Below are 57671 nucleotides of genomic sequence, written 5' to 3'. Positions count from 1 at the left end.
TGCGAGAGGGGGGCGATGCAGGAGTGCCCATTGTGGTTGCCGATCCAGAGTCGGCTTCTGCCAAAGCGCTGATGGCGATCGCTCAAGCGATCGCGGGCAAAGTTTCTGTCGCTGCCTTAACTTAAGAAAAATTAAAAAGGTAAAGTAAAAAATTTGCCTTTTTAATTTTTAACTTTTAATTTTTAATTGTTTAGCAATGTTGCATAAGTCACTAACTGGTTTTCGCTGGCGATCACTGCTCTCGCCTTGGCAGGAGGTAGATTGGCTGCTACTGATACTGACTGTTGGTCTCACCATTTTTGGCGGGGTAATGATCCGCAGTGCCGAACTTAACCAGGGATTGACCGACTGGTGGTGGCACTGGCTGATGGGCGGTATTGGTTTGGCAGTGGCGATGTTTATCGCGCGATCGCGTTATGAAAACCTGCTCCAGTGGCACTGGGTTCTTTATGCCATCACCAATTTGTCCCTGATCGGGGTGATGATTATTGGTACCTCCGCCAAAGGTGCCCAACGATGGATTACTATCGGCAGCTTTAACATTCAACCCTCTGAATTTGCCAAATTAGGCGTAATTATCACCCTAGCTGCTATTCTCCATGCTCGACCAGCCTCCACGATTCCCGCTGTTTTGAGAGCTTTGGGCGTGACTGCGGTTCCCTGGATTTTAGTATTTGTGCAGCCCGACCTAGGAACCTCCTTGGTGTTTGGAGCGATCGTGTTAGGTATGCTCTACTGGGGGAATGCCAATCCTGGTTGGCTAATCCTGCTAGCTTCTCCGGTGATTTCGGCTATCTTATTTAACATCTTTATGCCCGGATGGTTCATCTGGACGGCAATCATGGGCATTATTGGTTGGCGAACCTTACCGTGGCCCTTGTCAGGTGCCATCGGAGCGATTGTCGTCAACTTGGTGGGAGGCGAGTTAGGACAAATCTTCTGGGGAGTGTTGAAAGACTATCAAAAAGACAGATTGATTTTGTTCCTTAATCCGGATCTAGACCCTCTCGGTGGCGGATACCACCTCATCCAATCTCGAATTGCCATTGGCGCAGGCGAATTCTGGGGACGAGGACTTCACAAGGGAACCCAAACCCAACTTAACTTTATTCCGGAACAGCACACTGACTTCATTTTCTCTGCAATTGGGGAAGAACTTGGTCTTGCAGGCAGTTTGTTTATGCTATTTATCTTTTGGGTGATCTGCCTGCGCTTGGTGATTATTGCCCAAAACGCCAAAGACAACTTCGGTTCTCTATTAGCCATCGGCGTCTTATCGATGATTGTGTTTCAGGTGGTCGTTAACCTCGGCATGACGATGGGACTTGCACCCGTAACTGGCATTCCCCTTCCCTGGATTAGTTATGGTCGTTCGGCGATGTTAAAGAATTTTTTGGCGCTGGGGATTGTAGAGTCTGTAGCAAATTATCGGCACCGATTGAAGTTCTAGCTTTTGGTCATTCATCATACATCACTCATTTGATATGACGAATGACAGCTAACTGCTATTAAGCTAATAAAAGAAAACTTAACCGAGAAAAAATCATGATTCTGCCTGGAGCCGCTGTTCAAGTAAAGAATACTAACGATATCTACTACGGCTATAAAGGGCTAGTCCAAAGGGTTAGCGAGGGCAAGGCAGCAGTTCTATTTGAAGGAGGAAATTGGGATAAACTAGTCACCTTCCAACTATCAGAATTAGAACTTGCCCAGACAACAGCGGGTCGCAAAAAAGCCAAATAAGATTGGGAAAAGAGTAATTGATTCGTCATGGTTCAAGGTTCATCATCCTTCCGCAATGAACCCTGAATCATGAATTACTGATTAGATTACCCATTGCCAATTATCCATTACTAAAAATATGCGACTTCCCCTGCCACAGTTTGCCACAGGCGATCGCCCCGCCAACCATATTGCTGAGGTGATTGAGACGGCAACGACTGAATTCCTGGCACAGTGTCTCGATCCGGAAGACTTGAGCTTCCCCGTCATGCCAGCCTTTGGCAGCTGGGTTAAGGCTACAGATGAAGAGTCGGGAAACCTCGTCTTTGCTGTTGTTTATCATGCGGCGACCAGCCCAATTGATTCCATTCACCGGGCAAGAGCTTTGGGGTTATCATTGCAGGAACTGCGAGAGCAGCAACCCCAAATATTTGCCATGCTGAAAACTGAGTTCCGCGCTGCAATTGTTGGGTTTGAAGCCACCCATCAAGGGGTCAATGGTTCTAAGCGACTCGGTGGAACGATTTATCAGTACCTGCCGCCTCGTCCGCCGCAAATTCATCAAGCGGTTTATCAATGCGAACCGGACGAAATTGTTCACTTCAGCGAACAGATGGATTTCTTAAGAACCTTATTGCAGGTTATGGGTGCGCCCGTGGAGGCGCTGATTGCAGCAGCGATTCGAGAAATTTATCAACTACGCAAGGCTGACCGTGACTGGTTAGTAAAGGCAGGACGAACCCTCAGCGTCCTTCTCAAGGACGACTACGACCGTTTGAGGTATATCTTGAGCCAAATCCGTTTATAGGTAGCAGATACCTTAGAAGCTTAACGCCTCAGAATTAAAGGTGTCTTGTCCTCGAAATATCCGTCCTTGGCGCTTAAGGGCATAAAAGCTTCTGCAACTCTACTTCCGTCAAGCACCTTTCCGTTGGGTGCCTTCATAGATCCAAAATAAGATCCAAAATATACTGAATCTACTGCACCCTGTACCCCTATTTCTTTAGGGTAGGGCGCAAAAAACGGTTTTTCTGTAGGATGTCTCCAGTGATACCACCATGCTTCCAAAACTCAGCATCGATGCTGAGTTTTGGAAGCATTGCTTCAAACTCATCTCCAAGCCGCTATTTATGGAACCAATTTTGGAAGTGTTCCGAAAGGAACCAATCGTTCCCTTCGCTCTTTTGCTAGTAGTCATCTTGACCGTGCCCATCTTTTTTGAGCGGCTGCGACTGCCAGGACTGGTTGGTTTGCTGGTAGCGGGAGTGGTTCTTGGGCCTAATGGGTTGCAGCTGCTTCAGAAAGAATCAGAGACGATGAAGCTGCTATCAGATATCGGGTTAGTTTACCTGATGTTTGTGGCAGGGCTAGAAGTTGACATTGAACAGTTCCGCAAAACGAAGCATCGCTCTGCCGGTTTTGGCACGTTTACCTTTTTAGTGCCCCTAATTATGGGAACAATTGTGGGGCGTGTATTCAACTTTGACTGGAACGCTTCAATTTTGATCGGCTCTCTGTTTGCCTCCCATACCCTCTTGGCTTACCCGATTGTGAGTCGTCTCGGCGTTGTGGGGAACGAAGCCGTCACGGTGACAATTGGAGCAACCATCTTCACTGATGTTGGCGCTCTACTGGTATTGGCTGTTTGTGTGGGAATTCATGGGGGTGACTTCACGATTGTGAAGCTGTTCACCCTTTTTGGGTCGTTGATTGTCTACTCGGCCGTCATTTTGTTTGGCTTTGATTGGGCGGGTCGAGAGTTTTTCCGACGCACTGGGCAAGAAGAAGGCAATCAATTTTTGTTTGTACTTCTGGCACTATTTCTTGCGGCGTTGGGTGCCCAGCTAATTGGGGTGGAAAAAATTGTCGGAGCTTTCCTTGCCGGTCTGGCGGTGAATGATGTCGTGGGAGAAGGGCAAGTAAAGGAAAAGGTAGTTTTTGTCGGAAGCGTCCTGTTTATCCCGATTTTCTTTGTGGATATGGGGCTACTAATTGATATCCCAGCTTTTATTAAAACGCTCAGCTCTATCTGGCTAACGCTAGCGATTGTGGTGGGTTTGATTAGTAGTAAGTTTTTAGCGGCTCTGTTGGCTAAATTCGTCTACCGCTACAACTGGCGCGAGATGCTCGTGATGTGGTCGCTGTCGCTACCGCAGGTGGCGGCAACGCTGGCTGCTACTCTCGTTGGCTACCGGGTTGGACTACTAACAGAAGAGGTTTTAAACAGTGTTATTGTCTTAATGCTGGTGACGGCAACGCTAGGACCTGTGATTACCAGTCGGTTCGCACCTGGATTAACCGTAACGGAAGCTGAGCCAATTGGAAGCGAGACAACCCACCTGGAGGGAGAAAAAGCATTAGCAGACCGTCCCTTTACAGTGGTTGTACCTGTATACAATCCGCAGACTGAGAAGTATTTGATGGAAATGGCGGCGCTATTGGCGCGGCATGAAGCTGGACGAATTGTGCCTTTAGCCATTACGACAACAAATGCTCAGATGGACGCACCGCAGATGGAAGCCGCGTTCCAACGGAGTGAGATGCTTCTGGATCGAGCCACGGAACTCGCTGGCGAACTGGGTGTGAGAACTGAGCCGTTACTGCGGCTTGATGACGACATTGCTCGCGGAATTAGCCGCGCCAGCCGCGAACAAAAAGCGAGTTTAATTGTGATGGGCTGGGGCAAACGGACGGGCTTCAGGGCGCGTTTGTTTGGCAATGTGATTGATAGCGTGCTGTGGGCGTCCCATTGTCCAGTTGTGGTGACACGCCTTTTGGATTCGCCTCTGAATTTTCACCGCATTTTGGTGCCGGTGGAAAACTTGACGGGGCAAGGGACACAACCGTTACGGTTTGCGAAAATTCTAGCCGATTCCAATCAAGCTCAGGTAACGTTGTTACACGTCTGCAATACTAGAACTTCGGATGCTAAGGTAGCGTGGACGCGATCGCAACTGTCTCTTGTCGCCTCGAAGTGGGCACCGAACACGAACTTTGAGATTGAAGTGATTAAGCATGAGAATGTGGCGCAAGCGATTCTTAATGCAGCTCGCTCTTTTGATTTAATTGTCTTGCGATCGCTACGATACCGCACTGCGGGCGGTCTGGAAGTTAGCGATGTCACGACCCAACTGGTTCAGCATCTCGCTTGCTCTGTAGTGCTGTTAGGGGAGCCGCAACGAACCACCACGGGCGTCCTTCTCCCCAAGCCATCGTCAAGGGTTGCTAACGATAATGTTTTAAGTTAGTTTTTGGTTTTTCAATTCTGCCCTACCCATGCCCTGTCAGGGGTGGGGTTGGGGGTTCGGGTTCTTTATCCCGGAAGTGTTGTGTTGATTGTAAATGTCCCCTGATGCGGCGTTCCCTCTAGTTGCTGCCTCTCTTTTTTAGGTCTGCTTCTAAGGTTTCTAGTTGCTTTTTTTTCTGTTCGAGTTCTTGTTCTAAAGTTTGGATTTGTTCGCGACGCGCTTCCATTTCCAAATTTTTGCGAGCCAATTCCTGGCTTTGTAATGTAAGGTCTTGCCGCCAGTGTTCAGCGCGTTCTGCTTCCTGCTGCAAAAAAGCGGGAGTAATGCTACTGGTCAGGTACTGCTGCACTAAATCCAGAACCCAGTTTTTGGCTTCGTGGATACTTAGAATCTGCTGATTCTCACCAAGGTCTGCCAGAACCAACAAACCTTCACTTAAGGATGGAATCTCAGCGGCAGGAACGACAGATTCCTTCTCCACCACTGCCCAGATATTGTCAGAGGTTTGCTCAGCTAGGATTCGCAATTCCAGACTGCCCGATGATTCATTTTTTTGCACTTCGGCAAAATATCGCATTGGTATTTTGTCTTTAAATTAATAAAACTGGGCACCCTAACTTTACGGGCGTATTCTACTTTAAACAACCCTTTTCTTCTTCCCTCGTAAGAAGGAGAGTGTAACCCAGAGTAGGATTGATAGGGGCGAGATATCTTTGCCCCTACGCGATCGCTTCTACAGTCTCTTCTACAGCCGCGCCAGTCGTTCGCGCAGAATTTCTGCTTGTTTCTCGGCTTCGGCAAGGGTGTCCCGCGCTCCCTTAACGACATCAGCGGGGGCTTTATCCACAAATTTGGCATTGCTCAAACGCCCCGAAAGGGCTTTTGCTTCTGCTTCAACTTTGTTCAAATTTTTCTCTAGCTTGCCACGCAGAGCATCCACATCGACAACACCGGCGAGGGGAATCGAAACTTGCACCGTACCCACAACACCTGCGATCGCTTGTGGCGTCTCTGCTTGTACATTACTCGCCGATTCTGAGGGAGGGACAGTGGATGGAGGATTGGTAGCACCAACTTGTTTGGCTTCTGAGACACGGCTTCCGAGAATTTGTTTGACCACTGTTGCCACCGCAATTACACCAATGCCCACCAAAAAGAGCAAGGGCAGCAACAGTAAAAATGGCAAGAAAATTGGGCTGATTTGAAAGTTGCCTTTTTCCTTGGCAGACGCCACCTGATTGGGTGTTTCAGCAGATGAAGTTAGCGGATGGGTTTCGGCTGTTCCGGGGATGGTTAATTCTTCCACCTTCGCCAAGTCTTGAATATAAGACTGCCCAGCCAAGAGGATATGCCGTTCGCGATCGCTTTCAGTTTGCAAGATTGCTGACACCTTCACCCCAGGCTTAATATCTGCTTCTGCCCGTAAGTTGCGAATCGTCCGAATTGTGCCAATCAGCAGCTCAAATTGTTGCTCTAAATCCGGGTTAATGAGTGCTGGATCGGATTTGGGATAAGATTCCAACGCTAAGCTTTTGCCTTCATTCGCTTGAGTCAGCGTATGCCAAATTTCCTCGGTAATGTGCGGCATGAAAGGATGGAGTAATTTTAGAATTCCTTCCAGCACATAAGCGAGAGTTTGCTGAGCAACCAACCGCAAGGAAGCGGGGGCGTCTGGGCGCAGGCGAGGTTTGACCAGTTCAATGTACCAGTCGCAGAAATCGCCCCAAAAGAATTCATACAGTCCCTTAGCAGCTTCACCAAGACCATAGTTGTTGATGTAGTCGCCGGTTTGCTGCACTACTTGATGGTAGCGGGAGAGAATCCAGCGATCGCAGAGTTCGAGATCCCCGCCGTTAGTTTTTGTTTCGCCCTCCCCATCAACGGGAAGGATTGGGGTGGGGTTCCCCAATTGTTGCGGCGTCTTGCCATCCAGATTCATCATCACAAACCGGGCAGCATTCCACAATTTGTTCGTGAAATTGCGGCTAGCTTCAACCGAAGCCGATTCATCAGTCTTGCGGTTGTACTCCATCCGGATATCTTGACCCGCCCCAGCCACTTCTTTAATTAAGGTGTAGCGCAGGGCATCGGTGCCGTATTTGTCAATCAGCAACAGCGGATCGATGCCATTGTTGGCAGATTTAGACATTTTCTTGCCGTTCTCATCTAGCACTAAGCCGTGGATGTAAACATCCTGGAAAGGCATTTGTCCCGTAAAATGTCCCGCCATCATCGTCATTCTGGCAACCCAGAAGAAGATGATGTCAAAGCCTGTCACGAGGGTTGTGGTGGGGTAGTAGGTTGTGAGATCCGACGTCTGTTCGGGCCAACCCAAAGTAGAAAAAGGCCACAGACCAGAAGAGAACCAGGTATCGAGAACATCTGGATCTTGTTCCAGCTTGACATTTTCCCCAAATCGTGAGACCGCTTTTTCTCGTGCCTCTGCCTCGGTACGTGCGACAACAAACGGCGTTTCGTCAGTAATTGCGTCGCCTGTTTCACTCACCGCATACCAAGCCGGGATTTGATGTCCCCACCACAGTTGGCGAGAAATGCACCAATCTTTTAACTTTACTAACCAGTCGCGATAAACCTTCGTCCATCGTTCTGGGACAAACTCCGGTGAATTCCGATCGTCTAGAAACCCTAGCGCCCGGTCAGCGAGAGGGCGAATTTTGACAAACCACTGAGTAGAGAGGAGGGGTTCAACGGGGACTTTGCCGCGATCGCTATAAGGAACCGTATGCTTATACTCCTCCACCTTCACCAGAACGCCGTCTGCTTCCAGTCGCTGCACCACATTTTTCCGGGCAACAAAGCGGTCTTGTCCCTGAAATTCTCCGGCATTTTCGTTTAAAGAGCCGTCCTTATTCATGATGTTGATAAACGGCAAAGAGTGACGCTGACCCATTTCAAAGTCATTGGGGTCATGGGCGGGTGTCACCTTCACGCAACCCGTCCCGAAAGTCGGATCGACCAATTCATCGCCAATAATTGGAATTTCTCGCCCCATAATTGGCAGCGTCAGCGTCTTCCCAATCAAATGCTTGTAGCGATCATCCTTGGGATTCACCGCCACAGCGGTATCGCCTAGCATCGTCTCCGGTCGAGTCGTTGCTACTTCCACATAGCCGCTGCCATCCGTGAGGGGATAGCGGAAGTGCCACAGATGCCCGTTGACTTCTTGATTATCCACCTCCAAGTCAGACACGGCAGATTGACTCGCGGGACACCAGTTCACAAGGTAATTGCCGCGATAAATGAGTCCTTCCTCATACATTTGGATAAAAGCTTCCAACACTGCTTTGGATAAGCCTTCATCCATCGTGAAGCGTTCCCGCGTCCAATCCACCGAGACGCCCAAACGCCGCAGCTGATTAACAATGGTTCCCTCAGATTCGGTTTTCCACTGCCAAGCCCGTTCTAAAAACTTCTCACGTCCCACCTCCTGGCGAGTTTTTCCTTCTGCCTTCAGTTGTTTTTCTAGTACGGCGTTCACCGCGATGCTGGCGTGGTCGGTTCCTGGTACCCACAGAGTGTTGCGTCCCTTCATCCGGTGGTAGCGCACGAGGGTGTCAATCAGGGAACTCTCGAAGGCGTGTCCCATGTGCAAGCTACCCGTGACGTTGGGCGGCGGAATCACGATGCAGTAAGGTTCACCTGGATGACTGGGGTCGGCTTTGAAGACTTGGTTTTCTTCCCAGAACTTCTGCCACTTGGTTTCTGTCGTCGTGGGGTCGTATTGGCTGGCGAGGGCGGGGATTGGTGCGGTCATGCTGGGAAGACTAAATGAAGACGGCTTTACATAAATTTTGCCATACGGTAGGGGAGGGGAAGAGAGAATGAACCGCGAAGACGCAAAGAGCGCGAAGGAAGAAGGAAGATGAACGAGGAAGAAAGAAGAATGATGAGGCAGTTAGATGGAGAGGTGGAGCGGTTGGCTTATGATGCGATTGGTGCGGCGATTGAGGTGCATCGGTTGTTGGGACCAGGGTTTTTGGAGAAGGTTTATCAGGGATCTTTAGAGGTGGAGTTTCGGTTGCGGGGGATACCTTGTCAACCTCAGAAGCCAGTCCCAGTGAAATATAAGGGTTGTACGGTTGGCGAGAATGTCTTAGATTTTCTGGTTGGCGATGTTCTAGTTGTGGAATTAAAAGCAGTTGAGTCCTTAACTTCTCTTCATTCTGCCCAAGTTATTTCCTACATGAAAGTAACTGGTTGTCAACTCGGCTTACTAATTAACTTCAACGTTCACATCCTCAAAGAAGGCATTAAACGCATCATTCTCTCTTCTTAATCTTCCTTCGCGCTCTTTGCGTCTTCGCGGTTTGTTAATCCCATGCCCCTTCAAAAAGCAGGCTCAATCATTGGCTGTATACTCGGAACTGCTGTAGGTGATGCTATCGGACTCCCTTACGAAGGCTTATCCAAACAACGACAACATCGCCTTTATCCTCAAATAAACAGCCACCATTTCTTCTTTGGTAAAGGCATGGTCTCCGATGATACGGAACACACCTGCATGGTTGCTCAAGCTTTAATCGTTGCGGCTGGGGATGTCCAGATATTTGCGAAACAACTGTCTTGGAAATTACGCTTCTGGTTACTGGGTCTACCAGCAGGTATCGGATACGCTACCTTAAAAGCTATTTTGAGGCTTTGGCTAGGATTTCCCTACGATCGCGCTGGTATCTTCTCCGCCGGAAATGGTCCCGCAATGAGAAGCGCAATCATTGGCGTCTGTTATGGGGATGACATCCAAAAATTACGGGAATTTGTCAGAGTATCCACCCGCATCACCCATACCGATCCAAAAGCAGAATATGGGGCTTTGGCAGTAGCGATCGCATCCTATCTATCTAGCCACCAATCCTCTGTTTCTCCCCAAAAATACTATCGCACTCTTGAAAATATCCTAGGAACAGAGGCTGGTGAATTCTTGCAGCTAATTAAAAAAGCTTGCGACAGCGCCGATGCCCAAGAAAGTACAGAATCCTTTGCTGCTCACATGGGGTTGGGCACAGGCGTTACTGGCTATATTTATCACACTGTGCCAGTGGTAATTTATGCCTGGTTGAGATATCAGCAAGATTATCAAACCGCCATCCTAGAAATTGTTCGTTGCGGCGGGGATACAGATACCACAGCGGCAATTTTAGGCGGAATTATCGGGGCATCTGTCGGCAAAGCTGGCATTCCCTCCCTGTGGCTTGATGGTCTTTGGGAAATGCCGAGAAATATTAATTGGATGGAAATATTGGGAAGGAGATTAACTGAGGTTTCTGAGCGGGGTGTAGAACAACGAGCATTGTTTCTGCCCGTACCTAATCTTTTCCTGAGGAATCTGTTTTTCATGCTTGTGGTCATCTTGCATGGATTCCGTAGGTTATTGCCACCCTATTGAATAGGATTCACTCATTCCCCTACTTTCAGCAAACCATGCCGGACGCCATAAAATAGCCGGTTGAGCATGGTTTGTTCTTCTTCGTCTAGCCAATCTTTAGTGAGCAGGACAGTTTTCAGCTGGTACTGGTTCACAGGAGTAATCCGGCGGGAGACGAATATCTGAGCAACTAGATCCTCGACAGTCACTTGGGTCGGAAAAAACTCAGCTGTCATTGTCAAATCAAGAATTTGATATCTCTACTCTCAGCTTTTTCCGAACGATCCCCAGTGATGCAAGCTAGAAAAAATTGTGACAACATCTTAAGAACTAAGTGATCCCGGTCATTCATAGAGTCATGAGGAAGTGCTATCTCAAATTTTCAAAAACCACTTTTGGCGATACATTGCGTACAGAACCGCCCACCAGAACAACAATGTCACGATGGCAAACAATAAAGAGGCGTTCATTGCTCCCGCCCAAGACAGAAAGACATTCTCATATATCCAGTTGTAGGTAGTTGGGGCAGTTTCGCCGGTTCCGACGTGGGTTTTAGCCAGGATTTTAATCAGCAGAACTGAGGCGACGAACGCGAAGATAGCGTTTAACCCCATAACCTCAAACGGCTTCCCCCAGCGGCGGAACTTCCGCACTTCCATCACTTCATAACAAGCTGCCAGCAACAGCAATGCCCCACCAGTAGTGAAAAGAACGAAAGAACTTGTCCACAGTTTCTTGTTGATCGGGAACGCTAACCCCCACGCCCATCCAGCGGCTAGGCAAGCAATGCCAAACAAGACCAAACCGATACTGGTGCGCGAGTGTACTGCTTGGGTGCGTATCCAGTCAACCGTAAAGTAGCCGGTGAGGACAGTGACAACCGCTGGAAGAGTGCTGAAAAGACCTTCAGGATCTCCCATTGAGTTGAAATTATCTCCCTTATATAGATGCGCTGTGCCAATTATTAAGCGGTCAATATAAGCCCCAAAATTACCTTCCCGCGTTAAGACACCAGCGCCAAAATCGGGAACTGGGATAAAAGACATCGCCACCCAATACCCAATGAGTACCAGTGCTGCGAGTACCCACTGTCCTTTACGTGGCACCTTAAGAACGATTAGAGCAGCCAGCAGGTAGGCAAGGCTAATCCGCTGCAAGACGCCCATGATGCGGATGGTGCTGACGTCATAATTCCAGAAGCCGTTCAGCAGCAAACCGAGAGCAAAAAGAATCGCCGCTCGGCGTAAAATTCGTCTATAAACAGCGGCTGTAGGGCGGTTCCCTTCCGCGTATTTTGAAAGGGAAAAGGTCATTGCCCCACCGACAATAAATAGAAAGAAGGGAAATACCAAATCTGCGAGGGTGCAGCCGTGCCATTCTGCGTGTTTCAGGAAAGGATATACTTGGTCGGCAACTCCTGCCTGATTAACTAAAATCATTCCCGCAATGGCAATACCTCGAAATACATCGAGCGAAGTCAAGCGCATAGTAGAGTTTCCAGAAGCGAAGACATTAATAAATAACGGAGTGACAAGCATCACTCTATAGGAAGAAGACGTTCACCTTGTCGTTTAAGGTAACATCACAGGGAAGGAAATAAAGCATAATTCCTTATAAATTAAAGAGTTTTAGAATTGCGATGCTAGCTCTAGCCGTTCAAGCCTATATGATTGCCGCGTCACTGCTGGCTCGGATTTTGGTATCGAGCAAAATTGCTTGCATTGACTAAAAAAAAGATAAAAAAAATACAAAGATAAAGTGAATTATTTTTAACTACAGGAGTAAGATGAAACCAGAATATTTTATGAAACTAGCACTGGAAGAAGCAAGGATTGGAGATGCTCCTTACGGTGCAGTGATTGTTAAAGATAATCAAGTAATTATCAAAGCCCACAATACTGTTAAGACAGATAATGACCCCACTGCCCATGCAGAACTTAACGCGATTCGCCGTTTAACCACAAGAATCAAAAATTCTTCTTTAGAAGGTTATACCTTGTATACAAATTGCGAACCGTGTCCAATGTGTACAACAGTTTGTGTGTGGGCAGGAATATCTGAAATATTTTTTGGAGCTTCAATTCAAGACTTAATTGAGGCTGGCGTTTCCCAAATCAATCTACCTAGTGAAGAAATTATTGCAAAAGGATTTAAGGAAATAAAAGTAACCAAAGGACTTTTAAAAGAAGAATCTCTGCAATTATTCAATCCTTAATCTGCTAGGGATAAATTTACAGATTCACTTGGAAAATGTTTTTGCGCTCCTTCTAAGGGGATATTCAGGTCGCTTGGAATGTATGTAAACGAGTGGTGAATAGGGGGAACAATGCGAGCGCGTTCTTGCAACATCGCTTGGTTTTCAAGGGGTAAGGCATATTGTCGCAGTTGCCCCTGAGCGATCACAAGTTTTCTAGACTGTATCTTGTATCTTTATCTTTAAAAAAATCCGTATTTTTCCTGAGATGAAGATGTAACACTTGCTAAGTTTACAATTTTATTAAATTGACTTTACTTTAACTTCATTTAAATAATTGTATGCTGTCTTATTGAGAGGGTAATTTACAAGAAAAAGTAGTGAAAAATCTTTTGAGGTTGGTAGCGATCGCTCTGTTTGTGCCATTCTTTGCCCCACAAGCCGAAGCAGCCACGATGCTTAAGGTCGCGCAAGAATCTAAACCAGGCTTGGGAGACTTTGACAGTAATATTTTAGGATTTATTGAAGCTTTTGGTACAATCAAAACAGCAGCCAATTACTACCATTACAGCAAAGGTTATATTGCATCTTTTAATAACCCAGCTCTGAGTTTAACGGTTAAGCAATCTCACCTTTTTTTTGTAGATGCTATTGATGGGCTGTCACTGTTTATCGTTCATTCTAAGCCGGGTAATCTAACAGGTGGAGCGGCTAAAATGAGCTTTAACTTGTTGGGAGATACGGCGGAATTAAAAATTGTAGATGATTTAGGTGAGGCAACTGCAAATTCCACTGGCACCGTCTTTACTTCAAATCAGGGTTGGGGATCTTGTTGCACTGATGGTTTAGCCATTGGTTCGCTCGACAATAATTGGGAAATGTCGGTGCAATTCACTGCACCACCTAAAGAATTGAACAGTTGGCAAGTATATTCTTCATCAACCTCGTCAAAGATTTCCCTCTCGATGCAAACAGGGCGTCGAGTAAAATTAAAGGCTACGCCTGTATCTACACCGGAGCCTTCAAGCATGACTTCCTTAGTTTTTGCCGGCTTAGCACTGGCTGTACGTCGTCGCGTTCAGGGCGGTATTTTGTAATGGATAATTTGTGTTTTTTTCAGACTTCTATGTATGAGGTTAGCTTCATGCAGTCAGCAATTGTTTAGATTGATAAGGTTGTATAAGCTACAAAATATGGGAGCATCCCACTTTTGTAAAAAAGCAACAAACGGTCAATCAATTCTAGAGTTGCTTCGATCGCCCAACTTGCGAAAGATAGTCGATAAAGTTGCAAAAATTTTCCTTCAGTTTTGATGGGGCATCAAAAACCGGCATCTGGAGAGTCTTGGGAATACCCCCTCCCCCTGGATTTTGAGCTGTGACCGGATCGGCTAAGATATCAAGGCACACGTAAAGGGTAACAACGTGGGGAAACGCCGGTGCAAATCCGGGGCTGTGCGGCAGCTGTAAACGAGGTGACTCTCGGAAGCCAGAATGCCTACTTAGTACCTTCATACAGTCTAACTTCCTGCCTTGCACGGGAAAGGAGCAATCAAATTGATGCCTAGTATAAATTCAACCGACCTCATGGGACTGAAATCCCCTACTCCCCAGTCGATTCAATTGCCGCCGCTACCTTTGCGCCGTCCGTTGTTGATGGTTGGTCATGGCACCAAAGATGAGGATGGACGGCAGAGTCTTCTAGATTTTGCTGCCGCGTATCAAGGTTTAGACACGTCGCGTCCTGTTTTACCTTGTTTTCTAGAACTCACTACCCCCACGATACAGGAGGGGGTGGATCGCTGTGTAGAAGAGGGTTATACGGAACTCTCGGTGTTGCCGATTTTGCTATTTGCAGCTCGACACAATAAGTTTGATGTTACGAATGAGTTAGACCGAGCAAGGGTTAGACATCCCCAGGTGAAGTTTTACTATGGGCGTCATTTTGGGATTACGCCAGGGATTTTGGATTTGTGGCGATCGCGTCTTTCGGAATTAGACCAACCCCAGTACAATCGCTCAGAAACGGTACTGCTCTTTGTCGGTCGCGGTTCTAGCGATCCTGACGCTAACAGCGATGTTTATAAGCTTGCCCGGATTTTGTGGGAAGGTAGCGGCTACGCCACCGTTGAAACTTGCTTTATCGGCATTACCCATCCCCGTCTGGAAGAAGGGTTTCGCCGTGCTAGACTCTACGAGCCTAAACGCATTATCGTCTTGCCGTACTTCCTATTTACCGGAGTCTTAGTTAAAAAGATTTTCGACATCACCGCGCAACAGCAGGAGCAATACCCGGATATTTCCATGACTTGCCTGCCCGAAATGGGCATTCACCCTCAGTTGTTGTCTGTATTAAGAGAACGAGAAATTGAGACGCAGTTGGGGCAAGTGCAAATGAATTGCGAAATGTGCAAATTCAGGATAGCAGCCAATAGCAATAGTAACGGGCACACTCCCGCCCACGATCATTCTCATCATGGGCATGGGCATGGGCATGGGCATAGTCACGATCATGCTCACCCTGCTGAAGATCCCTACAGAAATGTAGAGCAATATCATCAAAAGATTTGGCAAGCGCCTTGAATATTTGATAGGTAGTCATTAGTTAGTTGTCATTAGTTTCACTACCAAGGAACTTAGAACTAATGACTACTGATAATTCTCAACTACTCATTACCGAAAAACCGATGTCTAAAGAATTTGTAATTGGTGAGCGAGTCCGTGTAGTAACGTTGCCGCCTTACGTTAAAACAGCGGAACCGATGCCAATGCTGCGTCCTCCTGATGTGATTCAGCTTGGGGAAGAGGGTGTCGTTGTTGATCGGCGTCCAGGGGGATATTGGAGCGTCCGTTTTGCCAGAGGAGTTTTTCTGCTGGATAACCAGTTTATAGAATCTGTGCAGGCGATCGCGAATACCGAATCAGAGGCAGAGGCAACTGATGAGCGATCGCACAACGTACCACTGGAGCAAAAATATATCGTTGACCCCAGCTGAGTCAGACGCGATCGCGTTAGCGCCCCGATCGCATTACTTCCGTTTTTTCTGGTTTTTCTTGCGTGACTCCTTGGACATCTTTTTTTTAGATTTGGCTTTGGGATCGCTCTTTCCAGGGCGAAAGCCTTTCTCTTCCTGAGAAATTGATGAACCCGTGAAGCCAGAAGCGCCGATCCCCATTCCTTGAAAGCTCCGGTTAAATTTTTTCTTCGGTAATTCTTCAGGCGACTTCAAGCCCAAATCCACCTGCACATCATCCCAGTCTCCTACCAAGAAACGATCCACGGTATCGGCAGCAAAGACTCGTTCCATCAGTGGCGCGGACTCTACCGCCTTCAGATCGACCAGGGAACCGATGAGAAAGCTATTAAATTCTGGGCCGTTTTCTGCAAACGATTCCAGTTGATTGGTGAAAATCGCAACACACTCAGGACGAGCCTCAGGATGATCGATTGCAATGTCTTCCAGACAGTTAAGAGCAGTTGTGCGGGGGAATATCGCCTGAGAGGTATCCGCTAGATAAGCCGCCAGAGACGGAATCGCCACTTGCCCGATCATGCTATAGACTAATGGCAGTTCTTCGGCAATCCATTCCCAATAGTTGCTTTCCTCTTTCTCAAACAAGCCCATGAGCGGCTCAATGGCAGCCTCAGCGCGGAGTTGTCCCAACGCTCTCCACGCATGAATAGGTGCCCAGGATTCGAGAGTATCTTCATCATCCCGATATAACTCGTTGTCTGTTGCCATGCGGATCAAGTCAGGAATGTCCTTAGGGGCAATACCGAGTTCTAGATAATCAGGCCAATTGTCGAAGTCCATCTCGGCACAATTGCCATAGGTGAGCAGCTGGTTCACTGGTGGTGCATAACTCTCTATGCTCATCTCAACCCCCTTGTTTCCATCTCGATTGCTTCTGTTAGATTCACTTGAGCTTTGGCACCCTCACGTCCTCATCTCTATCACGATACCGAGGATGAATCAATATAGATGATTCGTCGCGGGGTCGCGAAGCAGCGCTACTCTCAAGCGTGCTTCGCCCTCATCAATTTGCCGCTACTGGGTGAAAAAGTGAGTTGGGAGGGGAAGATCCCCAGTGCGATCGCCCTCTTGTATTCTTTTCTCTGGGTTCTTTGTCGTTTGTTTCTTCCGGTGCGTTTTTAGGGTGCCGATGATTGCCCCGCGCTAACTTCTAGAACCAAACGGTCTAGTGCAAGTTGCATCTGGGTACAAACTTTTTCATAGCAAGCATTCACATAAGCGCGATCGCTCGCTGCTGCACGACCATAGCGTTCAAACACAATCGGGGCGAGGACACGGGTATGAATTTGCACGGGCAGCGGAAAATTCGGGATCGGGCCAATTGCCACCCCCCAAGGCAACCCTAAATAAAGTGGAAAGACACCTGTGTCAGCATCTAACTTCCAGGGAAAGCCCCATTCATGCAGTTGTCGCACCTGCTGGTAGAAATCTGCTAGAACAATCAGCGTCTCGTGGGCACCATGAGAAATAATCGGCACAATTGGCGCTTCTTCCCGCAGTGCCAGTTTGATAAACCCCTTTCGCCCTGCAAGATGAATTTGATAACGCTGGTTGTAAGGACGGAACATATCCTCCGCCCCGCCAGGATAGACGAGTACAGATGCACCCTTCTGAAGGGCAGCCATCGCTACTTTCGGATGCGCGATCAGCGCCCCTACCTGGGCAGCGGGCACTGCGAAGATGGGAGTTTTCCAAGCAGACGGATGCATGAGTCCATAAGCTAATCGTTCGTAGCCAAACCGACGGAACCAGTCATACAAAAACATCGAGGTATCCGGCGAAGCCAAGCCTCCGTTATGGGAACCGACAATTAGTGCCTTCCCTTCGGGGGGCATATGATGCCAGCCATCCGTTTGAACCCGAAAATAGTGGCGGTAGAACCATTCCCATACCGGCATCCAAGCTTTAATCACATCGGGATTTCGCTCTTCTAGCGACCAACCATCAAACTGATGACCGGCCGTTTTGTCGTCACTGCCTCTGCTACCCATAGAAACATTAATATTTTCAAACAATGGTTTTTAACCGCCCAAAACTCATAAATTGCGTTCTTTAGGATAATCTGCTGTCGAGTCTATTGGCAAACATTTATCCTTTTTCTAGGGATCGTTTCCCAATCTTTTTGGGTTAAGGCTCGATCCCCCAACTTTGATTAACAAAAGGGGCAAATTTTCTCTCTTTTCAGGGGCTAGGGGAGGGATCTCGAAGGAGCGAACACCGCTAAGGGAGACGTATTGGATCGCTTCCACTCTCGATTTGCCTACCATTGCCCTCACTTATATATTTTGTGTTCTTTGCGCCTAAAATGGTTCATTTCTTTTCCTGTGAAATTACCAAGTCTGCAATTAAAGGTCGGTGGTCTGAACCAACATTTGACCCAGTGCGAATATTCTTAACTTTAATTTCCGGACTGATTAAACAATGATCGATAGGAATGGCTAATACAAAAGAGAAAGGTGGGAGAGTTTGGGAATAGGAAGCTTTTGTCGGCCAACTCGGTAGAATCCCAAATCCTTTCTGGGCATTATGCAGCCCAGTTTTATTGATAAATCTTTTGTAATAAGGAGACCACATAGTTATATTTAAATCCCCAACCATTACAACTGGGGTTTTCAATTTTTGTATATATTGGCTGATTTTGTCTAGCTGTTGATTCCGAGAATGAAAGAAGGTAGGTTTGACGGGCGGTAGCGGATGAGTGGCAATCAGGGAAATCAATTGTCCGTTCATCGTAAAGTTGCCAACAATACTATTATTTTTATCTGTCCCAAAAAGATTGATAGAAGCGTTGGTGAGAGGCTGCTTACTATAAACGGCGATACCTAGATTATAAGGATTAGGTTTTTTAATAGAGTAGGGAAGAATATCAAGAAGAGAATCTAATTGTTTTATCCAAGCGTCGTTAACTTCTAAAAAGACAGCAATTTCTGGTTTTTCTTTTCTAACGACAGACAATATTTTTGAATAGCTTTTATTTTGCGTATTCAGATTAGAGCTTAAAATTCGGATAGATTCAATATTATTCCCCGGTTTTGGCGATAGAGAAATATACCAAGGGAGTATCTCGGCCAAAAGTAGAGAAATACAAAATAGGCTAATCAAGATTAAGAGTTTTTTGCGAGTCAGTAAGAGTAAGGCAAATAACACTAACCCTACAATGAGATATTGCAGTTTAAAGTGAGAAAGCTGTTCTAAAAAGATATTCCAGCCAACTAAGCTAAGCAAAGAAAGCAGCGTTATCCCCAAAATCCCCAAGAATAATAAATAGGGAATTAGCTTGATGAAGAGATGGTTGTGGGAATTTTTATTCAGCGATCGCATACACGGTATCACCAGCGCCTCCCTTGAGCGTACCAGGTTGAACGCGGGTGGGAAAGCTAGAGCTGTCTCATCTACATAGACAACTCTATTTTTGCGGAAGGTGGGGCCAAATGAGCGCGATCGCTAACCGGAGTGACTCCCCCACCATTGAAAAACGCACCGTTTCATCCGCCGTCTTCTCCCACTGCAACAACTGCTTTTGGAACGTCTGGTCTTGCTTTGCTCGCTTTACCAGCGCCTGACTAATCATTGTCTTTTGGATTTCTTCGGTCGAGATCCCCTCGTTCTTCAGGAAATTCAACAACCGCTGCACGCTTTCGACCAACTGCTCTGGCGCTTGGGAGAGGATAATCAGTTGGATCTGTTTCACCACCTCTTGATAAATCCGCAGCCGATAATCGGGTGGAGGCGACGGTAGTAACGGTGGCGGTGGCGGTGGCGGTACCTTCAGCGTTACAGGTGGATTTTCTGGGCGAACCTTGATTTCCAGCAGATCCAAGATCGCTTGTCGCTTAGACTCCACCAACTGGAGCATCTCCGGGTAGATCTGCAAAACTCGTTGAGACAGAGTTTTCGCATTCACAAAATGACTCGACGCCAGTTTTAGCAGATACTGCTCCTCCTGGGGTTGGTAAGACTTAATACTGAGTTGCAAGTCAGGAGAATCGAGTTGCACCTGAGCCAAAGTAAACACCAGCGCTTCCCAATTCGGAGCTTCTTTCAAAAAAACTTCTATGGTAGTGGCACCCTCCGCACCCTCCGCGTCCCCGGTGCTATCGTCCTTGCCAAATTCCCCCGGCTCAAAATCCCGACCGATTGGAAAGCGCTCAGTCGGTTTTTTAGTCGCGTAATTAAACCGGGTAAAAACATAACGGCACTCCACCTTAGAAAGATCGACATCCTCAAGATGCCAGTTACTGATGCAACAGCCGGTCAATTGCGCCTGGTCGAGATTAGTGCGAATCAGATGACTTTCTAGCAGATAGGCGTCGCCCAAATTTGCCTCAGACATCGTGCAGTCGCCCAGGTATGCCCCGCTCAAATCAGCTTTCCGCAGATCCGCTCCACGTAAATTTGCCTCGCTCAGGTCGGCACGCAACAAATACACATCCTGCAAGATCGCTCGGAGTAAATAAGCTTTTCGCAAGCTGGCTTTGAGTAAATAAGCTCCCGTCAAATTCACCCGACTCAAGTCAGCACTATTAAGAATCGCTTCGCTCAAATCGGCACCGATGAGAATTGACCGATGCAAGTCTGCCTCAGTCAAATTTGCCCCCCGTAGGTAGGCAGCGCTGAGGTCGGCTTCCGTCAAGTTAGTGCCGACTAAAACCGCATCTCGTAAATTCGCAGCTTCTAAATGCGCTTCCCGGAGATTTGCACCGCTGAGGTTTGCACCAATCAAGCTAGCGCGACGGAGATTTGCCTCCATTAACTCGGCTTCGATTAACTGAGTGCCGTTAAGTTTGGCATTTTCGAGATTGATTTGATCCAGCTTCGCTCTACATAAGTCAGCACCGCTCAAGTCGGCTTCTTGAAGCACCGCCCAGTTGAGGTCGGCTTCTTGGAGAGTGGCTAAACGCAAGTCCACTTTCACCATCCGAGCGCGACTCAAAATTGCCTGGTTAAGATTGGCACCTGTGAGGGTGACGCTCCGCATATCGGCTTGGCGCAGGCAAGCACCGATGAGCTTGGATTGGTTCAGAGAAGCCCAGCTGAGGTTGGCACCGCTCAAGTTAGCTCCGGTTAAGTTTATATCGCGGAGATTGACCCCACCGAGGCTGGCTCCACTGAGGTCTACATAGGAGAAATCGCGTTCTCCTTGTCGGTACCGATCGAGGAAATTATGTATTTGCACACCCTTGCAGGATAAAAATTATTAAATTTTAAAAATAAAAAATTTAAAAGGCAAAATTTTCAGGGATTTCCTTCTTTATTTTGCCTTTTAAATGAGTAAAAATTGGCTCTTTTATGGTATCCAGTGCGGATGAAACCCAGGGAAAGGCAGCGGCTCTGGTTGGAGCTGGGCTTTGGGTTGTGCAGCGTCTGGTTCGCTCAGGGGAAGCAGCCAAAGGCGACTGGTGGCGATCGCTTGTCCTTCACTGGTTCTCAAACCGTCTGCCGTGGCTGCTGTCTCGTTGGTCACAACTTGGTCGAACAGCAGCGCTAACCCATCCGGTGCCAGACTCATCCGAATATCCCGCTGGATTGGCAGGAGCAACAGCGGCTCGATCGCCTTTGCATCCAGAGTCCCTTTCTCTGTTTGGAGGTCAATTTCCGCAATGTAAGGCTGTTCTTGGTACTCTTCTCCTGGGAGTAACTGAGTCAGCAGGCAGTAGAGCGTTTCCTTATAGGGAGCAAACTGACAGTTGAGTATTGAGCCATTTGTCCGCAGCAGTTCTTTCTGTGCGCCTTGGTTGGTGACTAAAAAGAGCGATCGCGTGTAATCTGTGTTAAATTTCACCATCGCGGCGGCTGAGCCATCTCTGGCAAAATCCAGCGCCATCCCAAACTTAGGCAGAAAATCTAGCGGTTTGGCTCCCGGTGTCAGCGGCAGAATCGCGATTCCCTCTCCCTGAGCGCTTGCCACCGAGGCACTATCCGGCGCAATCAAAAAATCTCCGCCCGGTTGGTTATTCAACGGTTGCGGCGGTGCATTCGGTCGGACTATCCACAAGCCAAATTCGGCTGGATTTTGGCTGTTCACCCGCTGAACAACAATTGTTTGTCCATCCGCCGCTAAGTCAAATTTGAGATTCTGGTAGTTTTCATTATTTAAAACCAGATTCATTCTGCCTGGGGGATCGAGATCCTTTTCAGATTTTCCTTTGGTTTTGTAATGGAGTCCGGTGCTGACGGTATACAGTTGTTGTGCTGATACACCGGGTTGGTTATTCGTCGCGTCGGCGGCAGAAAACAAAACCTTGTCACCATCTGGATACACCTTAAAGTCCATCACCACTAGGTCTTTAGGCGTCAGCACAGTTTTTTTGTTTTGGGTGAGGTTGTAGAGGATTAACTGTCCCTGTTCTTCTTTCTCAACGCCCAGGTAGATAAAAGCGCGATCGCGGGTGCGAAACTGACTCGTAAACGGTTGAATTGCCTTCCCCGTTTTCCCTTGAGTGCCTAAGCGCTCTCGCGCCCCCTGTAATTCCACTTTATAGTCGGTGTCATAGGATACTGGGGAAGTAAGGGTATAAGACATCTTCCGCCCCGCCCAACTGAATTTACCCGGCAGGGGTGGAGCGATTCGCAGATTTGCTTCCACGCTGCTGTGTTCCATCGGGCGGCTAAAGGTGAGGATAAAGGAAGTATCCTCGACACCTACTTTTTCACCCTGCCAGTTGAAATCCCGCACGCGAGGCCCGGTAACGAACAAACAGTTCGTGCCGCAGGCATCGCCACCCCATACCACTAGCCCAATCACTACGCTTAGCACTAGCATCAGCGCTAGCGCCAGACGGTCAACAGGTTGCACCCATTTTCGATTTTCGATTTTTGATTTTCGATTCATCACTGCCTTCGCCCTCGCCAATCTAAAATCTAAAATCGTCTAATAATCATACGGGTTCTTCGGTGCTTCTACTTTTTTAAGGGAATTTGGCTTGATGGTGAGTTGGCGTTTGCCTTCTAGAGTTTCGGTCATCATCTCACCTTCAACTTCTAACCAAGTATCAGGCGCATAAGCTGCCCGGTTTTGAGTGAGTTTTACCGGAAGTCCCACGGGATAAGCATCTGCGGCACAGCAGGTAATCACAAATTGCGAAATTAACAGATATTGCTCGGAGAGTTTTGGGGGATGAACGACAAATCCCTTCACTTTAACTTTCTGACCCGTGTAGGTATCGGGTTCTGGGTTGAAGTTGAGTGTCCGTACCCAGTCGATGAGCGATCGCTCTTCCGGTCTTGTTGAAGAGCGAAATGATTGGGGTTGCGCTCGTGTCAAGGTCAAAGAGTCCGTAATCCCCCGATCGAGCGCTGTGTTTGAGGTAAATGCGCGGGGGGCAACCAATAAACCGGCGATTGCCGTCAACAGCAACAATACACTGCTCCAACCGGGAGGAAATAGGGTGATGTGCTGAAGAACTGCCACCGACCGACTTTCCTTCCGGTTATTCAACACTTTCCCCATCAGTTGCATAGCGCTCAACGCCGCCATAATTAACAAGCAGATGGCAGTGACAACGACAAATTTAAAGTAATCTCGGTGAATCAGCAGGTATAACTGACCCGTGAACCAATATTTCAGGAGCAAGGCTCCCCAAGCGGTTAGTGCTAAGACATCCAAAGCAGGAATTATAAATTTTTGAGAAATAATTTTTGGTTGATTGGTCATTGGTAAGGGTGCGAATTGCTAATTCAAGACTGGATTAATTGCTAATTGTTCGGAAACCTTTGTTCCATTCGCCATTAGCAACTAACCACGAATCTTAGAAAAAGTACGTATACAAGAGAGTCATTATAAAAGTCAGCTGAGCTGCAAGACCAAACAGGTAAAACACAGCTCTGGGTTTGAAAATGGATAACATCAAACCGATGCCTTTGAGGTCAATCATGGGGCCAAATACCAGAAAGGCTAACAAGGAGCCGCTGGTAAATGTTGTGGCAAAGGAAAGGGCAAAAAAGGAATCGACCGTTGAACAAATTGACACCAGAGCCGCTAATCCCATCATGGCAAGGATGGAGGTGATTGGCCCCTGACCCAAGCTGAGGATTAGTTCGCGGGGAGCGAGTACCTGAATCGCCGCTGCGATCGCGCTTCCCAAAATTAACACGCCTCCCAATTCCCGCAGCTCTTGGACTGTATTATCAAGGAACATCCGCAGCTTGAAAGGCAAGGGTTTTGACGTAATCGATTGACCCATCCCGCCGGAGATGCCAACAGCGCTCATTGCTGGTTGCGGTTGTCCCAGCCAAAACGTGCCGGATTTTAACAAGGTGGGAGTGTCGTCTTCCCGTGCCCCTTGAGTTTGCATCTGAGGTATGGCGCAAGCGATCGCGGGTTGTAGTATCGGCTTCAGATTGGACTGAACGCTGAAAACCGAGGCAATAATCGTCGCGATTGATAGAGAAAATACCACCCGCAACACGACAATTTCTGGCTGATCTCGAAACGCTACCCAGGTTGACCAGATCACGATCGGATTAATGGTCGGTGCCGCTAGCAAAAATCCAACTGCCACGGGCGCAGGCACTCCCTGCATCAGCAACCGCCGCGCCACCGGAACGTTGCCGCACTCACACACCGGGAACAAAAAGCCCGCACAACTACCTACAAATGCCCCCAAAATAGGGTTTTTCGGCATGACAGAAATCAGCTTGCCCTCATCGATCCACAACATGAGCAAACCGGAGAGCAAAACCCCCAGCAGTAAGAAAGGCATTGCCTCTACCAGCAAACTCAAAAATAAGGTGAAAGCGTTGTGCAGTTGATTCATGCTTTGGATCGTGAGAAGCCTTTTTTAGCTTTATGAGGTTGCCAAGACATTTTAGCGGTTATTACTACTCATCACTAGGTTCTCTGAATGTGCTAGTGGACGAACCCTGTTACCAAAAGTTGCTCGCGTTCTGCCGAATCCGCCTGTAGCTTTACCGTAAATTTACGGAGTTTACAGAACCTTTGTCGTTTGTAACACGGACGATTGCTGGTGAAAATGCTATCCTATGCATGAAGTATACGCAAGCTTCCATTGCTGCGTTTTCATGCAGCGGGGTACCCTGTGCTGAACGCATTTTTATCACTTCCTTTGTCATCCAATCGAAGCCAGCAAGACTTGTGTTTGGAGTCCACGCTGCGATCGCTATCGCTTCACGATTGTCAGATTGAATATCATCAAGTTGGCTGGGAAGTTACTCAGATTTTTAAAGCTAATCCGTTACTTCCAGGCGTTATCTTGATGAAGCAGGGTCAATTAGCTGGGATGATTTCACGGCGGCGATTTTTGGAATACATGAGCCGTCCTTACGGATTAGAACTATTTTCCAAACGTCCCATTGAGTGTTTATATCGCTCCGCCGAAACGGAAACTTTGATTCTGACCGGCGATACATTAATTGTGGCGGCGGCGCGTCGATCTTTGCAACGAGCGGCTGAGTTACTTTATGAACCGATTGTGGTGGAAGTCGCGCCGCACGTTTATCGATTATTAGACGTACATCAATTACTGATCGCTCAGTCGCAAATTCACGAATTGGCAACTGAATTGCTCACTCAACTTTATACTCATGTGGAAGCAGCCAACCAACAATTGCTGCACCTTGCCACTTCTGATGGTTTGACTGGGGTTGCTAACCGACACCGTTTTGATGGCTATCTCGAATCTTGTTGGCAACAGATCCAAGCGAATCATTCAGAATTATCGCTGATCCTGTGCGATGTTGATTTCTTCAAAAAGTACAACGATACCTACGGTCATCAAGCGGGTGATGACAGTTTGCGACAGGTTGCAGGTGCCATCCAGCAAGCGGTGCAGGGGCCAGAAGATTTAGTGGCACGCTATGGGGGCGAAGAATTTGCCGTGATTTTGCCGCACACCTCACTTGAGGGTGCCCTTCAGATCGCAGAATGCATCAGACTGGCTGTGAAAGCCTTGAAGATTGCTCATGTTTGCTCAGATGTAAGCGAGTACATCACCCTGAGTTTAGGCGTTGCCACAATCTTTCCTAGCTCAACTTTTTTACCTGCAATGCTGGTTGCAGCGGCGGACGAAAAGCTTTATCAAGCAAAACAGACTGGGCGAGATCGGTCTCAAGGTCATCTGCTTCGTATTCCGCGCGATCGCTCATCCATTTCTGAGCCATCTGCAAGTTCTTGAATAAAGAATTATTCTATTTTTAAATAAATATATAGAGTTGTTTTAGTTCAGTAAAAGTGTAAAGTATTTCAGCTCTATCACAATTCAAAAAAGCCTAAAATAGTCATTTTTAACCAAAACTTAATCTAAACTTTAAATTGAATTTAAAAATAAACAAAGGTTCTACCTGTAAAATTTATAAATTAAATTCAGTAGAATGTGGGAATCAAGTAGATTTTGCATTTTCTTATACAGCAAAGAACTAATTGAGGTAATTTATGATGGCTTGCCAAGAATCCCCGTCGGAATTATCAGTTCTCCCGCTGTCTCAGATAAAAAACCTCAATTTAGAGTCAACCCTTCAAGAACTGCCCCTATACGATTTTCAGATAGAAGTTTCTAGTTTGGGGCAGGAAGTCAACAAAGAATTTCAAACAAATGCGCTGTTACCAGGCGTCATCTTAACGATAGACCGTCAGTTTGCCGGAATGATTTCGCGGCGGCGATTTTTAGAACAAATGAGCCGTCCTTATGGACTGGAATTATTTTTAAGGCGACCCTTACTGGCTTTATATCAATTTGCCAGCACCCATGTTTTGAAACTTTCTGGCGACACGTTAATTGTAGCGGCGGCAAAGCAGTCTTTGCAAAGACCTCCTGAGTTACTCTATGAACCGATTGTGGTAGAGTTAGCGCCGGGAATTTACCGATTACTGGATGTACATCAATTACTGGTAGCGCAGTCCAAAATTCATGAGTTGACAACTGAGTTGCTGAATGAGCAAACCAAAGCTCAGATGTTGCAAACTGAAAAAATGGCAAGTTTGGGGCGGACAGTTGCTGAGGTTGCCCATGAGATTAGAAATCCGATTAACTGCATTAATGGGAATTTCGGTTTTGTGGAAAAGTATTACCAAAACTTAATAGGTTTATTGGCAGCTTATGAAAAAGAAATCAAACCTTCAAGTAAAATCGAGGAACTGAAAGAAGAAATGGAGATTGAGTTTCTTTTAGAGGATTTGCCTAAATTAATAAAGAGTATGAAGCTGAGTGCAGAGCGACTAACAAAAATTGTTAAGAGCTTGCAAAATTTTTCTCATATGGATGAGAACCGAAGGCAGCCCATTGACTTGCACGAGTGTATTGAAAGTACTTTATTGATTTTAAATAATTCCCTTAAACAGGGAATTGAATTAATTAAAAATTATGGCGATTTGCCCCTAGTGAATTGCTACTCAGGGCAACTGAGTCAGGTATTTATGAATATTATTAGTAATGCGATTGATGCGCTCAAAGAGCAAGTCACTGATGGGTCGGATTGGCAACCCCAAATAGAGATTACGACGGAAGTTTTAGAAATCGAAGATTCTGAATGGGTAGCGATTCGGATTGCAGATAATGGACCGGGAATTCCACCAGAAATTCAGGAGCGGATTTTTGAGACGTTTTTCACCACAAAGCCGGTGGGTAAGGGAACGGGATTGGGGTTGGCAATTAGTTATCAAATTGTTACCGAGAAACACGGGGGTCATTTATCGGTGCGATCGCGTGTATGCCCAGAAGACTGCTCGCCTTTAACGTATGTTGCTTCTAGCACCTCCCCCGTAATTAAAGCATTGCCTAATGCGTTGCCGGTGCCCCTAGCTTCCTCAGTAGGAGTAGAAATAGCAGATTCGTATCCGCCATCAGAAAGGCTATCTGTTGGGGCTAGCGGACGCGAGTTGCTAGGCAATCCAAGAGGAAGAGAAGATTCACAACCAAGGATGGGTACAGAATTCGAGATCCGATTGCCACTCGTTTAAGAAGCTGGGTAATAATTTTTCTGAAAAAAGTAGCAGAAATTAACCTCAAGGACGGGTGGAGCAACTGCTGAAAATGGTAGTCTATGGTCATGGCTGATTCCAGCCTCACTGCTGCATTTGTGGGCGTTGTGTGTCGGTACCAAACGGATTTATATCACTTCCGTCCTTGTCCCAAGGGAGCGATCGCGATCTCTCCATAGAGTCAACTCTTGGGGAACTTCCGCTGTATACCTTTCAGGTGAAACCTAGCTGCGTGGGTGTGGAGGTTGCCCGAATTTTTGAGAAGCATCCCCTGCTGCCAGGAGCTATCTTGCTCGAACAAGGTCAGTTTGCCGGGATGATTTCGCGGCGACGGCTTTTGGAATATCTGATCCGTCCTCATCGACTAGAGCTGTTTCTGCACAAACCGCTGCACATCCTCTACAAGTACGTCCAATCTGAGGTTTTAATCCTTCCCGATAGTACGCCGATTTTGACGGCAACCCAGCAGGCGCTGCGGCGATCGCCTGAATTTCTGGGAGAACCCGTCGTGGTGCAAGTTGGAGAATCTGACTATTGGCTGTTAGATGTTCAGGACTTGAATGTTGTTTCCTGGCAAATCCGGGGAATCGAAGCTCAGGTGCGATATGAACGCACCCAAGCTCAGATGATTCAAAGTGAGAAAATGGCAAGCTTAGGCCGCTTAGTGGATGGAGTTGCCCACGAAATTTTAGACCCGGTTGGCTTTATTTGGGGGAACTTAACCTATGTCTCCGCTTATACTGAGAACTTAACCGAATTGCTGTCTGCTTATGAGACACATTTGCCGGAGATTCCTGAAGAAATTGCGGCTCTCAAAGAAGAGATAGAATTTGAGTTTGTCCAACAAGACTTGCCCCGCTCGATTGCCAGCATCCGCTCCGGAGCTGAACGATTGAAAAAGCTAGTGATGAGTCTGCAAAACTTTTGCCATATTGATGATGTTTATCCCAAGCCTGCTGATTTGCACGCTTGTTTAGATAGTATTCTTTTACTTTTAAAAAGTCGGGTAAGCAGCGAAATTGAAATTATCAGAAATTATGGTCATTTGCCGCCGGTACAATGTTATGCGGGTCAATTGAACCAGGTTTTCATGAATATCCTCACGAATGCGATTGATGCATTGATTAATCAAGCAGTAGTTCAGCAGTTTACTGAGGATTTCCGAGGAACATTGCCATCCAATACCCACCAGAAGCCTCGAATCGAAATCACGACAGAAGTTTGTTCGTCTAAGGCAAGCCAAAGTGGATTTTCTGATTCGCGCTGGGTTTCCATTCGCATTGCCGATAATGGCCCTGGAATGTCTCCAGAAGTACACCAGCAAATTCTTGAGTCTTTTTCTGTGGAGAAACGCTCTGCGAAAGAAACGAGTTTATCGGTGAGTTATCAGATTGTGACGGCGAAGCACGGTGGAAAATTAAGAATGCGATCGCGTAGTGCCTCCCCTCAGGGCGACTCGCACAGCGTATGCCCTGAGGATGGCTCTCCCCAGGGGTACTCTGCTTCTAACAATTCCAGCACAGAAGCCAAACCAGCTATAGGCACTGAATTTGAGATTTTGTTGCCCTTAGTTTAATGAAAAATTAAAGGCAATTTTAAGGCTTTAAGGCTCTACTTTTACAGGTGTTCCGATGTCTACCTGTGCGTACAAAGCCAAGATATCCTGATTCCGCATCCGGACGCAGCCGTGGGAGACGGCCTGTCCCACGAGTTTCTCCTGGGGGGTGCCATGAAACCCGATAAAATTGCGTCCATCCGTCCAAAAAGCGATCCACCTGGCTCCTAAAGGATTATCTGCGCCTGGAGGAACGACTTTTCCATTCCAAGGATGCTGCCAAGCTGGATTGCGTAGCATTTGCGTCACCTTGAATGTGCCTGTAGGCGTCTCCCAACCTTTTTTCCCGACGGCGATGGGATAACTTGCTTTCACTTGATTGTCGCGGTAGACATAGACGCGGCGATCGCTTAATTTAATCACTAAATGAGTATCAGGCGTGGTACTCGCTGGGGAGAGTTCCTCTAAAGGCAGATAGAGAGAGGGTGCCCCCAGTGGAGGCAATTTTGGTTCCGAAACAGGCAATTCAATCATTGCCTCTCTGGTACTTGCCAAAGCTTGTATTGGAACTGAGGCAGCCGTCTGCTGCCGAACGCCCAGCAATAGAATGGCTGCACTGAAGCACAGCAGCTTGAAGCTTCCAGATGGTAATTTACCTCCGAGCATTCCTGTCCTCTCTTTTCCCTGGTCAACGACTCTTATCGAATTATTATCTGAGATCAAAACTGTAAATCACACTGAACTAGCTGACTTAATTTGAAATTGGATTTTCTCAGTAGTGTCAAGGTTCACAAAGTTAGATTTTATTCCCAGACCTACTCGTGATGACCTATATATTCCGGTAGAGTAAATCTTTAGCCGAGTATAGATAGGATTTGGAAAACAATCTGGGTGTTTTCATCCGTTGCTAACTACAACTGTTGCCAATAGTCAAGTTTATTACCCAAATATTTTAAAGTGAGGGTGTAATGCGTTTGCCAAAAACCAAAGTATTGACAGGTACGATGCTAACACTGTTACTCTCCGCAGTATCGGTGTTTCCAGCGATCGCTCGCCCAGCAGAAGGTGAATCCAGGCAGCTCCTCAGCCAAACCAACACCGACACAACCACTCCTAGCCCAACTGACGCCAGTCAATTAGTTAGAGGAACCGTCCGAAGCATTAAGGGCAATGTAGTCACGCTGACACTACCAGACGGTACAACCAGAGATATGATGCTTACACCAGAGGATCTAACCCGGTTGAACCTGATGCCAGGAATGGAGATTAGCGCCACATTGGATGACCAGAATATGGCTAGCAATGTGAGTATGGTTACAGCCGATACGACAGATACCACTCGCCTCAACAGAACCCGTCGGGTGGAAGAGACGACAACTCAGCAAAGAACAGTGCAGACAACACCGTCTCCTGCGCCGACAACAATCACTGGAGAGACAACAACGGCTCCAGAAACAACAACGACTCAAACCGAACCTGAGACGACTCAGGCAGCGCCTGTGCCAGCGCTTTGGTAATTACTTTCCCCGCATTGAGCAAGTAATAAAGAATCGTTAGCGTCGCCATGCCGTCCCCTAAAGGACGGCATGATTCTTTTGCGAAGTTTTTTTGTGAAAGTTATCTTGTGAAATAGAGGCTTGGTTGCGATCGCGCGAGGATTCTGAAAAAATTCAAACGTCCTGATTCATTTCGAGCAATCCAGGTGGTGGCGTAATTTCAATTCGCCGATTCTCCAGGTCTACCACGGGCGCGATCGCTTTCACAAAAGGAATCAAAATTGTAACCGGCTTCGGCTCCTTCGGTCGAAGTTTCCGTTTTTTACTGGTTCGATTGACTTCCCCTTTCTGGGGTAGTTCCGGCTCATCCTCTGGCGCAACAGCTACAGGTTGCTGGTGCAACTGCACTTCCAGTAAATCATTGCCAGCCGGAAATACATTCACCACCACGCCCAAGTTTTCTCCCGATTCTTGAAGGAAAACCTCCAAGCCAATTAAGTCTAGAACGTGGTATTCATCTTCTGCCAAGATAGGGCGATCGGAAGCTTTCACCATTAACTTGGTTCCAGTGAGTGCCTCCGCTCGATCCCGATTTTCTACCTCAGCCAGCTGGACAACGTATAGATTTTTACCATCTATATATCGCCCTTTGACCAATTTTACTGGCTGCGGTTCTGTCTCGCCCGGTCGCAACATCCAACGCTCTCCCGGTTCCTCAAAGCGTTCTGGGAATTGGGACTCCGGATACACCCGCAACTCCCCTTTCATCCCTTGAGCGGCAACAATTGTGCCAATTTCTAACCACTGGTCATTGGTCATCAGCTTTCTGTATTCCGTATTCTGTATTCTCTTTAATGCCCTACCGTGTACGCACAAATCTTCTTGAACTTGCCAGTCCCGTTTTGATTCCCCCAACCCGCCGATAAATTGGGGTGATAATCCAGTCAAAGTTCCCCAATTTATCGGGGGATGCAAGGGAAATCAATCAACGTTTTGCCACTCAACCAAAGATGTGTGTACACGGGAGTGAATGCTTTGATAACTGGAAGGGGCAGCGACACAGAGGCTGCTAAAAGTCCGCGCTTTTCTGAGTTAGTTTGCATCGCCGCGAATTCTGTCCGGCAGGGCTTTCTAACATTTAACAACTGAATATACTTGCTCTACCACCTTTGCTAAGCGCTGTATCCCGATTTCAATTTCCTGGTCTGTGGCAGTCAGGCTAATACGGATACATTGTTGCTTGTGCGCCCATTCTTCGTGCAATCCGGGGAAGAAAGAGCTACCTGGTACAACAATGACACCCACTTGCTTTAACTGCTGGTACAATTCCCAATCTGTAATGGGTAAATCTTGGAACCACAGCCACGCAAAGATTGCTCCTTCGCCGCGATGCAGGAACCAAGACAAATCTTTGGGCATTGCCTGTTCGATGCTGCTTTCTACAACATCAAATTTTTTCTGGTAGTAGGGGCGAATCACCGTGGTAGCGATTTCTGCCAGCGTTCCCGTTTCAATCGCACGGGCAGCGATCGCTTGTCCATACCGAGATGAATGAATACACATATTCGTCTGGAAACACTCCAGCGCGTGAATCCACTTTTCATCCCCAATCGCAATCCCAATCCGTTCTCCAGGTAGCCCCGCTTTCGATAAGCTCATGCAGTGCAGGATGTTCTCTCCAAACACTGGCGTCATCTCGGTAAAATTTAACGCCGGGAACGGAGGTGCATACGCAGAATCGATCAAGACTGGCACATCATAAGGCGCAGCCAAATCGGCAATTTTTTTGACCTCTTCATCCGTGAGGACGTTGCCGGTTGGGTTACAAGGACGCGAGAACAATACGCAACCTGTATCTTCTGTAATCTTCAGTTTGCTGAAGTCCGGGCGATATTTGAACCGATGAGCAGCAGCATCAATGTCTAAGGCGGGTTTATAGGCAAATAATGCTTCTGGGGTTAAGGTCAGACCCCCATAACCCGTGTAATCTGGACTCAGGGGCAGGATAATTTGCTTTAATTTACTGCTTGTGGTGTACCCCCCAAAGGCATTCGCGGCAAAGAAATAAAGCGTTTGACTGCCAGGGGTAATCAAAATATTGCGATGAGTCAGATTTAGTCCGTAGCGGCGATTGAAATCCTTTTCTACCGCTTCAATTAACGGCTCATAGCCTTGAGAATCGCCATAGCGACAAACCACGTTACCGTAATTTGAGCTAGCTAGCAATTCTTCGGTGTAATCCCGCCATAACTGCTCTACTTCTGGCAAAATCACTGGATTTCCAGGACTTAAATTAATATATTCCTGTCCAATACCTGCTTGCAGGGTTTCCTTAATATCCTTCATAATTGCCCGCACCCCAGTTAGGTGGGACATACAATCGCCAAATTGAGTCAGGGCAGGATTCATAAGCTAAAGCGACTTTGAAAATTGAGAGATTAACAACCGGGGTGCCAAGTTAGTGGAAGCTTTTTCCCCTTTAGTTAATTTAGTGAATCGTTGGTACTCTAACCAATTTAACTGTAATTTTCGTGACTAATTGGCACCAGTAGAGCCAGTCTAGGGTTGAGAAAGTCGCAGAACCGGCTGTTTAGATTACGCATGGTTTGGGCGTTGTCTGCTCAAACTTAACAAAACCATAATCTTCCTCAAATTACTTGACAAATTTTTGGGGAAAAAATGTAAAGAGTGTAAAAAAACACAGTTTATCTAGAAAATCCTGTAAAGCTATAAATCGGGCTGGATAGCCGGAGGTTTTCTGGCTCTTAGCGACTCTGCTTTCGTGAGCTAAAAGCCAAACAACCCGTAGAAGATAAGATGCTCCCTATCCAGACGCCCTATCCAGACGAATCTGAAGAGCAAGCCTGTCAAGTGTAGTGCAACGGAATTTATGACAACAATTGAAACGCTGCGTGCGAAGCTACCGTTTCCTCTCAAGCGATTGGCAGACCTGGCATATAACTATTGGTGGAGTTGGACGAGCGATCGCACTTCTCTATTTCAGAACATTAATCCCGATGAATGGCACCGCTGCGGACACAACGCTGTCGCCATCCTGGAATCAGCTTCTTTTGTGCGACTCACTCAGCTCGCTCAAGACCCAGCTTATATCAAACGGGTGAATGCACTTGTCGAGCAATTCGACAAGTACATGAGCGAAAAAAATTCTTGGGCATCTCGCGTCGCGCCGCAAATTTCCCCACAGCGACCAGTCGCCTATTTTTGTGCGGAATTTGGCATCCACGAATCCCTACCTATCTACTCTGGCGGCTTGGGAATTTTAGCCGGAGATCACCTCAAGTCCGCCTCTGATTTAGGCGTGCCGATGGTCGCTGTAGGGCTTTGTTATCGCCAAGGTTATTTCCGTCAACGGTTGAATAGTGGCGGTTGGCAAGAAGAAAACTATGTTAACAATCCCTTTGACCAGATGCCTCTGGAGTTGATGAAGAATACTCTTGGGGAACCCATCACCATTGAGATGGAAATCCGGCAACGGCTGGTCAAAGCCCAAATTTGGCTGGCGCGAGTCGGTCGCGTCAATCTTTACCTACTGGATACCGACCGACACGACAACGATCCCATTGACCGCTGGCTGACAGGGCACCTGTACGGCGGCAACCAAGAAACCCGCATCGCTCAGGAAGTTGTGCTGGGGATTGGCGGCGTTCGGGCGCTGGCAGCACTGGGGATTACTCCGTCGGTGTGTCATCTGAACGAAGGTCACGCGGCATTCTGCACCCTAGAGATTGCGCGACAAGAAATTCAGCGTACCAGCAAGTCTTTCTATGATATCGAGGGATTGGTGCGCGATCGCTGCGTGTTCACCACCCACACTCCCGTTCCCGCAGGTCACGATGTCTTCTCCTCAGACCTGATGGATTCCTACTTCGCCCACTACTGGCCGACATTGGGCTTGTCGCGCGAACAGTTCCTCTCCTTGGGGGCACGCCGACTGGGCGACCCTTGGGAACCCTTCGGCATGACTGTTTTGGCTTTGCGGATGTGTCGCACTGCCAACGGCGTCAGCGAACTGCACGGTCAGGTTTCCCGCAAGATGTGGAACATTCTCTATCCCGACCGTAGCGAAGAGAAAGTGCCCATTGGTCACATTACCAATGGTGTCCATGCGCGTACCTGGACAGCACCCTTAATGGGCGACCTCTATTCCCAGTACCTGGGTGAAGATTGGTCAACCCGCATGGCTGACAAACAGATGTGGGCAAAGGTGGACGGAATTCCTGATGAGGAAATCTGGTGGCGGCACCAAGTTCTCAAAGAGTGCCTGATTGCTCATACCCGTTCTAAGGTGAAATTGGCACGAATTGGTCGCGGTGAAGAGCAATTCCGCATTGATGCCTCCGACAAGCTGCTAGACCCCAACGTGCTGACGATCGGATTTGCACGACGCTTCAGCCCTTACAAGCGGGGTGATTTGCTGCTGCGGGAAGCCGAACGCGCCTTGAGGATATTTGGGAATTCCCAACGACCCGTGCAGATTGTCTTTGCCGGTAAAGCGCACCCTCATGACGAAGAAGGCAAGCGGATTATCCAGCGGTTGATGGAGTGGTGCAAGCACCCAGACATTCTCAACCGAGTTGCCTTAGTTGAAGATTACGACATCTACACGGGGCAACATTTGGTGCAAGGTGTTGATGTTTGGCTGAACAACCCGCGTCGTCCTTTAGAAGCCTCCGGGACGAGTGGGCAAAAGGTCTGCTTCAACGGCGGTATTAATTGCAGTGTCCTCGATGGCTGGTGGTGCGAAGGCTATCAAGAAGGGCAAGATGGCAAGGGAAGCAATGGCTGGGCAATTGGTGAAGATGCCCACACCAGCGACCAGGAGTTGCAAGACCGGATTGATTCGGAATCTCTCTACCAGCTACTCGAAGAGGAAATCGTTCCTCTCTACTATGACCAAGATGAGAATGGAATTCCTCATCGCTGGATTCAGATGATGAAGGCGTCGATTAAGACAAATTCGCCGCTATTCAACACCGACCGGATGATTGCGGACTACGTGACTCAGGTGTACGCGCCGGGAACTTCAGTGGGTACTGAACCGATTCTGGCAAGCGCTCTAGCGTAGCAAATTTGTAGGGGCGCGTCGTTTGCCCCTACATAGGTATGAATTTACTCAATTTTGAGCTAAAAGTAGGGTGGGCGTTGCCCACCTGCTTTTTTTTGAACAGCAAAGATGCTCTAGCGAAGCGGGGCGAAGTCCAGGACGCAAAGGAAGACAGTGCAAGATGAATCGGGTTTGGCAAGCTGATTTTTATCGGCGTCCTCTCAAAGATGAAAAAGGGCAGGTGTTGTGGGAGTTGTTGCTTTGCGACGCTACACGCAGCTTTCGTTATGACGCCTTTTGTCCTCAATCTGAAGCGAATGCTAGTTGGTTGGTTTCTCAGTTACAGAAGGCAGCAGGTGGAAATCTGCCGAATCTCATCCAAGTGTTTCGTCCCCAGTCGTTGAGTTTGATTCAGGCAGGGGCGCAACAACTGGGTATTCAGGTGGAAGCAACTCGACGAACTAGGGCGCTGAAGGAATATTTGCAAGAAAAGGCGCGACAATACCCCAATCTCGATAACTATACCTACACTGGCGAACTCTCATCTCTTGACAAACCGCCACCAGTCCCATTGCCAGAGAACCTCTGGGGAGAACAATGGCGATTTGCCACGCTTCCTGCGGTTGCTGTGGTAGAAGCTTTTGCAGAACGCCCAATTCCGATTCTGGAGATGCCAGAATTTCTTTTGCCGATCAATCTGGGTTTGGCGTCTACGGTGCCCGTTCCCGGTGTGGTAATTTACGGTGGGCGGCAATCGATGCGTTTGGCGCGTTGGCTACAAGAGGCGCATCCCGTTTCTCTCAATTACATTGCGGGTGCGCCGGATGGGTTGGTATTAGAGGCTGGGTTGGTTGACCGCTGGATTGTTGCCACTTTTGAGGATAAAGAAGTTACGGCAGCAGCTCAAGCTTATCAACAGCGTCAGCAGCAGAGCCGGGGATTACATTTTTTGTTGGTGCAACCGGATGAGTCGGGAATGACTTATAGCGGCTTTTGGCTGTTGCGAGGAGAAGATTGAGGTTGTCCCTCTACCAAAAATAGATTAAAGGCAGATTGATGCGATTTGATGCGATCGCACTCCATCCGCTACGCTCAACCCACGTTGAAGATGCAAGAGCGCTAGGAATTCATCGTACTTTATCCCAATGAAGCACTATTGTAACCCTGCTAACGAGTGATTAAATCCTATGTTCTCTATCACAAGTTATATGTGGCATCAATCAATGTCTACCACAGAATCTTAGTGAGATAATAAAGGTGTGAGGAAGAAAACGGAACAACCTTTTTGATAAAGGGGGAGTATTATGAAACTCAAGCTATTCGCGACACTAACATTACTCGCTCCACTATTTTTAACTATGCCAGTGAAAGCGGAGAATCCGCTACACGTAAAACAGCTATTGTCAACGAGGGAATGTGTTCGGTGCGATTTATCAGGAGCCAATCTCAGCGGCGCACATTTGATTGGCGCTGACTTGAGAGAAGCTAATTTGCAAGGCGCTAACCTGACGAATGCGAACCTGGAAGGTGCTGATCTGACGAAGGCAAACTTGACAGCCGCTAATTTAACCTCAGCTTTTGTAACGAATGCCAATTTTCAGCAAGCTAATCTTAACGCCGTGAATTTTACGAACGCTAAAATTTATGACGCTAATGTGTATGGGGCATCAATGGATAACCTAATTCTCACGGATGCTGAAATATTTAACACCGGAATCGGTATTGGTGGGGAAGATGCCGATATTCCTCGTTGGGACTAGATGGTGCTGATTAGCGCTTAGGATTTTACGGAGAATTGGGGAAGTCCAATAGATTTAAAACGAGCGGCTTCCCTATTTTCGCCATCAATTAAATTTATCTTCTGAGTATCTATTAATATCAGTATTTGAGTACCCAACCCTTGAGAGGTTTAACCACCTCCGGTGTCGCTCCAGGTTGTGATGTTACTCTTTGAGAGATTTAAACCCAGTTACCTTGTCTTCGCACCGCCTGGACACGATCGCTTCTATTGAGTTTAGCGATCGCTTGTGATTTAGTGCTGGAACTTTTTTGGATATTGAGATTATTAGCGTTAATCAATGAACAGACGCCTTTTGTATGCAAAGGCTCAAGCTTATATGAACAGCGCCAGCAGCAGGGTCAGGATTGCATTTTTTACTTGTGTAACCTGATTGATGGTGGGATGACTTAGAGCGGCTTTTGGCTGTTTTGAGGGGAAGATGGAAACTCCGAAGCCTTCCAAGACTAAGATTTCAAACAACTTTAAAGAGATTCTGCAATCTCTGGTTAGAGTTTTGGTTCGCCGATGGCTCATCTCATCAGTGCGATCGCAAAATCCATAAAAAACTAATTCTCTCGGAGAAAAGTAGTATGCATCACACTTTGGATAGATGTACAAACTGTATATTAGTGCAGAGTTAGTTTTTATTTAGGTGCATCAGTGAGTGATATTCTGCGCGATCATCGAGTGTTAGTAACCGGAGCTTCCGGTTTTATGGGTTCTTGGTTGACTGAGTGCTTATTAGAGCAGGGCGCGACGGTGACGACGATACTGGCTGACTGGAACCCAGACAGTCATTTTGTGCGTAGTGGAATCGTTCATCGTGTCAACAATGTTGTTGGGTCAATCGAGGATTACGATTTACTTGAAAAGGTGATTGGCGATCGCGGCATTGATACGGTGTTTCACTTAGCAGCAGTGTCGGTAGAAGGTTTGGCGTTTGAGAAACCTCGATTGGCATTTGAGATAAACATTCGTGGCACATACAACATATTGGAAGCCTGTCGCGTCCGTTCAGATTTGGTACGGCGGGTGATAGTGGCATCGAGTGACAAAGCCTACGGTGATAGTCCCGTCTTACCCTATACAGAAGATATGCCAACGCTGGGAAGACATCCTTACGATGTCTCTAAAAGCTGCGCTGACCTAATTGCTCGAAGCTACTATCACAGCTACGGATTGCCTGTGGCTATAGGGCGGTTTGGTAATATCTACGGTGGTGGAGATTTAAACTGGAGCCGACTGATCCCGAATACGATTCGACGGCTACTGAGCAATGAAAGTCCTCTGGTTCGTATGCCCGATAAAGGTAATTTTATGCGGGACTTTTTATATGTCAAAGATGCAGCCCATGCCTATATTGCAATGTTTGAAGGGCTAGCTCGTCCAGAAGTTCATGGAGAGGCTTTCAACTTCGCAATGGGTGGTAGTTGGACGGTGCTAGAAATAGTGCAAAAGCTCCAGCAATTGATGAATTGCGAACACATAGAGCCTGTAATTATGAATCAAAGCCACGGGGAAATTTGGCACCAGCAGGTATCGGCAGAAAAGGCCCAAAAAATGCTTGGGTGGAGTTCCCGATATTCTTTTGATGAAGGGCTAGCTGAAACAATTAAGTGGTATTTGGAGTATTTATCACCTTCAATGGTGGGCAATATTCCATCTTCAGTAATATTAAGTGTTTAGTTTCTCGGAAGTATTTTGACCCTACCTTCTGACCAGACTTGCCAGCCTGGTCAAAAACTTCTTTGGAGAAAAATGTTTAAACGTCTCAACCAAAATTTAATAGATACAGTTGCCCAACAGGCATCAAGTAGCGATCGCTTACGACAAAGCTACAACTTCCACACCTTAGAAGAAAAAGTTCAGCGATCGCTTATTTGTCTGCAACCAGGGACTTATGTGCGTCCCCATCGCCATCAACGGGCAATCGGTCACAATGGATTCGAGCTGTGCCTGATTTTGCAGGGAGCCGTAGGAATGCTTTTGTTTAACCATCAAGGCGCAATCATTCACCAGGAACAGATTAGTGCTGCTGGAACGCCCTCTGGTATTGAATTACTCGAAGGAACTTATCATACACTAATCGCTTTAGTACCAAATACTGTAATTTTTGAAGTTAAAGAAGGGCCTTACGATTCCACTACTGATAAAGAATTTCTTTCATTTTTCCCTCTGGAAGGAACGATAGCGGCTCAGACACTGGTGCAAACCTGGCAAAGTTACTTTGTTAGCCCAATATAATTCACTCCATGCCACGCCTGTCTTGTAACATTTTTGATTTTAATCGGGATACATTGCTTATTTGTCCTTTACCACTCTCTGCTTTGAGCGATCGCTATTGTTTAAGCATGGATTCTTGGTTTTTGTTGATTAATTGATTGTTTGGGAGTGCCCAATCAATCGAGCGCGATCGCTGATATCTGCCCAGTTTCTCACGCTTCAAATCTGGCAAGCTTTTTGCCTTTATCTAGCCATCGAACTCACGTTAAGTTAGTATCTGGGTAATCTGTAGTTTTTTGTGGATAAAGGCGGATTCATGCTTCAAGACATTACTACTGAGATTGCTTATTTCGACTCACTTCCATATTTAGCCACAGTCTTAGGCGTTACTAGCATAGCGGGAATAATTGGGTGGCGCTGGTGGAAACAAAATAATACATACAAATCGCTGCGATCGCTCCCTTCGCCTCCTAAACACTGGCTGTTAGGAAATATTCCTCAACTATTAGCAGCAGTGAAACAGAAGAAATTATTCCAGCAAATGTTTGATTGGAGTCAAGAGCTAGGCCCAATGTATGTTATCTGGAATGGCAACCAGCCTGGTGTTATCTTAAATAAAGCAAAAGTTATCGAAGATACCATTGTCAATGGGATGAAAGATGGTAGCTTCATCAGGTCGGAGCAATTACGCAAAGCTTGGAACGATATCGGTGGTCCGATTCTAATAGGAGAAACTGGGGCTGAGTGGCAGTGGCGACGCAAAGCTTGGAATCCCGCATTTAGTTCTAGCAGCCTCACGAAATATGCGGAAATTATTAGCGAAGCTTGCGAGCAAGTAATTGCGACATTAAAGGAAGCACCGCCACCAAAAGAAGTTCAGGTAGATCCTCTATTTGTAGAACTAACAATGAGAGTGATTTCTTGCCTCGTGCTGGGCATTCCTGTGGATAGAAAGATCGCGAGTCCTGAAGGGCCACCCCTAGAAGTTCCCAAGCTGTACGAAGCAATGTCTGTTGTAGGCTATCGGTTTCTACGACAAGCTACTGGCGAGAAGATATGGATGAAATATTTGCCCTCTAAAAATTCACAAGATTATTGGGCAGCAAAGCGATATTTTGAGGAATTTTTAACGCCCCGTGTAGACTTAGCTTTACGATTCAGAGAACAAAACAAGACCGATTTACCACAGGTAAGTTCTTGGTTCTCCGAATCAATGTTAGTCAAAATCGCTGCCAAAGAACCAAAATACAATCGCGACACATTAATAGCAGAATGTGTTGAACTCTTAATCGCTGGTACTGATACAACAGCCCATACTTTATCCTTTGCAGTAGGAGAGTTGAGCTTCAATCAAAGGGTTTTTCAGCAAGCACGAGACATCGTTGACCAAGTTTGGCAAAGCAAAGGCTTGATAAATACCGAAAGCCTCAAGGAATTGGCTTATATTAGCGCAATTATTAAGGAGACCTTGCGCCTTTATTCAGTAGCCTCAGGCTCGACTTCATTGGAGGCTCAACGCGACACCCTCATTGAGGGTAAAGTGATTCCTCGCGGTACAAGAATATCCTGGTCAATGCTTGCTGCGGGAAGAGATCCAGAAGTCTATGCTAATCCAGAGGAATTTCTGCCGGAACGTTGGTTAGATAAAACTAAGGAAAATAGTTCGCTGCCAATGATAGACTTTGGCTCAGGACCTCATCGTTGCTTGGGGGAGCATTTATCAATGCTGGAAGGAACGATGATGCTAGCATTATTGCTCCGCAACTTCGACTGGGAGTTAGTCAAGGGTCGTTCTTCTCTAGAACAATTACAGCAAAACCTGTTAATTTATCCGTCTGATAAAATGCCAGTGCGCTTTAAATTGAGAAATTCGCTTCCACAAGAAAAAACCTATCTCCAAGGTTTAAATTAAACTATTTACAGTAGATCGAAAAGTTTTGCCAACGCTAAAGAATAGTAGTGTATGGAGTAGTGCTAAAAAATTAATGCATCATTACTTTTTTAGCACTACCCAATATTGGCTTAATTCAATGGAACGGAGAATTAAGTGGTATTTTTTATGTCCGCCACCGATCGAATTGATCTTCAGAGCATCCATTGATGTAAGTATTGAGTACCCAACCCTTCAGAGGTTTAACCACCTCCGGAGTCACTCCGGGTTGTGAGGTTACTCTTCCAGAGATTTGAACCCAGCTACCCTGTTTTCGCACTGCCCGAACCGTATCGCCTCTATTGAGTTTGGCGACTATATTGGATTGAGTATTGGGTAGACTACGGATATTGACGTTATTTCCATTAATAAATGAACATACGCCTTGGTTTTGTGCAGGTCTCGATTGAGCCTGTAAAATTGGTGTAGCTGCATTTGCCTTTGTTTGGGCGATTAGCTGCAAGCCAGTGGTATAGAAACATAGCAGTGCGATCGCTGTGAGAGAGTTTCTCGAATTCCTCATATTTATTAATAAGTGCGTCTGCACTGATGTAAATGTAGTCCCACCTTAACTGACTAGATTTTAAATTAGGGATTTTTTGATATTTATTTAGACTTTGAATTTAAACTTTGAAAATACTGAAGTGCTACTAATCACTCAAAATTGCTATTTCGAGCGAGTTTATTTGAGATAAAGAAAGTTATAAGTAAACCATTCTTAATTAATCCACTACCTTCAGTAATCCCTGTTTCAGTGCATCAAACACCCGATTAATGAGCTGGTGTTCTGCTTCACTCAGCGCTTCCTGCGATTGGAATGTTGACATCAATAGACGTTGATCGGTACGAGAAATTTGGCGAAAAACAAAGATTCGCTCAACGATTTGTTTGACTGAGACTGTGGGTAGACTCGCTGAAGCTGACATAGTTTTCTAGCAACTTTATGTAATAATGCTGCGAATCTCGCTGAAAGAGATTCTAGGGACATATAAAGATATTGTAATATTTCTTTACAAGCGTGCGCGATCGCCTTCTTCAAGAGAATGTAACAATTCCTTCATAATTTGGTGATTCTCATCATTGACAAATCAGCTCCAAATCAGATTGTCTATCCAAACACTCCCGAATATCCCGTAAAATAGCGTGGCATTGTAACAAGAAGGCAAAAAAATGACTCAGGCTCGGATTGGGATTATCGGTGGCAGTGGTCTCTACAAAATGGAGGCACTCAAAGATGTGGAAGAGATGCAAATCTCCACGCCTTTTGGCTTACCCTCTGATGCTGTGATATTGGGAACTTTGGAAGGAACGCGGGTAGCTTTCCTGGCACGTCACGGTCGCAATCACACGCTGTTGCCTTCGGAGTTGCCGTTTCGAGCGAATATCTATGCCATGAAGCAGCTAGGCGTCGAGTATCTAATCTCTGCGTCTGCGGTGGGTTCTCTCAAAGAAGAAGCGAAACCTTTAGATATGGTAGTGCCGGATCAATTTATTGACCGTACCAAGCATCGAGTTTCTACCTTTTTTGGGGAAGGGGTTGTGGCTCATATTGCATTTGCCGATCCCGTATGCAATCAATTGGCTGGAGTTGTGGCAGATGCGATCGCATCTTTAGATTTACCCGATGTCACGCTCCATCGCGGTGGTACTTATGTTTGTATGGAAGGACCCGCATTTTCTACAAAAGCTGAATCGCATCTTTATCGCAGTTGGGGTGCCACAATCATTGGCATGACTAATTTACCAGAGGCGAAGTTAGCCAGAGAAGCAGAAATTGCTTATGCAACCTTAGCATTAGTGACCGATTACGATTGTTGGCACCCCGATCACGACAGCGTAACGGTAGAAATGGTCATTGCCAATCTGCAACGCAATGCAACCAACGCTCAAAAGGTGATTCAAGAAACTGTCCGGCGTCTGAATGAAAATCCGCCAGTTTCTGATGCCCACTCTGCCTTAAAATATGCAATTCTCACGCGGCTGGAGAACATTCCGGCAGCAACAAAGGAGAAAATGGAGTTGCTGTTGAAGAAGTATTTGTAGTCAAAGGGTTATTCAGGCATTAACTTTCTACCAAGGACTACCAATCATTGTGAAAGCTGACCAGAAATAAGGATGTTTGAGGTCTTTATCTCCGACTGATGCCAGAGAGGAAGGTAGAGGCATATTGCCATCGGGAGTATGCAGTTTTCCCCCTTCTAGTCGTACCTCTCCTTTCAACATTGCTAGCTGTGCCTGTCGCAAAGCTTCCGCCTTAATAGGGGCTTTTTTCAATTCTTTGTAGAAATCTGTCATCAGCCCCAAGGTGCCTTCATCGCTAACGTACCAAAGACTTGCCAGTGCTGACTTCACACCTGCTTGCACGGCAAACCCTGCAAAACCCAACTCCGCTTCTTCATTTCCTAGTGCTGAACGACAGGCACTCAGCACTAATAATTCCACTGCTGGTTTATTCCAGCCCAACTGACGGACTTGATCCAATTTCAATTGGGTGTCCCACAGCTGAATATAGGAGTTGCCGAGTGCCCCTGACTTAAATTCTGCATGGGTTGCGAGGTGGATAATTTCGTAGGGTGTAGAAGTGCGTTGTGCTTTTAAATTCTTCAAGGTGAAAGCTTCGTTGAGGAAGGATTTACCTTGCCATAGTTTAGAAGTAATCATTGACAATTCTACCGGCACAGCAGGCAATGGAGTTTGCGTTTTGTTGGTAAAGCGGTCGGCACCCATTGCCAGGACTTTGGCGTTTTTAATATTAGCGTAACGGGTATCAGTGAGGCTGAGGCTGGGCATGAGACCGATGCTATATTTCTCCACTAAAAACTGTTGACCGTCGTGGAGGGCGGCGATAGGAAGCGATCGCAAGCCTGCATCCATAATGAAGACTAGATTCTCGATACCTTGGGCTTCTAACTCGTCCTTGATGGGTGCAATTAGCCACTGATAGAGTTGTCCGGAGGGGGCACGATAGTCGTCATTCAGTTTATTTTTATTGGTAATGGCGTTCCGCAAGCTTCCAGCGACTTTTAGGATTTGCGATCGCTTGCTCCCTGCTACACGCACCCGTTTGCTTTTTCCCTCTGCTGTGACCAGAATTAGCTCTAATCGCTCATCGTCTTTCTTCAGTTGAGTCTGGCTACTAGAAACTTGATCGGGCGCAAAGACTGCATAAACAAACGCTGATTTGATGCTCGTCAGCTTCTCAATTTTGCTCAATAGGTTGGCGGCTTCTTTCGGATTGGTGATATTCCCCATTTGCCCCAGATGTTGGTCAAATTTGGAAGTAATTGTGTTATCCAGGTCGCTGGTAGTATCAATGGTCACGTCAGATACGCTAGTAGGCGTAGTCAGGGGCATCGCGCCGAAGTAGGGAAGCAGGTTGTCTCCGGGACGGCGGGGAATAATTTGAATATTGCCTTGGCGGTAAGGACCAGGAAATTCTTTTGATGGCAAAATCGTACTCAGGAACCCAGTTCCGGTGGTGAGAGCGCCAGCCGTACCGTTTTTGGTAGCATCTCCTACAACAAAGGGAGTAAAGGAGGAACCGCCTCCGTGAGAAATCAGAATCGCGCCGTCTCCAGAGCCTCCCATTGTAGAAATGCTGGTTGCAAATGGATTTTTGGAATCGGTGAAGGTACCTGTAGCGCGGAAGAACCGATCGGTTGTAATTTTAACAATGCCTCCGAATGCGCTCCCTCCACTTTGAGCATTGATGGAGACTACTTGAATGTCATCTGTCGGAGTTTTGTTGAGTTCGATTAGTGGATTCGCCAGGGTGACGTTACCACCTTTCCCGAAGCTGGAACTAGAGTCAATTACTCCAGCAGTGATAATGCCTTGAGCGGAAACTTCAATGTCTCCACCGCCTGTTGCTCCTTGGGAGAACAAATTGCCGCTTTGAATGGCTGCTGCATCGCTTAGGAGAGCGATCGCGCCGCCGTTGCCATTGGTAGAAGAGGTGTCAATATTTGCTGTGGTGATGCTACCAGGAGCCGCAACGGTGACTGCACCCCCGCCGGTTGTACCTTTGGCGGTCACATTTGCAGCGGTAATGGCTCCGTTTTTGCTGGTAAGTGCGATCGCGCCGCCGGTGCCATTGGTAGAAGCGGTGTCAATATTTGCTGTGGTGATGCTATCAGGAGCCGCAACGGTGACTGCACCCCCGCCGGTTGTACCTTTGGAGGTCACATTTGCAGCGGTAATGGCTCCGTTTTTGCTGGTAAGTGCGATCGCGCCGCCGTTGCCTTTTTCGGAAGCAGAATCAATATTGGCAGCAGTGATGTTGTCTTGAGCAGAGACGGTGATGGGAGAACCGGAAGTTTTCACATTTCCCGTCTGTACGGTTCCGTTTTGGCTGGTAAGCGCGATCGCATTTCCAGCACCGTTAGTCGCTGTTGCGTCAAGATCCAGCGTCGTGATGCTGCCATTGGCGATAACTGTAATTACCCCAGCATCTGTATCGCCTTTGGATATCAAACTTCCCGTTTGTATCGCACCTTGAGTGCTATTGAGGGCAATTTCCCCACCTTTGGAAGTAATATTGGCTGCGGTGACTCCGCCATTCCCATTTAGATTAACCTTGCCACCAGATGAATCTAAAGTGCCATTACTCGCGATCGCACCTTGAGTGCTATTGAGGCTAATTTCCCCACCTTTGGAAGTGATATTGCTAGCGGTGACAGCTTGATTGCCAGTTAGATTAACCTTGCCACCGGATGAATCTAAAGTGCCATTGCTAGCGATCGCACCTTGAGCGCTATTGAGGGCAATTTCCCCACCTTTGGAAGTGATATTGCTAGCGGTGACACCTTGATTGCCAGTTAGATTAACCTTGCCACCGGATGAATCTAAAGTGCCATTGCTAGCGATCGCACCTTGAGTGCTATTGAGGGCAATTTCCCCACCTTTGGAAGTGATATTGCTAGCGGTGACACCTTGATTGCCAGTTAGATTAACCTTGCCACCGGATGAATCTAAAGTGCCATTACTCGCGATCGCACCTTGAGTGCTATTGAGGCTAATTTCCCCACCTTTGGAAGTGATATTGTTGGCGCTGACTCCGCCGTTCCCATTTAGATTAACCTTGCCACCATTGGTGTTGAGGCTGCCTCCCGCCTGAATATTATTAGCGGTAATATTTACACCAGCGAGCTTAGTTGTCGTCATGTCACCCGCCAGCGTCGTAGTGCTACCAGATAACTGCATCAGACTGTCTGCAACAATTGTCGAAAGGGCGGTCACATCGGTAGCATTCTCGATTAAGATTGCGCCCAAGCCTTTACCATCTCCCGCACCCACCGTTTTCCCAAAGAAGATGTTGCCGGTACCTGCGATCATCTTTAGGTCGTTATATTCGCCGTTTTCGCTATCCAGAGTACCATTGAAAGAAATGTTACCCGCACCCAAGGAACCTGTATTCAGGAAAGTATCATCCGTCAGAGTGACATCACCATTAAAAGTGATGTTGCCATCCAAAGTCGTGATGATGCCTGATAAGAGTGTCTGCTTGGCGTTGACAGTCAGTTCCTGGTATATATCGGCGCTGTTGCCTTTTAAGGTTGCATTTTCGCCACCGATAATTACCACACCCAAGTCATTATTGATAGTCAAATACTCCAGGAGATTCGGACTACCGACGTTCCCTTTAAAAATCGCTTGACCCGCACCCGGATTGAGCGTCAGTCCCTGCTGGCTATTAGATTGAGCGCTAACATTGCCTTCAAAGATGATGTTACCACCGAGGCTTGTAAGGGCAATATCGGTCTGAAGCTCCACAGTTTTGCCGAGTTGACCGAGGGTAATGTCTTGCCCCTGGGTGGAAATGTTTGCCCACAATTTGGTTGTTGCACCGTTGAGAGCGATCGCCGCATCATCCACTCCCTGAATTGTCCCGTTGACGTTAATCGTGCCATTCGGAGACTGAATTTTCACTGGATCGTCGAAGGTGACGGCATTGACATCAATCGTCCCAGTTCCGCTGTCACTACCAATGACGATCGGCTTAAAGCCACCCAAGGCATTAATATCTTTTTGGGTGATATCCAGCGCCGGTGTTCCTTCATCTCCGCCAATTGCGATCGCTTGATCGGGTGTTGCAGGCTGAAGCTGAACGGTACCGCCGCCAATGATTGTATTGTCTCCCCCGTCAAAGTTAATTTCAGCAGCCGTCAAATTGAGGTTTCCTGTCAGATTGGCAGTGCTTTTAAATTCGACCAATGCTGCATTACTCACGGTCAAATTGCTGAGTGCAGCGCTATTTCCCACCGGATTATTAAAGATAACGTTGCCAGTACCTGCTGCTAGATTCAGGTTCTGAGTTCCATTGACAGTATTGCTGAAGCTGATATCACCTACTCCCGCACCCGTGTTCAGAGAGACTGCGCCGGTTAGGTTCACTGCACCGCTGAAGCTAATAGTGTCGTTGGTGGTAGTAATATCTCCAGCGGTAATCACTCCTCCCGTCCCACCTTGACTGAAGGCTCCATCCAGGTTCATATCTGCGGCAGCTTCAATTGTCAGCGTTCCAGTATTGTTGATACTGACGCCACCACTATTTGTCGTGGTAACTGGGTTTTTGAAAACAAAGTTGTTGCCGTTTAAGTTGATGCCGCTGGCGCTATTCGTATGGAGTGCGCTGTTGAATGTGGTGGTGCCACTCCCTGCACTTTGGGTAATGCTGGTGGCTGTGATTGCTGCTGCTTCCACGTTTTGGGCACTGTTAATGGTTATAGAACCGAGTTTGTTGCTACCCCCGACCGCATCTGTAAATTTGATGTTGCCAGTACCGGCAGTCAAACTTAAGCCGTGACTGCCATTCAAGGTGTTGCCAAAGCTAATATTTCCAGCACCCGTTTCTAGGGAGATAGAACCTGTAAGATTTACGCCTTGGGTAAATTGAATGCTGCTAGCGGTGATATTCCCGGCGGTGGAAACGCTACCCGTACCATTTTGCACAAAGGCTCCGGTTAAGGTCATATCTGCACCCGAAGCAACTGTCAGCAAACCACTGTTGGTAATGGTGAGATTGCCTGCGTCTGTGGTATTGATGCCTGAATTAAGAGTCGTTGCACCGCCGATGAGATTAATCGATGCATTACTTGTAATTCCCGGCGATGTTCCCTGCACCGTCAGCGTCCCTGTGCCAGCTTGAATGGTTACAGCATCTTTGAAGGTTGCAGAATCTACAATGATGTTTTGGCTTCCGCTGGCATTCCCGATGGTGATGCTGCTAAATCCGTCTTGTAAAGCAGCCAGGTCAGTATCGTTGATATTTAGATGGGAAGCATCTTGATCGAAACCAATTGCGATCGCTTTCCCCGCCGTTGCTGTCTGAAGTGTCAGATTTCCCGTGCCAGCAACCGAATCAGTTCCGCCCAAAAAATCTATTGCATCCCCTTTTAGGATGATATCGCCGGTCAGCAGGACATTATTCCCATAGCTTTGATTATTAGCAGTGGTCATGTTGCCGTTGAGCTTGGTTGTCCCACCAACTCCAAGAGTAGCTAGGCTAGCAGTATTGACAGTGCTGTTGAAGGTGATGTCACCGCTACCGGCGTTCACAGTTAGATTTTTCTGACCATCAACTGTACTGTTGAAAGCGATCGCGCCATTACTAGCGCTAGTATCAAAATTGACATCCTCACTTAAGCTAACGCCTTGGTTAAACTTAATGCCGCTAGCGGTGATATTTCCACCTGTAGAAACTTTACCCGAACCGTTTTGTAAGAAGGCTCCCGCTAGAGTCATGCCTGCGGCAGGGGCAATTGTCAACAAACCACTGTTGGTAATCGTGGCACCGCCACCCGTAGTATCGATGGCACCGTTAAGGTTAAAAATATTACCAGTTAGCTGAATATCGCTGGCAGTTATCGCACTGTAAGTACCGCTGCCAGCCTTTTGAGAGAGGTTAGCGGCATTGATGGCAGCACTGGCGTTGACATTGCCGCTGTCAATCGTCAGGTTGCCTAAAGGGGTAACGGTGCCAAGGTTATTCTTGAAGGTAAGACTGCCGTTACCTGCGTTCAGGGTGAGATTGTGCTTGCCATCAATTGTGCTGTTGAAGGCGATCGCGCCATTACTGCTACTGGTATTAAAAGAGACGCTATCAGTTAAGCCAACGCCCCCGTCAAACTGAATGCTGCTAGCGGTAATATCCCCACCTGTGACAACATTACCCGCGCCATTCTGCACAAACTTTCCCGCCAAGTTTATGTCTGCGGCGGCGGTAATTGTCAACAGATTGCCACTGTTAATAGTTAGGTTTCCCAGTGCTGTGTTACTGCCCACAGCGTTATTAAAGGTAATGTTGCCACTCCCAGCATTTACTTTCAGGTCTTGCGTTCCATCAATTTTGCTATTGAAAGCGATCGCGCTGTTAATAGACTCAACAGTGACATCTCCACCTGAAAGCGTCACTTTGTCGGTTGCGGTATCTCCAAAGGCAACGCCATCCTCGGCACTAAAGGTGAGACCATCTAAGGTGACGTTGCCATTCAGGGTGGTGGCTGTGTCACCATCGTTTAGGTTGACATTGCTTTTGAAAATGACATCGCCAGTAGCCGTAATACCGGAGTTAGCGGTGAGGGTGCTGTTAAAGGTAGTTTTACTACTGGTAATAGCAATAGCGGCTCCGGTGCCTATGCCAATTGCAGCAGTCTTACCCACATCGGTTTTGAAGGCGATGCTTCCAGCACCGTTGGTTGCTAAGCTCAGGTTTTGCGCTCCATCAACTAACCCATTGAATTCCAGATTGCCGTTGTTGGCTGTGGTGCTAATGGAAACTGGGCCTTTTTTTAGGGTAATTTTATGGGTCGTCTGATTGCCAAAAGTGACGTTACGACCGGCCTCAAAACTTACTCCATCCAGAGTGACGTCGCCGTTGAGGGTAGTCTCTGTATCTCCGGCTGCAATCTTGACATTGCCAGAGAACTCCACAGAGCCAGTGGCACTGATTCCGGAGTTAGTTAATAGCTGGTTGGAAAAAGTGGTTGATCCGGTAGAGAGGAGGGTGATGGCAGACCCAGTTCCATTTCCCAGGGGGGTTGTTAACCCGACGCCTTCCTGGAAGGTTGTTGTCCCAGTACCAGCATTGATGGTTAGATTATTCGCCCCATCGACAGTGCCAAGGAAGTTAATGTTGCCACCTTCAGGAGACCGGACGGAGAGCGAGTCTTTTAAGGCGATCGCATTGACGTTAATGGAGCCTTTGCCATTATTCCGTCCGATAGTGATGGAGCTAAAGCCATCTTTTAATACACTAAGGTCTGTCGCTGTCAGATCCAAAATATCCGTTACGGGTGTCAATCCTGTCTCGCTATCAGACATCCCGCCAATCGCAATCTGTTTGCTAGGTGTCTTTGGCTGAAGTACAACGGTATTGGTGCCAGTTATTGAATCGGCTCCCCCGGTTAAGTTAATCTCATCCGCTGTTAGAGTCAGTGCGTGGCTGCCTGCGGTCAGGAGTTTAGAGAAGGTCAGGGAACCAGTTTTGACATTAAACTCTGTATTACCACTAAGGTTTACATTGCTGTTAAAAGTCAGAGCGTTGACAGTGTAGATGTTACCAGTTACGTTGACAACATCTGCGGCGCTAACGATCAAGCTGTTGAGCGGGTTTGATTCGTTGCCAACTCCGTTAAACTGAATCGCACCCGCACTGCTAGCATCAAGTGTTAACTTTTGGTCCCCATTAACGGTCTTCTTAAAGGTGATATTGCCCCCATTGGAAGAAAGCGAGACATCTGCACCAAGCACGACATCTTTATTAAAGGTGATGTCCCCGCTTGCAGTGGTGATGTCTTGCTTCAGCGTAGTTGTTGCAGCGTCGAGCGTGATTGAAGCGTTATCTAACCCTGTAATCTTCCCATTCACTGCAATTGAGCCTGAAGGAGCTTTGATAGTCACGGGGTCTTGGAAGGTGACGCCAGCAGAATCAATTGCGATCGCTCCACTCCCGTCGTTTCGCCCAATCGTAATTTTACTAAAGCCATCTTTCAATGCCGCCAAGTCTGCCGCTGTTAGATCCAAAACATTTGCCGTACCAGTACCACCGATGGCGATCGCTTGAGTGGTTGTTTTCGGTTGGAGAGTTAGTTGGCCGACTCCGCTAACTGAATTATTGCCGCCGTTAAAGTTAATCTCATCGGCTGTCAGTGCCACATCCCCTTTTATATTGACCTGACTGGAGAAGCTGATGTTGCTGCTACTGGTTGTGGTGACATTACCGTTGAGCGTGACCTTGTTAGCACTAACGACAGTGAGGTTGCCGATTGGCTTGCTGTTACCCACAGCACCACCGAACTCAATGCTGCCACCAGTTCCAGCTTCCAGATTCAGCATTTGACCGCCTGCTGTACCTATGCCATTCAGTGTGCCAGCGATTTTGATGTTACCGTTGCCAGTAGTCCCTGTGGTTTTGAAGGTGACATTGTCATTCAGCAACACGTTGCCAGTGAGGATGATATCTTTCCCGGCACCAGTGATAGCAGAGGAATTGATGTTATTAACCGCAATGTTGCCACTGGCAGTCAGCGCGATCGCTCCTCCGCCGCCAATTGTAGAGCTAGAATCCAAACTTCCATTTGTCTTAATTGCTCCCCCCGTACTCTTGAGGGTGATCTCACCCCCATTACCCGTAACAGAAGCACTGGAGTTTAAGCTATTGGTAGTTATGTCGCCACTGGCAGTCAGCGCGATCGCTCCCCCGTCGCTAGTAATAGAAGAAGAGTCAAGGCTACCAGACAGGGAAATAATACTGTCACTGGCGGCTGCGGTTCCACTTTCAATAGTTATAGAACCGCCCTTGGTGATGATTTGGGAGCCAGTACCCATACTAAATTGAGCGGCACCCGCATCTCGATTAGCGAGGATAGCTTGTTGGTCATTAATGGTGGCCTTAAAGTTGCCTCCATTTAAAGTAATTTTCTTCCCAGCGTTGATGCCAATAGAACGACCCGCCTGCAAGGTCAGTGCATTTCCAGCCTTGGTACCCGTGACATTATCATCAACCGTAATGTCATTATTTGCCTGCAAAATCACGCTAGCTGAGTTAATCGCCGATGAAAGGGCACTTCCGGTGATTGTTACATTAGCGGCTGGAGATTCATCGAAGTCATTGTTATTGAGTATGTCCGTAGTTTTAGTAATGGTTCCGGTTGAGGTGATAGTAATATTTTTGGGGTCAAGCAGGAGAGTGCCCACCTGACCAAAAGGAGCCATAGTATCCACTACTCCAGCAAATTGCAAATTCTCCTTACCCGAAACTTCGACAAATCCACCGTTTCCACCTTGAGTGCCGCCACGAGCTGTAATATTGCCGTAGAAGCGGGTTGTCTCATCTGCCCAGACAATTACCTTACCGCCGTTGCCGTTGAGGAGAGCATCTGCGGCAATCAGAGAGTCGCTACTGACGTAGGTGCGAGATGCATTTGGTAGCGTTCCCTTCCCTTGATAATCGCCGCCAATTCTCACTGTGCCGCCGCCGAGGGTGCCGGAAGCGTTAATATTGGCACCCGCCAATCCCACTTTATTGCCGACAATTTGGACAGTGCCTCCGGTTTGTCCTGAGGCAGTATTTGAGGTATTCAGGGAACCAGAAGCAATTACAGTACCTGTATCTGTGGGTATTGCAGTACCGGAACCTGTTAAATGAACTGTGCCGTCAGCCGCAACGGTCATTTTAGTGGCGTTTCCGACTTCCCCAGCACCTGTCAACAGCTGAGGTAAGGAAGGAATTGGCAGCGTCCAGTCATTCAGTTGACTACCTGCTGCTGCTAAGGGTTGAATTTCTACACTCAGTAAACTTCCTGCCTGAGAAATGCGTACTACGCTCTCACCAGGCACTGCTGCCACCGTGATATTACCCCCTGGTGCTGACAATTGCCCGGTATTGACTACGGTTCCACCGAGTAAAGTTAAATTCTGTCCGGTGTTAACTGCCAAGTTTCCGGCATTTGCGATCGCTCCCGGCTGACTCATTGCGAAGGCAAAGCCGTTGGGCGTACCAACTAAAGCGTTATAGTCGTTGGCACCCGTGGCGCTGAACCAATTACTCCCAAAGCCAATGCCGTTAGCAGTGGTGGCGGTGAAGGAGGCAGGCACATTTAGGCTGGCTCCTGCGCCAAAGATAATGCCAGCGGGGTTCATCAAGAACAGGTTGGAATTTCCCCCTGTCACCTGGATGAGACCGTTAATTACCGAGGCGTTTCCCCCATTGATGCGACCCAGAATGTTTTGAATGGATGGGGTGGAGAGGAAGTTGCCTATCTCGTTTTGATTCAGCCCAAACTGACTAAAGCTGTGGAAGAGATTTGAGCCATTGCTAGAAAGGCTGCCGCCACTGATGTCAATCTGATTTCCATTCTGGTTAACCAGAGTATTCGTGTCATTGGGAGCTGCAATGATTGACTGAGCTGAGGTGGATGTAGCATCTACAGAACCCCCAAACAACAACAGGCCTAACAGGGCACCGATTTTGCTGGTAAATACTGACATCAATCTCTTCCTTAGGGCTGATGAAAAATTCGCGGTAATTCTAGATTACCCCGGTTTTCTGGATGACTCCGTAATATCACAGGTTTGATAAAGGAATGATTAATTAGGTTTTGAATGATTTAAAGAGTTGATAAAGATACCTATCTGGCTTAATAAAAAGTTTACAAAGCTGGCTATCGTTGCTTTACTCTTTACGGGCTGCTTGTTTAAGTCTTTGCATTCAGCAGTCAATCTGATTTTCTAGACAAAGCAGGCTAGCCATCAATTAGTTTTTGCCAAAAGCAAACAGGCAAATGTAAAAACAATTATTAATATATAGAAATATTTGTATATTTTTTATTGGTAGTTATTAGCCGAAATATACGTTTTAATTTGGCTCGGTGATTTAAGTAGGGATAGAGCGAAAAATTATCAGATATGGGAATTTTTGGATACATCTGTAAGGACATAGCATTGCCATATCCCGACCGAAGGTTAGAGCTGCAATATATTCCACCCAATTGAGGACCGCTATAAATTGCTCAAGCAGCGATCGCTTCACTGAGTGCAATCCTCATGATTGTTAACCTCTCCCCTAGCTCCTCTCCTGCAAGGGAAACGATAGTCGCCAATCCTTTAGGGCGTATCCATTTTGGCTGCGCCCGTCTTGTCCCAAACAAAAAACTCCTCCTGTTCAGTTACAGGAGAAGCTTTTTAGAAGACTTGAGTATTGACAGACTTTAGGCTTGAACCATGCCACCAGCGGCTTGAAAACGAGCGCGGGCGCGTCTGAGGGCTTGAGTTGCCTGAATTTGCTCCTGACGGGAGCCACTACCCTCAACCTGATTAAGCTTTGCCTCAGCTTCGGTATAAGCAGCACGGGCTTTTTCCCGATCGATTTTGTCGCCGCGCTCGGCACCGTTAACCAGAATGGTTACTTCATTACTATCCACTTCTGCAAAGCCACCCATGAGGGCAATGGGCACCCACTCTTTACCAGAACGGACACGCATAACACCGATATCCAGAGCGGTCAATAAAGGAGCATGACCGCTGAGGATACCGAGTTGACCTGTAGTGCTAGGCAGAATTACTTCTTCAGCACTAGAATCCCAAACAGTTTTGTCGGGAGAAACAACGCGAACAGTTAAAGCCATAATTTGTGAGTTGTCAGTGGTTAGTTGGTCATTGGTCATTAGTCATTAGTCATTAGCCAGTGAAAAAAGACTAATGACTAATGGCGAATGCCTATGGACTAGCTTTTGATTTTTTCAGCTTTAGCGATCGCTTCATCAATATTGCCGACCATGTAGAAAGCCTGCTCTGGCAATGAATCCAGCTCTCCAGACAGAATCTTCTTGAAACCGTTGATTGTTTCTTGCAGATTCACATATTTACCCGGAGATCCGGTGAAGACTTCTGCCACGAAGAACGGCTGAGACAAGAAACGCTCAATCTTACGCGCACGAGCCACCGTCAAGCGGTCATCTTCAGACAATTCATCCAAACCCAGAATGGCGATGATGTCTTGCAGCTCTTTGTAGCGCTGTAGGGTTGCCTGAACTTCACGAGCAATCGCGTAGTGTTCCTCACCAACAACACTGGGTTGCAACATGGTGGAAGTGGAATCTAGGGGGTCAACAGCGGGATAAATCCCTTTCGCTGCTAAGCCACGAGACAACACAGTGGTTCCATCCAAGTGAGCAAAGGTGGTGGCTGGTGCGGGGTCGGTCAAGTCGTCGGCTGGTACGTAGACGGCTTGAATGGAGGTAATCGAACCTTCGGTGGTCGAGGTGATTCGCTCTTGCAGGTCGCCCATATCTGTTGCCAGAGTCGGCTGATATCCCACAGCAGAAGGCATCCGTCCCAGTAGCGCCGATACTTCTGAACCAGCTTGCACAAACCGGAAGATGTTGTCGATAAACAGCAGCACGTCCTGCTTACTGACATCGCGGAAATACTCAGCCATTGTCAGTGCGGCTAAGCCTACGCGCATTCTCGCTCCCGGTGGCTCGTTCATCTGACCGTAGACCAGGGCGATTTTTGATTCGCTGAGGTTATCTTCTTTGATAACCCCAGACTCTTTCATTTCGTTGTAGAGGTCATTTCCCTCGCGGGTGCGCTCTCCCACACCGCCGAACACAGACACACCACCGTGATTGATCGCGATGTTGTTGATCAGTTCCATCATAATGACGGTTTTACCAACACCAGCACCGCCGAATAAACCAATCTTGCCACCACGGCGATAAGGAGCCAGCAGGTCTAATACCTTGATTCCGGTTTCAAACACCGATGGCTTGGTTTCCAGGTCGGTGAACTTGGGAGCGGGACGGTGGATGGGGAAGGTTTCTTCAGTATTGACTGGCCCTTTATTGTCTACGGGTTCGCCAAGAACGTTGAAAATTCGACCCAGAGTGGCAGGGCCAACGGGTACGGTGATGGCAGCGCCAGTGTCTACTACTTCCATGCCACGCACCAAGCCATCGGTGGTACTCATGGCAACAGCACGCACTTGGTTGTCGCCCAAGAGTTGCTGCACTTCGCAGGTTACGGACACGTCTTGTCCGGCTTCGTTTTTGCCTTCAACTTTTAAGGCATTATAAATCTGCGGCATCTTGCCGCTGGGAAACTCCGCATCGATAACGGGACCGATGATTTGAGTAATACGCCCTACGTTTGTCTTGTCTGTGGTGGCTACCATGCTTGTGCCTATGTGGTGAATCTATCTATATAGATACAGGAAAACGGTCTTAACATTTAGCAATGCCATTCTCCAGAGTACCACTGAAAGGATGCCGAATCTGTCTGGCAGCTTGAGTTGATCCCTCTAATAAGATGCGATCGCGTTAGCGAAGCGAGGTGTTAGCCTAGCGCTGACTTGTCAGTTCGCTCTCTTATGTCCTGAATTGAGAGAGTGCCGTAACATCTTTGGGTTTCTGCCAGTGGCCGATATTGCCCTGAGCGTTGAATCAGTAACGAGATAACAGTAGCAAGAGCAAGTTAGTAGCCATAAAAAAGGCTGTGCCTTCTGTAAAGACACAGCCTTTTCAAAAATTATGCGTTCTGAGGTAAAGGTCGGACTCTTGCGCCTAAGATAGGCAAACCACCGAAATTATCTTTGCCATCCCAGCCGAATTAAGCCTTCAATGCTTTTTGTTTGTGGCGACGACCGATCAAGGTCATCCCACCAACACTCAGCAAGCCGAGCATTAAGCTGGGTTCTGGGACATCCTTCGGAGGCTCTACGACTCCCACAGAATTCCCTTTGATGAACACAGCAGAATCGAATGAAGAATCACCTATATCCTTAATCTTGATGCTGAGAGTGTTCTTGGCGTTTTTGTTCACTAAACCCTCAAAGGTCAAGGTTTTGGTGTAACCATCTAACTCAGTACCAAGACTCCCTAGGGGATTGTTAATGTAGTCGGCGTGATAAGGACCAGCCGCATTGGGAACAAGGTTGTTAATCGTGACGGTTTTGCCATCGGTCAACTTCGCTAGGTTGACGCCATTGAGCAACAGTTCAAACGAGTCGTTGAACTGGGAACCACCCCACTCTACGAACTCTTCCGAGCCGAAGACATATTGGAAGAACAGCTTCTCTACTGAAGCGCCAGCATCAAAGCTAATATCGA

45 protein-coding genes and 1 riboswitch (2 of these 46 cut by a window edge) are annotated in these 57671 nt (G+C 47.3%); of the genes, 23 read left to right on the top strand and 22 right to left on the bottom strand.

Annotation, left to right across the window (positions count from 1 at the left end; genetic code table 11):
* The 5 genes from H6H02_RS13740 to H6H02_RS13720 form a co-directional block, all read left to right on the top strand.
* A protein-coding gene (locus H6H02_RS13740) for an Mrp/NBP35 family ATP-binding protein (RefSeq protein ID WP_190818551.1) crosses the window boundary here: on the top strand, nt 1-125 show its 3' portion. The gene continues 940 nt to the left of window position 1, outside the view; 125 of the gene's 1065 nt are visible here — the last part of the coding sequence; its start codon lies beyond the left edge, outside the window; the stop codon is at nt 123-125.
* Between the two features lie 71 nt (nt 126-196).
* Entirely contained in the window at nt 197-1450 is a 1254-nt protein-coding gene (gene rodA / locus H6H02_RS13735) for a rod shape-determining protein RodA (protein WP_190818549.1), read from the top strand.
* Between the two features lie 95 nt (nt 1451-1545).
* Complete coding sequence (locus H6H02_RS13730; RefSeq protein WP_190818546.1) at nt 1546-1743, top strand: NAD(P)H dehydrogenase subunit NdhS; 198 nt, start codon at nt 1546-1548, stop codon at nt 1741-1743.
* Nucleotides 1744-1861: 118 nt separating this feature from the next.
* Nucleotides 1862-2530, top strand: coding sequence for an HAS-barrel domain-containing protein (locus H6H02_RS13725; RefSeq protein WP_190818540.1), 669 nt, complete (start codon nt 1862-1864; stop codon nt 2528-2530).
* Between the two features lie 322 nt (nt 2531-2852).
* The gene (locus H6H02_RS13720; protein ID WP_190818612.1) at nt 2853-4970 is read left to right on the top strand and encodes a cation:proton antiporter; all 2118 of its coding nucleotides are present in this window, start codon (nt 2853-2855) and stop codon (nt 4968-4970) included.
* 118 nt (nt 4971-5088) lie between these two features.
* On the opposite strand, the gene H6H02_RS13715 is transcribed toward H6H02_RS13720, so the two are convergent.
* Entirely contained in the window at nt 5089-5547 is a 459-nt protein-coding gene (locus H6H02_RS13715; protein WP_190818538.1) for a hypothetical protein, read from the bottom strand.
* Between the two features lie 168 nt (nt 5548-5715).
* On the bottom strand, nt 5716-8745 hold the full coding sequence (locus H6H02_RS13710; protein ID WP_190818536.1) for a valine--tRNA ligase: 3030 nt from the start codon (nt 8743-8745) through the stop codon (nt 5716-5718).
* A gap of 108 nt (nt 8746-8853) precedes the next feature.
* Here H6H02_RS13710 and H6H02_RS13705 point away from each other — a divergent pair, with 108 nt between their 5' ends.
* Together H6H02_RS13705 and H6H02_RS13700 are read left to right on the top strand one after the other, a co-directional pair.
* Nucleotides 8854-9267, top strand: coding sequence for a GxxExxY protein (locus tag H6H02_RS13705; RefSeq protein ID WP_242040697.1), 414 nt, complete (start codon nt 8854-8856; stop codon nt 9265-9267).
* Nucleotides 9268-9309: 42 nt separating this feature from the next.
* Nucleotides 9310-10374, top strand: coding sequence for an ADP-ribosylglycohydrolase family protein (locus tag H6H02_RS13700; RefSeq protein ID WP_190818529.1), 1065 nt, complete (start codon nt 9310-9312; stop codon nt 10372-10374).
* 11 nt (nt 10375-10385) lie between these two features.
* On the opposite strand, the gene H6H02_RS13695 is transcribed toward H6H02_RS13700, so the two are convergent.
* Nucleotides 10386-10589, bottom strand: coding sequence for a hypothetical protein (locus H6H02_RS13695; protein WP_190818527.1), 204 nt, complete (start codon nt 10587-10589; stop codon nt 10386-10388).
* A 138-nt stretch (nt 10590-10727) separates the two neighbouring features.
* On the bottom strand, nt 10728-11840 hold the full coding sequence (locus H6H02_RS13690) for an acyltransferase family protein (RefSeq protein WP_190818525.1): 1113 nt from the start codon (nt 11838-11840) through the stop codon (nt 10728-10730).
* Nucleotides 11841-12139: 299 nt separating this feature from the next.
* On the opposite strand from H6H02_RS13690, the gene H6H02_RS13685 reads away from it, so the two are divergent.
* The gene (locus H6H02_RS13685) at nt 12140-12568 is read left to right on the top strand and encodes a nucleoside deaminase (RefSeq protein ID WP_190818523.1); all 429 of its coding nucleotides are present in this window, start codon (nt 12140-12142) and stop codon (nt 12566-12568) included.
* On the opposite strand, the gene H6H02_RS13680 is transcribed toward H6H02_RS13685, so the two are convergent.
* Nucleotides 12565-12756, bottom strand: coding sequence for a hypothetical protein (locus H6H02_RS13680; RefSeq protein ID WP_190818521.1), 192 nt, complete (start codon nt 12754-12756; stop codon nt 12565-12567). The two genes, H6H02_RS13685 and H6H02_RS13680, sit on opposite strands and share 4 nt — an antisense overlap.
* A gap of 189 nt (nt 12757-12945) precedes the next feature.
* Between H6H02_RS13680 and H6H02_RS13675 the strand changes: the two genes are divergently transcribed.
* The 3 genes from H6H02_RS13675 to sipA all read left to right on the top strand — a co-directional run bounded on the left by H6H02_RS13675 (nt 12946) and on the right by sipA (nt 15542).
* Nucleotides 12946-13644 (top strand): hypothetical protein, encoded by a 699-nt coding sequence (locus H6H02_RS13675; RefSeq protein WP_190818519.1) that lies wholly within the window; start codon nt 12946-12948, stop codon nt 13642-13644.
* Nucleotides 13645-13931: 287 nt separating this feature from the next.
* A riboswitch (cobalamin riboswitch) is annotated at nt 13932-14067 on the top strand.
* A gap of 39 nt (nt 14068-14106) precedes the next feature.
* Nucleotides 14107-15129 carry a sirohydrochlorin chelatase gene (locus tag H6H02_RS13670; protein WP_190818517.1) on the top strand — a complete coding sequence of 341 codons (1023 nt, stop codon included), beginning with the start codon at nt 14107-14109 and terminating at the stop codon, nt 15127-15129.
* 104 nt (nt 15130-15233) lie between these two features.
* A complete protein-coding gene (gene sipA / locus H6H02_RS13665; protein ID WP_190818602.1) occupies nt 15234-15542 on the top strand; it encodes a regulatory protein SipA in 309 nt (102 codons plus the stop codon).
* Nucleotides 15543-15575: 33 nt separating this feature from the next.
* Here sipA and H6H02_RS13660 read toward each other — a convergent pair whose 3' ends face one another.
* On the bottom strand, nt 15576-16424 hold the full coding sequence (locus H6H02_RS13660; RefSeq protein WP_190818515.1) for a hypothetical protein: 849 nt from the start codon (nt 16422-16424) through the stop codon (nt 15576-15578).
* 105 nt (nt 16425-16529) lie between these two features.
* On the opposite strand from H6H02_RS13660, the gene H6H02_RS13655 reads away from it, so the two are divergent.
* Complete coding sequence (locus tag H6H02_RS13655; protein ID WP_190818513.1) at nt 16530-16703, top strand: hypothetical protein; 174 nt, start codon at nt 16530-16532, stop codon at nt 16701-16703.
* On the opposite strand, the gene H6H02_RS13650 is transcribed toward H6H02_RS13655, so the two are convergent.
* From H6H02_RS13650 to H6H02_RS13625, 6 genes are all read right to left on the bottom strand, one after another.
* Nucleotides 16700-17572: a lysophospholipid acyltransferase family protein gene (locus H6H02_RS13650; protein ID WP_190818600.1), complete on the bottom strand. Its 873-nt coding sequence runs from the start codon at nt 17570-17572 to the stop codon at nt 16700-16702. The two genes, H6H02_RS13655 and H6H02_RS13650, sit on opposite strands and share 4 nt — an antisense overlap.
* Before the next feature lie 319 nt (nt 17573-17891).
* The gene (locus tag H6H02_RS13645) at nt 17892-18902 is read right to left on the bottom strand and encodes an endonuclease/exonuclease/phosphatase family protein (protein ID WP_190818511.1); all 1011 of its coding nucleotides are present in this window, start codon (nt 18900-18902) and stop codon (nt 17892-17894) included.
* 85 nt (nt 18903-18987) lie between these two features.
* The gene (locus H6H02_RS27660) at nt 18988-20757 is read right to left on the bottom strand and encodes a pentapeptide repeat-containing protein (RefSeq protein ID WP_190818509.1); all 1770 of its coding nucleotides are present in this window, start codon (nt 20755-20757) and stop codon (nt 18988-18990) included.
* A 111-nt stretch (nt 20758-20868) separates the two neighbouring features.
* On the bottom strand, nt 20869-22413 hold the full coding sequence (locus tag H6H02_RS13635) for a hypothetical protein (RefSeq protein WP_190818507.1): 1545 nt from the start codon (nt 22411-22413) through the stop codon (nt 20869-20871).
* A gap of 39 nt (nt 22414-22452) precedes the next feature.
* The gene (locus tag H6H02_RS13630) at nt 22453-23235 is read right to left on the bottom strand and encodes a TIGR03943 family protein (RefSeq protein ID WP_190818505.1); all 783 of its coding nucleotides are present in this window, start codon (nt 23233-23235) and stop codon (nt 22453-22455) included.
* A 94-nt stretch (nt 23236-23329) separates the two neighbouring features.
* A complete protein-coding gene (locus H6H02_RS13625; RefSeq protein ID WP_190818503.1) occupies nt 23330-24337 on the bottom strand; it encodes a permease in 1008 nt (335 codons plus the stop codon).
* A gap of 309 nt (nt 24338-24646) precedes the next feature.
* On the opposite strand from H6H02_RS13625, the gene H6H02_RS13620 reads away from it, so the two are divergent.
* The 3 genes from H6H02_RS13620 (at nt 24647) to H6H02_RS13610 (ending at nt 29092) form a co-directional block, all read left to right on the top strand.
* Nucleotides 24647-25714 (top strand): GGDEF domain-containing protein, encoded by a 1068-nt coding sequence (locus H6H02_RS13620; RefSeq protein ID WP_242040696.1) that lies wholly within the window; start codon nt 24647-24649, stop codon nt 25712-25714.
* Nucleotides 25715-25971: 257 nt separating this feature from the next.
* A complete protein-coding gene (locus H6H02_RS13615; RefSeq protein WP_190818491.1) occupies nt 25972-27495 on the top strand; it encodes an ATP-binding protein in 1524 nt (507 codons plus the stop codon).
* Nucleotides 27496-27646: 151 nt separating this feature from the next.
* Nucleotides 27647-29092 carry an ATP-binding protein gene (locus tag H6H02_RS13610; RefSeq protein WP_347342609.1) on the top strand — a complete coding sequence of 482 codons (1446 nt, stop codon included), beginning with the start codon at nt 27647-27649 and terminating at the stop codon, nt 29090-29092.
* A 27-nt stretch (nt 29093-29119) separates the two neighbouring features.
* Here H6H02_RS13610 and H6H02_RS13605 read toward each other — a convergent pair whose 3' ends face one another.
* Nucleotides 29120-29737 carry a L,D-transpeptidase family protein gene (locus H6H02_RS13605; protein WP_190818486.1) on the bottom strand — a complete coding sequence of 206 codons (618 nt, stop codon included), beginning with the start codon at nt 29735-29737 and terminating at the stop codon, nt 29120-29122.
* Nucleotides 29738-30039: 302 nt separating this feature from the next.
* Between H6H02_RS13605 and H6H02_RS13600 the strand changes: the two genes are divergently transcribed.
* Nucleotides 30040-30588, top strand: coding sequence for a hypothetical protein (locus H6H02_RS13600; RefSeq protein WP_190818484.1), 549 nt, complete (start codon nt 30040-30042; stop codon nt 30586-30588).
* Between the two features lie 153 nt (nt 30589-30741).
* Here the strand turns inward: H6H02_RS13600 and rimM are convergent, their stop codons facing one another.
* Nucleotides 30742-31386 carry a ribosome maturation factor RimM gene (gene rimM, locus H6H02_RS13595; protein ID WP_190818597.1) on the bottom strand — a complete coding sequence of 215 codons (645 nt, stop codon included), beginning with the start codon at nt 31384-31386 and terminating at the stop codon, nt 30742-30744.
* A gap of 312 nt (nt 31387-31698) precedes the next feature.
* Nucleotides 31699-32976, bottom strand: a complete 1278-nt coding sequence (locus H6H02_RS13590; protein WP_190818482.1) for a valine--pyruvate transaminase — start codon at nt 32974-32976, stop codon at nt 31699-31701.
* Between the two features lie 481 nt (nt 32977-33457).
* On the opposite strand from H6H02_RS13590, the gene glgP reads away from it, so the two are divergent.
* The 6 genes from glgP (at nt 33458) to H6H02_RS13560 (ending at nt 41547) form a co-directional block, all read left to right on the top strand.
* Nucleotides 33458-35653 carry an alpha-glucan family phosphorylase gene (gene glgP, locus H6H02_RS13585; protein WP_190818480.1) on the top strand — a complete coding sequence of 732 codons (2196 nt, stop codon included), beginning with the start codon at nt 33458-33460 and terminating at the stop codon, nt 35651-35653.
* A 160-nt stretch (nt 35654-35813) separates the two neighbouring features.
* On the top strand, nt 35814-36650 hold the full coding sequence (locus H6H02_RS13580) for a Tab2/Atab2 family RNA-binding protein (protein WP_190818478.1): 837 nt from the start codon (nt 35814-35816) through the stop codon (nt 36648-36650).
* A gap of 286 nt (nt 36651-36936) precedes the next feature.
* Complete coding sequence (locus H6H02_RS13575; protein WP_190818476.1) at nt 36937-37392, top strand: pentapeptide repeat-containing protein; 456 nt, start codon at nt 36937-36939, stop codon at nt 37390-37392.
* A 680-nt stretch (nt 37393-38072) separates the two neighbouring features.
* On the top strand, nt 38073-39098 hold the full coding sequence (locus tag H6H02_RS13570) for a GDP-mannose 4,6-dehydratase (protein ID WP_190818474.1): 1026 nt from the start codon (nt 38073-38075) through the stop codon (nt 39096-39098).
* A 72-nt stretch (nt 39099-39170) separates the two neighbouring features.
* Nucleotides 39171-39656 carry a WbuC family cupin fold metalloprotein gene (locus H6H02_RS13565; protein WP_190818472.1) on the top strand — a complete coding sequence of 162 codons (486 nt, stop codon included), beginning with the start codon at nt 39171-39173 and terminating at the stop codon, nt 39654-39656.
* Nucleotides 39657-39951: 295 nt separating this feature from the next.
* A complete protein-coding gene (locus tag H6H02_RS13560) occupies nt 39952-41547 on the top strand; it encodes a cytochrome P450 (RefSeq protein WP_190818470.1) in 1596 nt (531 codons plus the stop codon).
* 145 nt (nt 41548-41692) lie between these two features.
* On the opposite strand, the gene H6H02_RS13555 is transcribed toward H6H02_RS13560, so the two are convergent.
* Complete coding sequence (locus H6H02_RS13555; protein ID WP_190818460.1) at nt 41693-42088, bottom strand: SH3 domain-containing protein; 396 nt, start codon at nt 42086-42088, stop codon at nt 41693-41695.
* A gap of 199 nt (nt 42089-42287) precedes the next feature.
* Nucleotides 42288-42491 carry a hypothetical protein gene (locus H6H02_RS13550; protein ID WP_190818458.1) on the bottom strand — a complete coding sequence of 68 codons (204 nt, stop codon included), beginning with the start codon at nt 42489-42491 and terminating at the stop codon, nt 42288-42290.
* Nucleotides 42492-42735: 244 nt separating this feature from the next.
* On the opposite strand from H6H02_RS13550, the gene H6H02_RS13545 reads away from it, so the two are divergent.
* The gene (locus H6H02_RS13545; protein ID WP_190818456.1) at nt 42736-43608 is read left to right on the top strand and encodes an S-methyl-5'-thioadenosine phosphorylase; all 873 of its coding nucleotides are present in this window, start codon (nt 42736-42738) and stop codon (nt 43606-43608) included.
* Nucleotides 43609-43635: 27 nt separating this feature from the next.
* Here H6H02_RS13545 and H6H02_RS13540 read toward each other — a convergent pair whose 3' ends face one another.
* From H6H02_RS13540 to H6H02_RS13525, 5 genes are all read right to left on the bottom strand, one after another.
* Nucleotides 43636-54054, bottom strand: coding sequence for a CHAT domain-containing protein (locus tag H6H02_RS13540; RefSeq protein ID WP_190818454.1), 10419 nt, complete (start codon nt 54052-54054; stop codon nt 43636-43638).
* A 521-nt stretch (nt 54055-54575) separates the two neighbouring features.
* On the bottom strand, nt 54576-54713 hold the full coding sequence (locus H6H02_RS26880; protein ID WP_206757280.1) for a hypothetical protein: 138 nt from the start codon (nt 54711-54713) through the stop codon (nt 54576-54578).
* Nucleotides 54714-54773: 60 nt separating this feature from the next.
* Nucleotides 54774-55190, bottom strand: coding sequence for an ATP synthase F1 subunit epsilon (gene atpC / locus H6H02_RS13535; protein WP_190818594.1), 417 nt, complete (start codon nt 55188-55190; stop codon nt 54774-54776).
* Between the two features lie 98 nt (nt 55191-55288).
* Complete coding sequence (gene atpD, locus H6H02_RS13530; RefSeq protein ID WP_190818452.1) at nt 55289-56737, bottom strand: F0F1 ATP synthase subunit beta; 1449 nt, start codon at nt 56735-56737, stop codon at nt 55289-55291.
* A gap of 434 nt (nt 56738-57171) precedes the next feature.
* Nucleotides 57172-57671, bottom strand: partial view of a choice-of-anchor L domain-containing protein gene (locus H6H02_RS13525; RefSeq protein ID WP_190818450.1) — the 3' portion only. 319 nt of this gene lie beyond the right edge of the window; only the last 500 of its 819 coding nucleotides appear in the window; the start codon falls outside the window, past its right edge; its stop codon occupies nt 57172-57174.

The sequence above is a fragment of the Coleofasciculus sp. FACHB-1120 genome, assembly GCF_014698845.1.
In the GTDB taxonomy this organism is placed as follows: domain Bacteria; phylum Cyanobacteriota; class Cyanobacteriia; order Cyanobacteriales; family FACHB-T130; genus FACHB-T130.
The sequence above is the reverse complement of the archived record's forward strand: the minus strand, read 5'-3'. Positions and strand labels throughout refer to the sequence as shown.

Excerpts from the sequence above, each read along its gene's own strand:
- rodA (WP_190818549.1), top strand. The coding sequence starts at position 197 with ATGTTGCATAAGTCACTAACTGGTTTTCGCTGGCGATCACTGCTCTCG.
- H6H02_RS13730 (WP_190818546.1), top strand. The coding sequence starts at position 1,546 with ATGATTCTGCCTGGAGCCGCTGTTCAAGTAAAGAATACTAACGATATC.
- H6H02_RS13725 (WP_190818540.1), top strand. The coding sequence starts at position 1,862 with ATGCGACTTCCCCTGCCACAGTTTGCCACAGGCGATCGCCCCGCCAAC.
- H6H02_RS13720 (WP_190818612.1), top strand. The coding sequence starts at position 2,853 with ATGGAACCAATTTTGGAAGTGTTCCGAAAGGAACCAATCGTTCCCTTC.
- H6H02_RS13715 (WP_190818538.1), bottom strand. The coding sequence starts at position 5,547 with ATGCGATATTTTGCCGAAGTGCAAAAAAATGAATCATCGGGCAGTCTG.
- H6H02_RS13710 (WP_190818536.1), bottom strand. The coding sequence starts at position 8,745 with ATGACCGCACCAATCCCCGCCCTCGCCAGCCAATACGACCCCACGACG.
- H6H02_RS13705 (WP_242040697.1), top strand. The coding sequence starts at position 8,854 with ATGAACGAGGAAGAAAGAAGAATGATGAGGCAGTTAGATGGAGAGGTG.
- H6H02_RS13700 (WP_190818529.1), top strand. The coding sequence starts at position 9,310 with ATGCCCCTTCAAAAAGCAGGCTCAATCATTGGCTGTATACTCGGAACT.
- H6H02_RS13695 (WP_190818527.1), bottom strand. The coding sequence starts at position 10,589 with ATGACAGCTGAGTTTTTTCCGACCCAAGTGACTGTCGAGGATCTAGTT.
- H6H02_RS13690 (WP_190818525.1), bottom strand. The coding sequence starts at position 11,840 with ATGCGCTTGACTTCGCTCGATGTATTTCGAGGTATTGCCATTGCGGGA.
- H6H02_RS13685 (WP_190818523.1), top strand. The coding sequence starts at position 12,140 with ATGAAACCAGAATATTTTATGAAACTAGCACTGGAAGAAGCAAGGATT.
- H6H02_RS13670 (WP_190818517.1), top strand. The coding sequence starts at position 14,107 with ATGCCTAGTATAAATTCAACCGACCTCATGGGACTGAAATCCCCTACT.
- sipA (WP_190818602.1), top strand. The coding sequence starts at position 15,234 with ATGTCTAAAGAATTTGTAATTGGTGAGCGAGTCCGTGTAGTAACGTTG.
- H6H02_RS13660 (WP_190818515.1), bottom strand. The coding sequence starts at position 16,424 with ATGAGCATAGAGAGTTATGCACCACCAGTGAACCAGCTGCTCACCTAT.
- H6H02_RS13655 (WP_190818513.1), top strand. The coding sequence starts at position 16,530 with ATGATTCGTCGCGGGGTCGCGAAGCAGCGCTACTCTCAAGCGTGCTTC.
- H6H02_RS13650 (WP_190818600.1), bottom strand. The coding sequence starts at position 17,572 with ATGGGTAGCAGAGGCAGTGACGACAAAACGGCCGGTCATCAGTTTGAT.
- H6H02_RS13645 (WP_190818511.1), bottom strand. The coding sequence starts at position 18,902 with ATGCGATCGCTGAATAAAAATTCCCACAACCATCTCTTCATCAAGCTA.
- H6H02_RS13635 (WP_190818507.1), bottom strand. The coding sequence starts at position 22,413 with ATGAATCGAAAATCAAAAATCGAAAATCGAAAATGGGTGCAACCTGTT.
- H6H02_RS13630 (WP_190818505.1), bottom strand. The coding sequence starts at position 23,235 with ATGACCAATCAACCAAAAATTATTTCTCAAAAATTTATAATTCCTGCT.
- H6H02_RS13625 (WP_190818503.1), bottom strand. The coding sequence starts at position 24,337 with ATGAATCAACTGCACAACGCTTTCACCTTATTTTTGAGTTTGCTGGTA.
- H6H02_RS13615 (WP_190818491.1), top strand. The coding sequence starts at position 25,972 with ATGATGGCTTGCCAAGAATCCCCGTCGGAATTATCAGTTCTCCCGCTG.
- H6H02_RS13605 (WP_190818486.1), bottom strand. The coding sequence starts at position 29,737 with ATGCTCGGAGGTAAATTACCATCTGGAAGCTTCAAGCTGCTGTGCTTC.
- H6H02_RS13600 (WP_190818484.1), top strand. The coding sequence starts at position 30,040 with ATGCGTTTGCCAAAAACCAAAGTATTGACAGGTACGATGCTAACACTG.
- rimM (WP_190818597.1), bottom strand. The coding sequence starts at position 31,386 with ATGACCAATGACCAGTGGTTAGAAATTGGCACAATTGTTGCCGCTCAA.
- H6H02_RS13590 (WP_190818482.1), bottom strand. The coding sequence starts at position 32,976 with ATGAATCCTGCCCTGACTCAATTTGGCGATTGTATGTCCCACCTAACT.
- glgP (WP_190818480.1), top strand. The coding sequence starts at position 33,458 with ATGACAACAATTGAAACGCTGCGTGCGAAGCTACCGTTTCCTCTCAAG.
- H6H02_RS13580 (WP_190818478.1), top strand. The coding sequence starts at position 35,814 with ATGAATCGGGTTTGGCAAGCTGATTTTTATCGGCGTCCTCTCAAAGAT.
- H6H02_RS13575 (WP_190818476.1), top strand. The coding sequence starts at position 36,937 with ATGAAACTCAAGCTATTCGCGACACTAACATTACTCGCTCCACTATTT.
- H6H02_RS13565 (WP_190818472.1), top strand. The coding sequence starts at position 39,171 with ATGTTTAAACGTCTCAACCAAAATTTAATAGATACAGTTGCCCAACAG.
- H6H02_RS13560 (WP_190818470.1), top strand. The coding sequence starts at position 39,952 with ATGCTTCAAGACATTACTACTGAGATTGCTTATTTCGACTCACTTCCA.
- H6H02_RS13555 (WP_190818460.1), bottom strand. The coding sequence starts at position 42,088 with ATGAGGAATTCGAGAAACTCTCTCACAGCGATCGCACTGCTATGTTTC.
- H6H02_RS13550 (WP_190818458.1), bottom strand. The coding sequence starts at position 42,491 with ATGTCAGCTTCAGCGAGTCTACCCACAGTCTCAGTCAAACAAATCGTT.
- H6H02_RS13545 (WP_190818456.1), top strand. The coding sequence starts at position 42,736 with ATGACTCAGGCTCGGATTGGGATTATCGGTGGCAGTGGTCTCTACAAA.
- H6H02_RS13540 (WP_190818454.1), bottom strand. The coding sequence starts at position 54,054 with ATGTCAGTATTTACCAGCAAAATCGGTGCCCTGTTAGGCCTGTTGTTG.
- atpC (WP_190818594.1), bottom strand. The coding sequence starts at position 55,190 with ATGGCTTTAACTGTTCGCGTTGTTTCTCCCGACAAAACTGTTTGGGAT.
- atpD (WP_190818452.1), bottom strand. The coding sequence starts at position 56,737 with ATGGTAGCCACCACAGACAAGACAAACGTAGGGCGTATTACTCAAATC.